The sequence below is a fragment of the Xanthomonas sp. WHRI 8393 genome, assembly GCF_040203315.1.
Lineage (GTDB): Bacteria > Pseudomonadota > Gammaproteobacteria > Xanthomonadales > Xanthomonadaceae > Xanthomonas > Xanthomonas arboricola.
Window position 1 is genome coordinate 1 of record NZ_JBEGGL010000008.1, and the last position, 57671, is coordinate 57671.

General features: G+C 67.1%; 49 protein-coding genes (1 of these 49 running past the window's edge). 17 read left to right on the forward strand and 32 right to left on the reverse strand.

Features of this window, described 5'->3' with window-relative positions; all coding sequences use genetic code 11:
* Positions 1 to 114 precede the first annotated feature (114 nt).
* From zwf to ABQ137_RS19095, 5 genes are all read right to left on the reverse strand, one after another.
* Positions 115 to 1977 carry a glucose-6-phosphate dehydrogenase gene (zwf, locus tag ABQ137_RS19075; RefSeq protein WP_349783368.1) on the reverse strand — a complete coding sequence of 621 codons (1863 nt, stop codon included), beginning with the start codon at positions 1975 to 1977 and terminating at the stop codon, positions 115 to 117.
* Positions 1974 to 3773, reverse strand: a complete 1800-nt coding sequence (locus tag ABQ137_RS19080; protein ID WP_349783369.1) for a glycoside hydrolase family 15 protein — start codon at positions 3771 to 3773, stop codon at positions 1974 to 1976. Before ABQ137_RS19080 ends, zwf begins: the two co-directional genes overlap by 4 nt.
* Before the next feature lie 63 nt (positions 3774 to 3836).
* The gene (locus ABQ137_RS19085; RefSeq protein ID WP_081280688.1) at positions 3837 to 4166 is read right to left on the reverse strand and encodes a low molecular weight protein tyrosine phosphatase family protein; all 330 of its coding nucleotides are present in this window, start codon (positions 4164 to 4166) and stop codon (positions 3837 to 3839) included.
* A gap of 26 nt (positions 4167 to 4192) precedes the next feature.
* Positions 4193 to 7513, reverse strand: a complete 3321-nt coding sequence (locus ABQ137_RS19090) for an ankyrin repeat domain-containing protein (RefSeq protein WP_349783370.1) — start codon at positions 7511 to 7513, stop codon at positions 4193 to 4195.
* Positions 7506 to 7766, reverse strand: a complete 261-nt coding sequence (locus ABQ137_RS19095) for a YcgL domain-containing protein (protein WP_039529613.1) — start codon at positions 7764 to 7766, stop codon at positions 7506 to 7508. Before ABQ137_RS19095 ends, ABQ137_RS19090 begins: the two co-directional genes overlap by 8 nt.
* A gap of 218 nt (positions 7767 to 7984) precedes the next feature.
* Between ABQ137_RS19095 and ABQ137_RS19100 the strand changes: the two genes are divergently transcribed.
* From ABQ137_RS19100 to ABQ137_RS19115, 4 genes are read left to right on the forward strand one after another with little or no spacing between them, the layout of a single operon-like run.
* Complete coding sequence (locus ABQ137_RS19100; RefSeq protein WP_024940579.1) at positions 7985 to 9181, forward strand: beta-ketoacyl-[acyl-carrier-protein] synthase family protein; 1197 nt, start codon at positions 7985 to 7987, stop codon at positions 9179 to 9181.
* Positions 9181 to 9954 carry a beta-ketoacyl synthase chain length factor gene (locus ABQ137_RS19105; protein WP_349783371.1) on the forward strand — a complete coding sequence of 258 codons (774 nt, stop codon included), beginning with the start codon at positions 9181 to 9183 and terminating at the stop codon, positions 9952 to 9954. Before ABQ137_RS19100 ends, ABQ137_RS19105 begins: the two co-directional genes overlap by 1 nt.
* Positions 9951 to 10772, forward strand: a complete 822-nt coding sequence (locus ABQ137_RS19110; RefSeq protein ID WP_349783372.1) for a glycosyltransferase family 2 protein — start codon at positions 9951 to 9953, stop codon at positions 10770 to 10772. Before ABQ137_RS19105 ends, ABQ137_RS19110 begins: the two co-directional genes overlap by 4 nt.
* Positions 10769 to 12391: an NAD(P)/FAD-dependent oxidoreductase gene (locus ABQ137_RS19115; protein WP_349783373.1), complete on the forward strand. Its 1623-nt coding sequence runs from the start codon at positions 10769 to 10771 to the stop codon at positions 12389 to 12391. Before ABQ137_RS19110 ends, ABQ137_RS19115 begins: the two co-directional genes overlap by 4 nt.
* Positions 12392 to 12686: 295 nt before the next feature.
* Here ABQ137_RS19115 and fabG read toward each other — a convergent pair whose 3' ends face one another.
* The 10 genes from fabG to xanC form a co-directional block, all read right to left on the reverse strand.
* Positions 12687 to 13424 (reverse strand): 3-oxoacyl-ACP reductase FabG, encoded by a 738-nt coding sequence (gene fabG / locus ABQ137_RS19120; protein WP_039524640.1) that lies wholly within the window; start codon positions 13422 to 13424, stop codon positions 12687 to 12689.
* A 164-nt stretch (positions 13425 to 13588) separates the two neighbouring features.
* Positions 13589 to 14038: a hotdog family protein gene (locus ABQ137_RS19125; protein WP_024940573.1), complete on the reverse strand. Its 450-nt coding sequence runs from the start codon at positions 14036 to 14038 to the stop codon at positions 13589 to 13591.
* A complete protein-coding gene (locus tag ABQ137_RS19130; RefSeq protein ID WP_349783374.1) occupies positions 14025 to 16391 on the reverse strand; it encodes an MMPL family transporter in 2367 nt (788 codons plus the stop codon). The genes ABQ137_RS19125 and ABQ137_RS19130 overlap by 14 nt, the downstream gene beginning before the upstream one ends.
* Positions 16381 to 16656 carry a hypothetical protein gene (locus ABQ137_RS19135; protein ID WP_160954453.1) on the reverse strand — a complete coding sequence of 92 codons (276 nt, stop codon included), beginning with the start codon at positions 16654 to 16656 and terminating at the stop codon, positions 16381 to 16383. Before ABQ137_RS19135 ends, ABQ137_RS19130 begins: the two co-directional genes overlap by 11 nt.
* 42 nt (positions 16657 to 16698) lie before the next feature.
* The gene (locus ABQ137_RS19140) at positions 16699 to 17346 is read right to left on the reverse strand and encodes a LolA-related protein (protein WP_349783375.1); all 648 of its coding nucleotides are present in this window, start codon (positions 17344 to 17346) and stop codon (positions 16699 to 16701) included.
* On the reverse strand, positions 17270 to 18244 hold the full coding sequence (locus ABQ137_RS19145) for a lysophospholipid acyltransferase family protein (RefSeq protein WP_039524636.1): 975 nt from the start codon (positions 18242 to 18244) through the stop codon (positions 17270 to 17272). Before ABQ137_RS19145 ends, ABQ137_RS19140 begins: the two co-directional genes overlap by 77 nt.
* The gene (locus tag ABQ137_RS19150) at positions 18241 to 18528 is read right to left on the reverse strand and encodes an ApeI family dehydratase (RefSeq protein WP_024937534.1); all 288 of its coding nucleotides are present in this window, start codon (positions 18526 to 18528) and stop codon (positions 18241 to 18243) included. The genes ABQ137_RS19145 and ABQ137_RS19150 overlap by 4 nt, the downstream gene beginning before the upstream one ends.
* Before the next feature lie 11 nt (positions 18529 to 18539).
* Positions 18540 to 19289, reverse strand: a complete 750-nt coding sequence (locus ABQ137_RS19155; RefSeq protein WP_024937535.1) for a lysophospholipid acyltransferase family protein — start codon at positions 19287 to 19289, stop codon at positions 18540 to 18542.
* A gap of 53 nt (positions 19290 to 19342) precedes the next feature.
* Positions 19343 to 20026, reverse strand: coding sequence for a COG4648 family protein (locus ABQ137_RS19160; RefSeq protein WP_024937536.1), 684 nt, complete (start codon positions 20024 to 20026; stop codon positions 19343 to 19345).
* Positions 20027 to 20063: 37 nt separating this feature from the next.
* A complete protein-coding gene (xanC, locus tag ABQ137_RS19165) occupies positions 20064 to 20333 on the reverse strand; it encodes a xanthomonadin biosynthesis acyl carrier protein XanC (RefSeq protein ID WP_011260626.1) in 270 nt (89 codons plus the stop codon).
* A gap of 283 nt (positions 20334 to 20616) precedes the next feature.
* On the opposite strand from xanC, the gene ABQ137_RS19170 reads away from it, so the two are divergent.
* Both ABQ137_RS19170 and ABQ137_RS19175 read left to right on the forward strand, forming a co-directional pair.
* Positions 20617 to 21999, forward strand: coding sequence for an NAD(P)/FAD-dependent oxidoreductase (locus ABQ137_RS19170; protein WP_054592910.1), 1383 nt, complete (start codon positions 20617 to 20619; stop codon positions 21997 to 21999).
* On the forward strand, positions 21996 to 23003 hold the full coding sequence (locus tag ABQ137_RS19175) for a chorismate transformation FkbO/Hyg5 family protein (protein ID WP_349783376.1): 1008 nt from the start codon (positions 21996 to 21998) through the stop codon (positions 23001 to 23003). Before ABQ137_RS19170 ends, ABQ137_RS19175 begins: the two co-directional genes overlap by 4 nt.
* Positions 23004 to 23074: 71 nt before the next feature.
* On the opposite strand, the gene ABQ137_RS19180 is transcribed toward ABQ137_RS19175, so the two are convergent.
* Positions 23075 to 24418: an AMP-binding protein gene (locus ABQ137_RS19180; RefSeq protein WP_349783377.1), complete on the reverse strand. Its 1344-nt coding sequence runs from the start codon at positions 24416 to 24418 to the stop codon at positions 23075 to 23077.
* A gap of 353 nt (positions 24419 to 24771) precedes the next feature.
* Here ABQ137_RS19180 and ABQ137_RS19185 point away from each other — a divergent pair, with 353 nt between their 5' ends.
* The 4 genes from ABQ137_RS19185 (at position 24772) to hemF (ending at position 30656) form a co-directional block, all read left to right on the forward strand.
* On the forward strand, positions 24772 to 27132 hold the full coding sequence (locus tag ABQ137_RS19185) for a S9 family peptidase (RefSeq protein WP_349783378.1): 2361 nt from the start codon (positions 24772 to 24774) through the stop codon (positions 27130 to 27132).
* Positions 27133 to 27441: 309 nt separating this feature from the next.
* Positions 27442 to 28158, forward strand: coding sequence for a hypothetical protein (locus ABQ137_RS19190; protein WP_349783379.1), 717 nt, complete (start codon positions 27442 to 27444; stop codon positions 28156 to 28158).
* A complete protein-coding gene (locus tag ABQ137_RS19195) occupies positions 28155 to 28733 on the forward strand; it encodes a hypothetical protein (protein WP_349783380.1) in 579 nt (192 codons plus the stop codon). Before ABQ137_RS19190 ends, ABQ137_RS19195 begins: the two co-directional genes overlap by 4 nt.
* A gap of 996 nt (positions 28734 to 29729) precedes the next feature.
* Positions 29730 to 30656 carry an oxygen-dependent coproporphyrinogen oxidase gene (gene hemF, locus ABQ137_RS19200; protein WP_349783381.1) on the forward strand — a complete coding sequence of 309 codons (927 nt, stop codon included), beginning with the start codon at positions 29730 to 29732 and terminating at the stop codon, positions 30654 to 30656.
* 401 nt (positions 30657 to 31057) lie between these two features.
* Here the strand turns inward: hemF and polA are convergent, their stop codons facing one another.
* Positions 31058 to 33859: a DNA polymerase I gene (gene polA / locus ABQ137_RS19205; RefSeq protein WP_349783382.1), complete on the reverse strand. Its 2802-nt coding sequence runs from the start codon at positions 33857 to 33859 to the stop codon at positions 31058 to 31060.
* Positions 33860 to 33936: 77 nt separating this feature from the next.
* On the opposite strand from polA, the gene ABQ137_RS19210 reads away from it, so the two are divergent.
* Positions 33937 to 34227 (forward strand): DUF2782 domain-containing protein, encoded by a 291-nt coding sequence (locus tag ABQ137_RS19210; protein WP_026064381.1) that lies wholly within the window; start codon positions 33937 to 33939, stop codon positions 34225 to 34227.
* 190 nt (positions 34228 to 34417) lie between these two features.
* Here ABQ137_RS19210 and ABQ137_RS19215 read toward each other — a convergent pair whose 3' ends face one another.
* From ABQ137_RS19215 to ABQ137_RS19235, 5 genes are all read right to left on the reverse strand, one after another.
* Positions 34418 to 36946 (reverse strand): serine/threonine-protein kinase, encoded by a 2529-nt coding sequence (locus ABQ137_RS19215; protein ID WP_349783383.1) that lies wholly within the window; start codon positions 36944 to 36946, stop codon positions 34418 to 34420.
* Positions 36925 to 37464, reverse strand: a complete 540-nt coding sequence (gene ecfK, locus ABQ137_RS19220) for an ECF-type sigma factor EcfK (protein WP_046346102.1) — start codon at positions 37462 to 37464, stop codon at positions 36925 to 36927. Before ecfK ends, ABQ137_RS19215 begins: the two co-directional genes overlap by 22 nt.
* Positions 37465 to 37609: 145 nt before the next feature.
* The gene (locus ABQ137_RS19225) at positions 37610 to 37744 is read right to left on the reverse strand and encodes a DUF2147 domain-containing protein (protein ID WP_228960521.1); all 135 of its coding nucleotides are present in this window, start codon (positions 37742 to 37744) and stop codon (positions 37610 to 37612) included.
* A gap of 259 nt (positions 37745 to 38003) precedes the next feature.
* A complete protein-coding gene (locus tag ABQ137_RS19230) occupies positions 38004 to 38531 on the reverse strand; it encodes a hypothetical protein (protein WP_104628246.1) in 528 nt (175 codons plus the stop codon).
* A 463-nt stretch (positions 38532 to 38994) separates the two neighbouring features.
* Complete coding sequence (locus ABQ137_RS19235) at positions 38995 to 39420, reverse strand: hypothetical protein (protein ID WP_184519936.1); 426 nt, start codon at positions 39418 to 39420, stop codon at positions 38995 to 38997.
* On the opposite strand from ABQ137_RS19235, the gene ABQ137_RS19240 reads away from it, so the two are divergent.
* On the forward strand, positions 39413 to 39586 hold the full coding sequence (locus ABQ137_RS19240; protein WP_155758421.1) for a hypothetical protein: 174 nt from the start codon (positions 39413 to 39415) through the stop codon (positions 39584 to 39586). The genes ABQ137_RS19235 and ABQ137_RS19240 overlap by 8 nt on opposite strands.
* A gap of 78 nt (positions 39587 to 39664) precedes the next feature.
* Here the strand turns inward: ABQ137_RS19240 and ABQ137_RS19245 are convergent, their stop codons facing one another.
* Positions 39665 to 40678 (reverse strand): patatin-like phospholipase family protein, encoded by a 1014-nt coding sequence (locus ABQ137_RS19245; protein ID WP_167710070.1) that lies wholly within the window; start codon positions 40676 to 40678, stop codon positions 39665 to 39667.
* Positions 40679 to 41217: 539 nt separating this feature from the next.
* Here ABQ137_RS19245 and tagK point away from each other — a divergent pair.
* Complete coding sequence (tagK, locus tag ABQ137_RS19250) at positions 41218 to 41844, forward strand: transcriptional regulator TagK (RefSeq protein WP_184519933.1); 627 nt, start codon at positions 41218 to 41220, stop codon at positions 41842 to 41844.
* Between the two features lie 154 nt (positions 41845 to 41998).
* Here the strand turns inward: tagK and ABQ137_RS19255 are convergent, their stop codons facing one another.
* The 4 genes from ABQ137_RS19255 to ABQ137_RS19270 all read right to left on the reverse strand — a co-directional run bounded on the left by ABQ137_RS19255 (position 41999) and on the right by ABQ137_RS19270 (position 47458).
* Complete coding sequence (locus tag ABQ137_RS19255) at positions 41999 to 42445, reverse strand: universal stress protein (protein WP_016902734.1); 447 nt, start codon at positions 42443 to 42445, stop codon at positions 41999 to 42001.
* 375 nt (positions 42446 to 42820) lie between these two features.
* Positions 42821 to 43459, reverse strand: coding sequence for a hypothetical protein (locus ABQ137_RS19260; RefSeq protein WP_184519931.1), 639 nt, complete (start codon positions 43457 to 43459; stop codon positions 42821 to 42823).
* Between the two features lie 114 nt (positions 43460 to 43573).
* The gene (uvrD, locus tag ABQ137_RS19265; protein ID WP_184519928.1) at positions 43574 to 45760 is read right to left on the reverse strand and encodes a DNA helicase II; all 2187 of its coding nucleotides are present in this window, start codon (positions 45758 to 45760) and stop codon (positions 43574 to 43576) included.
* Positions 45761 to 46066: 306 nt separating this feature from the next.
* Positions 46067 to 47458, reverse strand: coding sequence for an FAD/NAD(P)-binding protein (locus ABQ137_RS19270; RefSeq protein WP_349783384.1), 1392 nt, complete (start codon positions 47456 to 47458; stop codon positions 46067 to 46069).
* A 166-nt stretch (positions 47459 to 47624) separates the two neighbouring features.
* Between ABQ137_RS19270 and ABQ137_RS19275 the strand changes: the two genes are divergently transcribed.
* Positions 47625 to 48011, forward strand: coding sequence for a VOC family protein (locus tag ABQ137_RS19275; protein WP_046345067.1), 387 nt, complete (start codon positions 47625 to 47627; stop codon positions 48009 to 48011).
* A gap of 10 nt (positions 48012 to 48021) precedes the next feature.
* Here ABQ137_RS19275 and cls read toward each other — a convergent pair whose 3' ends face one another.
* Complete coding sequence (gene cls, locus ABQ137_RS19280; protein ID WP_024937554.1) at positions 48022 to 49440, reverse strand: cardiolipin synthase; 1419 nt, start codon at positions 49438 to 49440, stop codon at positions 48022 to 48024.
* A 13-nt stretch (positions 49441 to 49453) separates the two neighbouring features.
* A complete protein-coding gene (locus tag ABQ137_RS19285) occupies positions 49454 to 50764 on the reverse strand; it encodes a LysR family transcriptional regulator (RefSeq protein ID WP_349783385.1) in 1311 nt (436 codons plus the stop codon).
* A 101-nt stretch (positions 50765 to 50865) separates the two neighbouring features.
* Between ABQ137_RS19285 and ABQ137_RS19290 the strand changes: the two genes are divergently transcribed.
* The 3 genes from ABQ137_RS19290 to ABQ137_RS19300 all read left to right on the forward strand — a co-directional run bounded on the left by ABQ137_RS19290 (position 50866) and on the right by ABQ137_RS19300 (position 53842).
* Positions 50866 to 51537 (forward strand): 4-carboxy-4-hydroxy-2-oxoadipate aldolase/oxaloacetate decarboxylase, encoded by a 672-nt coding sequence (locus tag ABQ137_RS19290; protein WP_349783386.1) that lies wholly within the window; start codon positions 50866 to 50868, stop codon positions 51535 to 51537.
* The gene (locus ABQ137_RS19295) at positions 51530 to 52585 is read left to right on the forward strand and encodes a 4-oxalomesaconate tautomerase (RefSeq protein WP_349783387.1); all 1056 of its coding nucleotides are present in this window, start codon (positions 51530 to 51532) and stop codon (positions 52583 to 52585) included. Before ABQ137_RS19290 ends, ABQ137_RS19295 begins: the two co-directional genes overlap by 8 nt.
* Positions 52586 to 52819: 234 nt before the next feature.
* Positions 52820 to 53842 (forward strand): amidohydrolase family protein, encoded by a 1023-nt coding sequence (locus ABQ137_RS19300; protein ID WP_349783388.1) that lies wholly within the window; start codon positions 52820 to 52822, stop codon positions 53840 to 53842.
* A gap of 342 nt (positions 53843 to 54184) precedes the next feature.
* On the opposite strand, the gene rpmG is transcribed toward ABQ137_RS19300, so the two are convergent.
* The 3 genes from rpmG to ABQ137_RS19315 all read right to left on the reverse strand — a co-directional run.
* Entirely contained in the window at positions 54185 to 54352 is a 168-nt protein-coding gene (rpmG, locus tag ABQ137_RS19305) for a 50S ribosomal protein L33 (protein ID WP_002809462.1), read from the reverse strand.
* A gap of 13 nt (positions 54353 to 54365) precedes the next feature.
* Positions 54366 to 54602: a 50S ribosomal protein L28 gene (rpmB, locus tag ABQ137_RS19310; RefSeq protein WP_002809459.1), complete on the reverse strand. Its 237-nt coding sequence runs from the start codon at positions 54600 to 54602 to the stop codon at positions 54366 to 54368.
* A 202-nt stretch (positions 54603 to 54804) separates the two neighbouring features.
* Positions 54805 to 57671: the 3' portion of an efflux RND transporter permease subunit gene (locus ABQ137_RS19315; RefSeq protein ID WP_349783389.1), read on the reverse strand. Its footprint extends 313 nt past the window's final position; only the last 2867 of its 3180 coding nucleotides appear in the window; its start codon lies beyond the right edge, outside the window; it ends in the stop codon at positions 54805 to 54807.

The window sequence follows — 57671 nt, forward strand, 5'->3', positions numbered from 1 at the left end:
GCCGAGCAGGATCTCGCGGGTGAAGCTGGCCGAACTGGAACGCGACCGGGCGTTACCGATAAAGCCCGTCGCGCGCAGGCACGCTCCTACGTGGAGCTGCGGCGGCTGCCTCCGTCAGCGGCGTGGCGCGCGCACCGCGGGCTTGCTGGCCGACTTCTTCGCTGCGCTCTTGCCAGCCGCGGTTTTGCCGGCGGTCTTTGCGACCTTGCCGGTTGCGCGTTTGCCCGCCGCTTTCTTTGCCGCACTGCCCGGCGACGTAGCCGCATCCTGCGATGGTCTTGCTGCAGCCGCGGATGCGCGTTTGGCTGGCGCCTTGGTGACCTTTTCGGCTGCCGCCTTGGTGATCTTCCTGGCCGGCGCCTTGGCAGCCTTCTTGACCGTCTTCCCGATGGCTTTCTTGATCGGCGTGGTGGCGCTGCTTCGCGCTTCCGGTGCGCGGCGCGGCGGTGGCTTGCGGCCGGGGGTGAGCGCGCGCCAGGCGTGTCCACCGTTCATCGCCAGCAAGGCGTCGGCGGCCGAGGGGCCGGCGCTGCCGGCGGCGTAATTGGGGAAATCGCTGGGCGGTTGCTTCCAGGCATCCAGGATCGGTTGCACGATGCGCCAGGCACCTTCCACCATTGCCGCATCCTGGAACAGGCCGGCCTCGCCGTTCATGCAGTCCTGCAGCAGGCGCTCGTAGCCTACCGTGTATTCCTTGGGGAACCAGTCGCGGTAGCGGAAGTCCATGCGCACCGGTGCCAGGCTGACCTGCGCGCCGGGGCGTTTGACGTCGAACTGCAGCGAGATGCCTTCGTCGGGCTGGATGTGCAGCACCAGCCAGTCGGGGCCATAGCCGCCCACTTCGGTGCTGCGGAACGGCGCCAGCGGCGCGGGCTTGAAGCGGATCGCGATCTCGGTGGTGCGCTCGCGCAGACGCTTGCCGGTGCGCAGGTAGAACGGCACGCCGGCCCAGCGCCAGGTGTCGACCTGCAGCTTCATCGCCACATAGGTTTCGGTTTCCGAATCGTCCGGCACCGTGTCTTCTTCGCGATAGCCAGGCACGGCGCTGCGGTTGACCGCACCGGAGGCGTACTGGCCACGCACCACGTCTTCGGGCTTGATCGGGCGCACCGCTTCGATCACTTCGGCGCGGCGGCGATGCATCGCTTCGGTGGTGAATGCGGCCGGCGGTTCCATCGCAATCATCGCCAGCAACTGGAACAGGTGATTGGGCACCATGTCGCGCAGGCAGCCGGTGGGGTCGTAGAAGCGCCCACGCCCTTCCACGCCGATGGTTTCGGCGGCGGTGATCTGCACATGATCGATGCGGTCGCGATTCCACACCGGCTCGAACAGGCCATTGGCGAAACGGAACGCCAGGATGTTCTGCACGGTTTCCTTGCCGAGGAAATGGTCGATGCGGAACACCTGGTCCTCATGCAAGACCTTGGCGACGGTGGCGTTGAGCGCGACGGCGCTGGGCAGGTCGTGGCCGAAGGGTTTTTCCACGATCACCCGACGCCAGCCCTCGCCCTCACGTTGCTTGACCAGCCCCGCTTCGCCCAGGTTGAGCAACACCGGCTCGAAGAAGCGCGCGGCGGTGGCCAGGTAAAACAGCACGTTGCCCTGGGTGCCGTAGCGCTTGTGCAGCTTCTCCAGCGCGCCACCCAGGGTTTGATAGGCGCCCAGGTCAGTGAAATCGCCGCGCAGATAATGCATGCGCTCGCGCAGCCACTCCCAGGTGTCGGTGTCGAACTCGTCGGTCTGGAATTCGGCATCGCGGCTGCTGAGCAGCTGGGTCATCGACTGGCCCATCATCGTGCGCCACGAACGCTCGCTGATATCGCCGTGATCCATGCCGACGATGGCGAACTGCTCGCCCAGCGCGCCGGAGCGGCGCAGGTTGTACAGCGCCGGCATCACCAGGCGCTTGGTCAGATCGCCGCGTGCACCGAACACCACGATGATGCACGGCGGGGTGGTGGCTTGTTCGTTCATGGATGTGTTTCCTCTTTGCCCATGCGTCCGTGCAGGCGCAATGCCGCATTGACCAGAGCCACGTGGGAATACCCTTGCGGGAAGTTGCCAAGCATGCGCTTGCTGCGCGGGTCGTACTCTTCGGCGAGCAGGCCCACGTCGTTGCACAGCCCGAGCAGACGTTCGAGCAGGACGCGTGCCTGCTCGGTGCGCCCGAGCAGGGCGTAGTTTTCCACCAGCCAGAAGCTGCAGGCAAGAAAGGTGCCCTCGCCGGCCGGCAAGCCGTCGGCGCTGTCGTCGGCGCGATAGCGCTCGACCAATCCATCGATGGTCAGATCGCGTGCGATCGCATCGGCGGTCGCGGCGATGCGCGGATCATCGGCCGGCAGGAACCCCACGATCGGGATCAGCAACAACGCCGCATCCAGGCGATCGGAGCCGTAGCTCTGCACGAAGTGTCCGTCCGGGTGCACGCCTTTTTCCAGTACTTCGGCGCGGATGTTGTCGGCAATGCGGCCCCAGTGCGCGCGCTTGGCCGCATCGGCGTTGGTGATGCCATCGCGCGCGCCGCAGTCGAACGCCAGCCAGGCCATCACCTTGGAATGCACGAAATGACGGCGCTCGTCGCGGATTTCCCAGATGCCTTCGTCGGGCAGGCGCCACAGCGTTTCCAGCGTCTCCAGCACCTTTTCCAGCAACGATGCCGACGAGCCATCGTCATCGGACGGCGGCGCCACGCCCTTTTCGCGCGCGTAATGGAACGCGCCGATCAACTCGCCGTAGACGTCGAGCTGGAACTGGTCCACCGCGCCGTTGCCGATCCGTACCGGCCCGGAATTTTCATAGCCGGGCAGCCAGTGCGCTTCCCACTCCTGCAGGCGGCGCTCGCCGGCGATGCCGTAGAGCGCCTGCAGCTGATCCGGCGAACCGGCGATGGCGCGTTGCACCCAGTCGCGAAAGGCTTCTGCTTCGTCGCGATAGCCGGCCTGCAGCAAGGCGATCAGGGTGAACACCGAATCGCGCAGCCAGCAGTAGCGGTAATCCCAGTTGCGGCTGCCGCCCAGGTGCTCGGGCAGCGAGGCAGTCGGCGCGGCGACGATGCCGCCGGTGGGCAGATAGCTGAGCCCTTTCAGTACCACCAGCGAGCGGCGCACCTGCTCGGTCCAGGGGCCGACATCGGTGCAGCGCCGCGCCCAGCCATGCCAGAACGCGGTCGTGCGTTGCAGCGCCTGTTCCGGATCGATCGCCGTCGGCGTGGGCTGATGCGACAGGCCGTGGCTGAGCAGAAACCAGGTGCTCTCGCCCTGCCGCAGCGTGAAGTCGGTTTCGGTGCCCATGTCCTCGCCGTGCAGCGCCTGCGGCGAGCGCAGCGCCAGCTGGTCGGGGCCGGCAATGGCGCGGATGCCACCGTCGATGCGCGTCACCCATGGCACGGTGCGGCCATAGTTGAAGCGGAAGGTCAGGCGCATGTGCATCGGCACCTGGCCCTGCACGCAACGCACGATCCGCACCAGGTGCTGGTGGCCGTCGCCTTCATCGCTGGCGACCATGAAGTCGACCAGTTCCACCGTGCCGGTGTCGGTGTGCATGCGCGTGCACAACACCAGGCTGTCGTCTTCATAGGCACGCTCGCTGCGAAAGTCGCCGGCCGGCGACAACGCCCATTGCCCGTGCTGCTCATCGCCCAGCAGGGATGCGAAAAACGCATCGGAATCGAAACGTGGCAGACACAGCCAGTCGATGGTGCCGCGGTGGTCGACCAGGGCCGCGCTGTGGCAATTGCCCAGCATGGCGTGGTCCTCGATACGCACGCTCATCGTAGAGGCGCTTCCTTCGTGCGAGGGAGCGCCAAGTTTTGCATGCGCGGTGTCGGGATCAGGTTACGACTGCACCGGCAAACGCAGCAGCGGTGGCACCGTGTGTTCCAGGCGACGGATCAGTGCCGGATCCATATACGCGTAGTCGTCGGGAATCTGCAGGCAGATCACCCGGCAATGGCGCAGATGCGCGGCGAAGCGCTTGCGCAGCAACTGCAGATGGCGACGCTCCATCACCAGCACCAGTTGCGCTTCGTGCAACAGCTCCGGGGTGAGCTGTACCTCCGCATCGGCGGCCAGCCCGGCCGATTGCGTCTGCACGCCCGGCCAGTCGGCGAACACGCGCTCGGCGGTGGGGCTGCGCAGCCGGTTGCGGCTGCACACGAACAGCACCCACAGCGGTGCGCCGCCGCGCTGGCTCAGCGGCCTTCGCGCAGGAAGCGCGCCATCGAGGACACCCCCGGCAAGGCGGGTTCGAACTGGCCGGCCACATCGATGAAGCCGCGCATGATCGCGATCTCGCGCGGGGTGCGGTTGAGCGCGTCGCGGCGGTCGGCATCGGCGCCGGCGCGCAGCAGGCGCTGCACCAGCAACGGCAGGCCGTGCAGTGCGGCCAGGTGCAGCGGGCCGAAACCGCGTTGATCGGCCACGTCCAGCGAGACGTCCTCGTCGAGCAGGCGTTCCACGCCGGCCAGCACCACCTGCTCGTCGCAGGCGGTGCCCGGTTCGGCGCGCGCACCCAGTACCAGCAGCAAGGGGCTGACCCGGCCGCCGGCCAGGTAGTCCGGGTCGGCGCCGGCCAGCAGCAAGGTATCCAGCAAGGCCAGCAGGCGGCTCTTGTCGCGCGCGGTGAAGCCGTACAGCGCGGCGCAATGCAGCGGTGCCAGGCCTTGGTCGTCGTTGGCGTGCACATCGGCCGCCGCGGTGAGCAGGCGTGCCACGATATCCGGCAGGCCCAGCGCGCAGGCCAGCATCAGCACGGTGACGCCGCCGGGCAGGCGGTGCTCGATCTGCGCGCCGGCCTGCAGCAACGCGGCCACGATCTCGGTCTGACGCATGCTCACCGCCGCCGACAACGGCGTGGCGCCGCTATTGGCCGCGCGTTGCGGGTCGGCGCCGCGACCGAGCAGATGCGCCACCACGCCCAGATGGCCGCCACCGGCGGCACGCAGCAACGCGGTGCAGCCCTGGGCATCGATCGCATCGACCGGCAGGCCGAGATCGATCAGGCGACGCACCGCATCGGTGTCGCCGACCATCGCGGCGGCCGGCACATCCGCTTCGCGCAGGCTGCGCTGCGGCAGCGACCAGATGCGCCAGTCCAGCCAGTCGGCCAGGTCGCGGCGGCCGATCGACAGCGCCACGCCCAGCGGGGTCTGCCCGTCGGCAGCGCGCGCTTCCGGCGAGGCGCCCTGCTTGACCAGCAATTTCAGCGACGCCTCGCGGCCCAACGCGGTGGCCAGATGCAACGCGGTCATGCCATGGCTGTCGCGCGCTTCGCGGTCCACGCCGTGTTCCAGCAACCACTGCTGCAGGCGCAGCCAGCCCAGCCGCACCGCCAGCGACAACGGCGGATCGCCGGCGGCCGACGCGGCGAACGGGTCGGCGCCGCGTTCGAGCAGTTCCAGCGCGAACTGTTCCAGCCCGCGCGATGCCGCATCATGCTGCACGCAGGCGCTGAGCAGCCGCGTCAGGCCGCCGGCCCCGGCCGGCGACACGCCATGGCGCAGCAGCGCCTGCAGCGCCGGCACCGCCTCCACGCCCCGCGACAGCAGCGCAAACATCGGCACATCGCCACAGGCATCGCGCACTTCGGCATCGGCGCCGTGGCGCAGCAGCCAGTCCACCGCATCGGCGTTCAAGGCCAGATGCGCGTCGTGCAGCAGGCCGCCGAGTTCTTCCGGACCGCACAGGCGGGCCAGTGCGACCAGACCGTCGCGCTGGCCGAACTGCAGGCCTTCGCGCAGCAGCACCAGTGGCGGGCGATCGGGCAGCACCGCCACGCCGGGGCTCTCGCCGTGCGCGTCACTGACCGCCGCCGGCAAGGGATAGCCGGGATCGAGCAACTGCACGATCGCCCAGCGCCCGGCTTCGGCGGCCACATCCACCGCGCGACGGCCGTGCGCGTCGGCGCTGTCGGCCGGCACCTGCAGCTCGAGCAGGCGCCGGATCAGCGCTGGCGACACGCTGTCGGCGGCGCAGGCCAGCATCACCGCATTGCGGCCCTCGCCGTCGATGGCCAGCACATCGGCCTTGCGCGCGACCAAGCGTTCGAGCACGCCGCTGCGCGCCTGCCGCGCCGCATCCAGCCACGGCGTGCGGCCGAGCAGGTCACGCGCTTCCAGGTTGGCGCCGGCCGCCAGCAGCGCCTCGACGATGTCGCCGTGTCCAGCCAACGCCGCTTCGTGCAGGGCGCTGCGGCGCTGGCGGTCGCGCGCATCCACGCGCGCCTTGTGCTTGAGCAGCAGCTGCACGCCGGCCGGGTCGTCTTCCTCGGTGCCGGCCGCGGCCAGCAGCACCGGTGCGCCACCTTCCGGTTCGGAGTGCGCGCCGCGTTCCAGCAGGAACTTGGCCAGCCGCCAGTTGCCGACCTGGCAGGCCATCGCCAGCGGCGAGTGGCCTTCGATGTTGAGCGCATCGAGCTCGGCGGCGGCATCGCGCAGCAGCGCGGCCACGCCCGGGTCGGAACTGCGCACCGCGTGGTGCAGCGGCGTGTTGCCGTCGTTGTCGCTGGCGCGCGGGTCGGCACCGTTGGCCAGCAGCGTCATCACCGCATCCGGGCGGCCATGCCAGCTGTCGCGGGTGGCGGCCAGCAACGGGGTCATGCCGCGATGCGGCTGGTTGACGTCGACGCGGCGCACGATCAGCTCGCGCAGCAGGCGCAGATCCGGCAGTACCGCGGCCAGCGCGGGCAGGCTGCGTTGGTCGCGCCACTCCGGCAGCGGCATCGCCTGCGGGTCGGCCCCGGCGTCGAGCAACTGCAGCGCGCGGTCCACGCGTCCGCTGCGCGCGGCCTCGAACAGCTCCGGCACCAGTTGGTGCTGGGCCACCGGCTCCAGCGGACGCGGCTCGGCCGCCGCTTCGGAAAAGAAATCGGCCGCCTGCAGGGCCGCCGGGGCATCGCTGCGCGCCGGGGCGGCGGTGCGTTGCAACAGCAGGTGGGCGGCGGGCAGCAGCACGCTGGCCGCGATCGCCAGACTCCAGCGCAGGCTGCTCGACAACCAGCCCGGCCAGGCCAGCGCCACCACCAGTGTGCACATCGCCAGCACCAGGGCAGCGGCCAGCAGGCCGCGCCAGGCGTGCAACTCCTGCGTTGCCAGCGCATGCCAGCGCGGGGCCAGGGCGCCGCCATCGCGTTCGACCTCGCCCCACAGCGGCCAGGTCCGCCACAACCCGAGCAACGCGGCGCTGACCGCCACACTCAAGGCCAATGCGGCGGCCAGGCTGCCGCTGTCGCGCAGGGCGGTCAGCGGCCAGCTGATCAGGGCGGCCAGCGCCAGCAGGCCCACACCCCAGATCGTCAGCAACGGCGGCACTGCCTGCGCAACCGCACGCGGCTGGCTGGGTAGTGCGCGGCTACCGCGCGCCCACGACACCGCCAGCGCGAACGCCGGCTGCGCCAGCCACAGCGTCACCGCGGCGACACCGCCGCCGATGCCGCCCAGCAACGACAACGCCACACCAGCCAGGCCGGCCAGCGCTGCGGCCCGCAAGCGTGCGGCCCGTGCGGCTTCAGTCATAGTCGCACTCGCCCGCCAGCACCACCGTCTTGGGCAGTTGCAGATAGAAGCCGTGCCTGGCGAGCGCTTCGCGCACCGTGGCCACGTCGGCCTGCGCCAGACGGCGCTCCGGCGTCAACGCCACCTCCAGCACGAACGCGAACGGCGCCAGCTGCGCGTGCACGGCGGCGGGAAGACCGGAGAAGTCGTCGCGCGTGGCGAGATAGACGAAGGTGTCCTGCTTGCGTTGGCTTTTATAGACGTAGGCGTGCATGCGCGCGTGGTCGCGCTCGATCGGCAAGTGTGTCGCAGGATTGTGTCCCAATTGCGCCGATGGCGAAAGCGCGGCAACGCGCGAAAACTCCAGCCCCGTCAGCGACATGACCGGCACGTTCAGTTGCGCCATCGACGGGAGGCGCACCCGCCATCGATATACTGAGTCCACTTCTTGCCAGCCAGACCACCGTGAGCCAAGCGCAGCATTCGTCCCAGATGGCCCCGGTCGCCGTCACCGCTTTTACGTCCACCACCGCGCTCGGCGCCGGGCTCGATGCCCAGGCCGCCGCCCTGACTGCTCGCCGCAGCGGCATGCGTCGCAACGATTTCGGCCCGCAGCCGCTGGCGTGCTGGATCGGCCGCGTCGACGGCGTGGAAGACATCGTGTTGCCGGAGGCCCTGCAAGGCTGGGACTGCCGCAACAATCGCCTGGCCTGGCTGGCCCTGCAGCAGGACGGCATGGCCGAGGCGGTGCAGGCCGCCGCGCAGCGCTACGGCGCCGAGCGCGTGGCGGTGATCATCGGCACTTCCACCTCCAGCATCGGCGCCAGCGAAGAGGCCTACACGCGGCTGGTCGAAGACGCCGACGGCGCGCGCTTCCCCGACGACCTGGATCGCCCGATCGTGCACACCCCGCACTCGCTGGGCGACTTCGTGCAGCACGCCACCGGCCTGCGCGGCCCGAGCGTGACCGTGGCCACCGCCTGTTCGTCCAGCGCCAAGGTGTTTGCCCAGGCCGCGCGCCTGATCGATGCCGGGGTGGTGGATGCCGCCCTGGTCGGCGGCGTGGATACCTTGTGCGGCAGCGTGCTGTTCGGCTTCAACTCGCTGCAGGTGGTGGCACCGGAGCTGTGCCAGCCGTTCGATGCGCGCCGGGTCGGCCTGAGCCTGGGCGAGGCCGGCGGCTTTGCCATGCTCGAACGCACCGCTGCCGCACCGGACGCAACGCTGTGGCTGTACGGCTATGGCGAATCCAGCGATGCGCACCATATGTCCGCCCCGCATCCGCAGGGCCTGGGCGCGCAGCTGGCGATGCGCGGCGCGCTCGAACGCGCCGGCCTGGAGCCGGCCGCGGTGGGCTACCTGAACCTGCACGGCACTGCCACCCCGGCCAACGACAGCGTCGAAGCCGCCGCGGTGGCGGCGATCTTCCCGGCCACCCTGCACGCCAGCTCGACCAAGGCCTGGACCGGCCACACCCTGGGCGCAGCCGGCATCGTCGAGTCGGTGATCGCGCTGCTGGCGCTGCGCGACGGCGTGCTGCCGGGCACGCTCAACAGCGAAGTGCCCGACCCCGCCTGCGGCCCGCAGATCCGTTTCGACAATGCCCATTCCAAGATCGATTACGCAATGAACAACTCCTTCGGTTTTGGCGGCAACAACTGCTCGCTGCTGTTCGGGCAGGCCCGCTGATGCTGGCTGCCACCATCGAGGGGATCGGCTTCTGGACTCAGGGCCTGCCGAGCTGGGAAGCCGCTGCGGCGTTCGTGCGCGGCGGCGCGCTGCAGGACACCGGGGCACGCCCGGCGCCGCAGCTGCTGGCTGCCAACGAGCGCCGTCGCGCACCGGACACGGTGGCGGTCTCGCTGGAGGCCGCGCTGGCCGCCTGCACCGCCGCCGGCCGCGAGCCGGCCAGCCTGCCGTCGATCTTCACTTCCACGTACGGCGACCTGGCCATCTCCGACTACATGTGCACCACCCTGGCCAGCGACCCCACGGCGATCTCGCCGACCAAGTTCCACAACTCGGTGCACAACGCCGCGGCCGGCTACTGGACCATCGGCGCCGGGGCGATGACCCCGGCCACCGCGATCAGCGCCAGCCTGGGCAGCTTCGCGCAGGGCTTGCTGGAGGCGCTGGTCCAACGTGCCGCCGGCATGGACGCAGTGCTGCTGGCCGGCTACGACGCCCGCTCGGTCGGGCCGCTGGGCCGGGTCGCCCCCAGCCAGGGGCTGCTCGGTGGCGCGCTGGTGCTGGGTGCGCCCGGCCAGGCCGGCAAGCCGCAGTTGCGGGCGCGGCTGGACGACGGCACGCCGACGCCGGGCGCCGGCCCGCTGGCGCGGCATGTCGCCGCCAATGCGATGGCGCCGATGCTGCCGTTGTTCGACCTGATCGCCACTGGCGGCGAACGCGTGGCGCTGTACGCCGGCCCGGGCCGGGTGTTGCGCGTGGAGCTCCAGCAGTGAGCCGGCAGCCACTGACCCGCGAGGACACCGCGATCCTGGTGCCGGCGCTGAACGAATCGCTGCGCATCCGCGAAGTGGTCAACGATGCGCTGACCTATTGTTCCAACGTGATCGTGATCGACGACGGCTCCGATGACGGCACTGCCGACTGCATCGCCGGCCTGCCGATCACCTTGATCCGGCACTCGCAGCGCAAGGGCAAGGGCGCCGCGTTGCGCAGCGGGTTTGCGCAGGCGCAGCGGATGGGCATGCGCGCGGTGATGACCATGGACGGCGACGGCCAGCACAAGGCCGCCGATTTCCCGCGCCTGTTGGCGGCGGCCAACCGCCACCCCGGCTGCGTCATCGTCGGCGCCCGCATGCGCAAGCGCGCCACCCAGCCCACCATCCGCCGCATCGGCAACGATTTCGGCGACTGGGGCATCGCCTGGGCCTGCGGCTTCCAGCTGGTCGACAGCCAGAGCGGCCAGCGCCTGTATCCGGCCTCGGTGTTCACCCTGCCCGACGTGCCCGGCGAAGGTTTCGTGTTCGAAGCGCAACTGCTGATTTCCGCCGCACGCCAGGCCGGCGCGCGCGTGGTCGCGGTGCCGATCGAAACCCGCTACGCCGGCACCTCGCCGGGCGCGTTCCGCAAGAGCCATTTCCGCCTGGTACGCGATCTGTGGGAAATCACCTCGCATGTGGTGGTCCAGGCCTGGAGCTACGGGCATATCTGGCGCGAGTACCGCCGCGTGCGCGCCAACCCGGTGCTGATCGACGACGCTGACGGCGAATTTGCTACTGTGCCGGCGGTTACCAAGAGCAAGCCATCCCCATGAATGCACAGCGTGCCGATGTCGTTATCACCGGTGGTGGCCTGGCCGGCCTGAGTCTGGCCCTGCAGCTGCGCCAACGCGACCCCGAACTGGCGATCACTGTGCTGGAGCGCCGTGCGCACCCGGTGCGCGAGGCGGCGTTCAAGGTGGGCGAGTCCACGGTGGAGATCGGCGCGCACTACTTCGCCGAGGTCTTGGGCCTGCGCGAGCATCTGGAAACCGAGCAGATCCGCAAGTTCGGGTTCCGCTTCTTCTTCTCCGACAAGCGCGAGGACATCGACCGCTGCACCGAGCTGGGTGTGAGCCAGATCCTGCCGACGCCGTCGTGGCAGATCGACCGTGGCCGCTTCGAAAATTTCCTCGGCGAGCGCGCCCGCGCGCAGGGCATCACGTTTGTCGACAACTGCAGCGTCAAGGGCGTGGACCTGTCCGATGACCAGGCCGACCACGCCGTGCGCTACGAGCGCGCAGGCGAGGCCGGCACACTGAGCGCACGCTGGGTGGTGGATGCCAGCGGCCGCGCCGGCCTGCTCAAGCGCAAGCTCGGCCTGGCGCAGGACAATGCGCACAACGCCAATGCGGTGTGGTGGCGTGTGGAAGGCCTGATCGACCCCAATGGCTGGTCGCAGGACAGCAACTGGCTGCAGCGCTGCACGCCGCCGGACCGCTGGCGCTCGACCAACCACATGTGCGGGCCGGGCTACTGGTTCTGGCTGATTCCGCTGTCGTCCGGCGCGCATTCGCTGGGCATCGTCTGCGATGCGTCGATGCACCCGCTGGACACGATGAACACCCACGACAAGGCGATGACCTGGCTGCGCACGCATCAGCCGCAGGTCGCCGCCACGCTCGACAAGGCCGACTACCGGCTGCAGGACTTCCTGTTCCTGCGTAACTTCTCCTATGGCTGCAAGCAGGTGTTCTCGCCGCAGCGCTGGGCGCTGACCGGCGAAGCGGGCTTGTTCCTGGACCCGTTCTATTCGCCCGGCAGCGACTTCATCGCAATTTCCAATACCTACATCTGCGAACTGATCGGCCGCGACCGCGCCGGCAGATCGCTCAGCCCGTATGTGGAGCTGTATCAGCAGCTGTATTTCTCGTTCTACGAAAATACCCTGACCCTGTATCAGGACCAGTACGCGCTGTTCGGCGACGCGCAGGTGATGCCGGTCAAGGTGATCTGGGATTACACCTACTACTGGTCGCTGCTGGCGCCGCTGTTCTGCAGCGGACGCATCGCCGACCTCAGCCTGCTCTCGCGCATGAAGTCCGATTTCTTCTATGCGCGCGACATGAATCTGGCCATGCAGCGTGTGCTGCACGACTGGGGCCAGCACAACACTGCACACGGCCTGGCCACCGACGATGGGCGCCTGCTCGATCAATACCTGATCGGCTGGTTCAACGAACTCAATGGCGCCTTGAACGACACCCTCGACGACGATGCCTTTGCCGCACGCATCCACAGCAACGTGGCGCAGATGGCGGTGCTGGCACGCGAGATCCTGCAGCAGGCACGCCAGCGCCATGCCGCACTGCCGGACCACGGGCTGGACGCCTTGACCGCCAACGCCACCGGCGAGCCGATCCTCACCGCCGCCTGGTACGCCGACGCGGCGTGAGTTTGAAAACCGCGCCGGCGACGGCGCGTTTTTGCTTGCTGTTTGTTTGCTTCGCGCTCGCGTGCTGCACGCGAGCGCGAGCTGGTTATGAAGAACGACCAAACCAGCAACCAAGCCGGCCTGCACTGATCGCAACCATGCACACCGACCATCTCGACTGGTCCTTGCCCGCCCACCGTCGCGGGACCTTACGCGGCATGGATGCCGCGTAAGAGCTTACAAGGACGTACTTGCAGCGTGTCCTGCGATGGTGGGCGGGCAAGGACCCCGCAGCAAACCAGCAGATCAGCCGCCCTCAGCCCATCCCACCATTGATGCCGATGACCTGGCCGTTGATGTAGCCGGCTGACTCCGAACACAGAAACGCCACCAACGCGGCCACTTCGTCGGGCTTGCCGACGCGGCCCGCCGGTACCAGTTGCTTGATCACTTCCGGCGCGAAGCTTTCGCCGACCATCTCGCTTTCGATCACGCCCGGCGCGACCACGTTGACGGCGATGCCGCGGCTGGCCATCTCGCGCGACAGCGATTTGCTGGCGCCGTGCAAGGCGGCCTTGGCCGCGGCGTAGTTGGTCTGCCCGCGATTGCCCAGCACCGCCGCCACCGACGACACGCTGACGATGCGGCCCCAGCGCGTACGCGCCATCGGCAGCAGCAGCGGCTGGGTGACATTGAAGAACCCGTGCAGCGACACATCGATGACCCGATGCCACTGTTCGGCGTTCATGCCCGCCATCGGCGCATCGTCGTGGATGCCGGCGTTGTTGACCACGATCTGGATCGGGCCGCCCTCCAGCAGGCCTGCCAGCGCCACCGCACTGGCCTGCGCATCGGCCACATCGAACGCCACCGCCTCGGCGCTGCCGCCGTCGGCCACGATCGCTGCAACCACGTCATCGGCGCGGGCGATATTGCGATTGGCATGCACGATCACATGGCGCCCCTGCGCAGCCAGCTGACGGCAGATCGCACCACCAAGATCGCCGCTGCCGCCGGTGACGAGTGCGCGGCGCTGTGGAATGGAAGTGCTCATGGAAGCCTCAATGAAAGCCGCAGACACGACGGCGGAAAGAGCCTCATCCTAACGACTCGCAGCAGGCGCAGGAATAGATCCAGCATTGATCGCCTACATCTTGTAGGAGCGCGCTTGCGCGCGATGCGGCGTCAGCGCTAAAGCCATCGCGCGCAAGCGCGCTCCTACGGGGCTTGGGTGGCCTGCGCGGCGCCCAGCATGACCGTGGCGCGCCCTTCGGCGAGCAATTGCGCGCCGTGGCTCAGGCGAAAACTGTATTGCTGGCTGTCCTCGCCCTGCAGCAACACCTGCGCTTCGCAGACGATCGCATCGGGCAGGTCGTCCAGATACGCGACGTGCAAGTCCACTGCGCGCAACGCCACCAGCATGCCCGGGCGCACCGGCTTGCCCGATTCCCGGCCGAGCAAGCCGCCATGCACGGCCATGGCCTGCGCGCCGTATTCGCATAGATGCAGCGCGCGCAGGCGGCCGTTGCAACGCAGCGGATGCGTGTCGCTGCGATGGGCATCGCTGCGCAACACGATGCGCTGCGCATCCCATTCCAGCACTGCTTCCCACAGGCACATGCTGCCCTGGTGTGGAATCAGCGCGGCAATTGCCTCACGTCCCTGCATGTGCATCTCCGTGTCTTGCGCGCTCCAGCGCCGGCTCGCGCGACACCAGCAAGGCGAGGATGAAATTGAACAATACCCCCAGCGCCACCGTGCTGCCGATCGCACGCAACACCGGGATGCTGGAGGCAGCCAGTAGCGCGAACACCAGCAGCGTCATCAGGCTGCACACGATCAGCGCATGCAGCGTGCGCAGCTGGTCGGCGTGATCGTCGCCGGCATGGTCGAAGAACAATGCGTAATCCAGGCCCAGGCCTGCCGCCAGGATCAGCGCGATCAGATGGAACAGGTTGAGCTCCACCCCCATGCCGCGCAGGATCGCCAGGATCAGCACCGTGGTCAGCGCCATCGGCAGCAATACGCGCACGATCCGGCGCGGGCTGCGCAACGCGATCGCCACCGTCACCGCCAGCAACAGCGCGGCCAGTACCAGCGCGCCGAGCACACGTCCGCGATACGCGGCCACCAGGGACTCTGACGCGTCCTTCAGATCCAGCAACTGCGCGCCGCTGCCTTTCACGGCGGCAGCCAGTACCGACGGATCGCGCAGGCCGGTCAACGACACCAACGCAGTGCTGCGATCGCCGCGACCCAGCAGCAGTCCGCCGACCGACGTTGCCAGCGGCGAGCCGGCCAGGTCCTTCGGCAACAGCGGGGCGGCGCGCTTGGCAGCGTCCAGGTCCTGCAGGAACGGCGCGAACGCGTCACTGCGAAACGGTGTGGCGGCCACCGCACTGTCGGTCAATGCGCGCGCTTGCGCAGCATCCGGCAACGCGGCCTGGCGCGCACGCTGGGTCTTGATGCTGGGCAGATAGCGTGCAGCCATGTCGTAACCGGTCAATGCGCCGTCGCGCACCAGGGCATCTAGACGCGGGCGCAACTGCTCGCTGGCCTGCAGCGCGGCCTCGTCGTTGACGGCAGGCAGCGCGAGTACGTAACGCACGTCGGGGGCGCCCAGTTCCTGGCGCAGATGCGTGTCCTGCGCAAGGGCCTTGGGCGGCACCGGGGTCAGTTTCGACAGATCGTTCTGCCAGAACTGCCCCGGCGCGAACGCGATCACTGCAATGCCGACCAGCGCAATCATCGCCAGGCTGAAGCGCGGCCGTGGCAGGCGCGCGATGCCGCGCCACAGCGCGGCGAGCATGCGCGAATCGGCGTAGTCGCGCGGTGCCGGGTCAATCAACGACGGCAACAGCCACCGCGTGGTGATCGCGGCGGTCGCCAGCCCGGCGATGGTGAACACCGCCAGCTGCCGCAAGCCGTCCACACCGGAAAACAGGAAGGTCACATAGGCAATGCAGGTGGACACCACGCCGGTGGCCAGCGTCGGCCATAGATGACGCGCGTTGTCGCGTGGATCCAGACCCGGGCGCTGATGACTGAACAGGTGGATCGGGTAATCCTGCACCACGCCGATCAGGGTAAAGCCGAAGGCCACGGTGATGCCATGCACGCCATCGAACAGCAGCGCCACCGCAGCCAGACCGGCCAGGCCGGCGCTGGCCAATGGCAGCACGCCGAGCACCGGAATCTTCCAGCTGCGATAGGCCACCAGCAGCAACAACACCAGTCCCACCGTATCCAGCGTCCCGATCCATTGCGCCTCGCCCTGCGTGCGCGCGGTGATTTCCACGGCAAATGCACCGGGGCCGGTCAAGGTAAGCCGGGTCGTGCTGCCCTTGCTGACCTTGGCGAAGGCCGCCTGCACCGCGTCGTAGGCCAACTGCTGGCCGGTGGGATCGAAGCCGGCTGCGCGCGTCTGCACGACCAGCAAGGCCGAGGTACCGGCACGGTCGAACCACACCGCGTTGCGCGTCTGCGGCGCCGCGGCCGGCTGCAGGGTTTCGGCCAGATGCAGCACTTCCAGCGTGGGGTCGCGCGGTAGCAACGGCTCCACCAGCGCCGCCGCCGGCGACCCCAGATCCTGCACGCGCGACTGCAATGCCGCTTGCAGGGTGTGCGCATCCAGCGGCGTGGTGTCGAAGCTGTCGCTGAGCAGATAGCGATACGGCAGCAGGCGCTCGGGGATCGCATCCAGCCCCGCAGTGCCGCCGTTGCCGACCAGCTCGAACAGTTCCGGTTGTGCGGCCAGGGCCTGCTGCAGGGCCTGCGACTGCGCGGCAAGCGTGGCCGGGTCGCTGTTGGACAACGCCATCAGCAACAGGCGCGAGCCGGGGCCTTCGCCCAGCTCTTCGATCAGCAGTTTCTGCGCCGGCGTGCGCGGGGCGGGCATGAATTTGCGCAGATCACCAGTGACCTTGAGCGTCTCGCTCAACCAGAACCCGGCCACCGCCAGCAACGCCAGCCACAGCAGCGCCAGGCCGATGCGGCGATTTGCGTTCAACTTAAACGCCATGCGCAAGCCTCGCTGTGCCAGCGGAACGTCCACCGGCCGCGCGCGCGGCATCGGGCTGTGCGGGCGCCTTTGCGTTGCTGCGGGCGGGCATGAATTTGCGCAGATCGCCGGTGACTTTCAGCGTCTCGCTCAACCAGAACCCGGCCACCGCCAGCAACGCCAGCCACAGTAGCGCCAGGCCGATGCGGCGGTTTGCGTTCAACTTAAACGCCATGCGCAAGCCTCGCTGTGCCAGCGGAACGTCCACCGGCCGCGCGCGCGGCATGGGATCGTGCGAGCGGCTTGCTTGCGCCGTGGGCGCGCTGCGTCACGCGCCCGATCCGTGGCATAGCGTGGTCAGCGCGGCCGCATCGGTCACGCTTGCGGCCGCGCGCGCCGCACCGGCCAGCAGCGTGCGTTGCACGTCGCCCTTGGCCGGCTGGCTCTCGATGCAGCGCAACTCGTCATTGCGCCCATACAGCCGCAACTCGCGCACCTGCTTGGCCACGGCAGCGTCCTTGGGCTGCAGCGTCAGTTGCCAGGCCTGCGGCTGGCCCTGCCCGCTGATGCGGTAGTGCTGCTCCAGCAGCGCGCGGTCGCCGGCCAGCAACGCGCCGAAGCCGGACTTCAGGCCGGCCAGCTCGGGCACCCGGCTCAGCGAAAAACGCCGCGGCGATTTGCCTTCGCGTTCCAGCATGCCTTCGTCGCCCTGCAACGTGGTGGTCTCGCGATACGGCGCGCTGACCTCGCGCACCAGGGTCTGCGCGTCCGGGCGACGGTAATGGCCCTGCACGCGCAGCGGCGTCTTCAGCAGCGCCGAGCCACGCAGTTCGACGAACTCGGTACTGACCGGTGCAGGGCGTGCCAGGCGCTGCAGCACCTGGCCGACGTCCAGCGTCTCAGGCGGTGCGGCGCATAGCGGTGCGGCGCTGAACAGCAGTATCAGCATCCACGGCAGGGTGCGGCACATCGGCATGGTGGGTGTTCCAGAAATCGTAGAAGTTGAACCAGTTGTACGGCGCATAGCGGGTGTAATGTTCCAGCCTGGCCGCGTAATCGCGCATGAGTACCGCCAGCACCGGTGCCCGCTGGCGACGCGGCACGTCCAGGCCCTCGCTGAAGGTCTCGAACGCCAGCTCGTAATGATTGCCGCCGCGGTACAGGCCGAACGCCAGCACCACCGGCACCTTCAGCGCTGCGGCGATCAGCCACGGCGAGGTCGGGAACATCGCGTTGCGGCCGAGGAACGTCGCCGGCAACGCCGGGTCGCCCTCGCGCGGGCGATCGATCAGCAGCGCCACCAGCGCACCGGCGTCGGTGGCGTCCTTGATCGCCATGACGATCGAGGTGGCGTCCATGCCGGCGTCGATGATGTTGGCGGCCAGCTGCGGATTCAGCGCGCCCAGCAGCTCGGTCATGGCGCGGTTGTGGGCCTTGTCCAGCACCACCTTGACCTGCACGTCCGGCCGCTCGGTGGCCAGCACGCGCAGCGCATCGAAGCTGCCCAGGTGCGAGCCGAAGATCAGCACGCCGCGGCCGCGATCCATCTGCGCATGCAGCTGGTCCAGCCCGGTGATGTCGACCCGGAAGCGCTGCATCTGCCCACACAGCATGTACACGCGGTCCAGAATCGTCGAAGCGAAGGTGTGGATATGCCGCGCCACATCGCGCAGCGTGGCCGGGCGCTCCAGCACGCGCGTCAGATAGGCACGCGAGGCGCTGCGCTCGGGCGCACGCACCAGCAGGAAGTACAGCGTGATCGGGTACAGCAGCGCGCGTCCCACCGCACGCCCGGCATGCTGGGCGATGCCGCGGATCAGCCACAGCGCGAAACGTCCGCCGCCTTCCGGGCGTTGCTTCCACTGACTGCTCATTGCGCCGCCTCCGCCACCAGTTCGCCGCTGACCAGCAGCTCGTCGGCGCGCTGCACGCGAAAGCGCCAGCGTGGGCCGGCGCCGTCCAGCATGACCGATGCCGTCTGCCCGGGCAGCAACGGCTGCACGAACTTCACCTGCGGCAGGCGTGCCGCCGCGCGTGGGCCATGTGCGGCCTCCACTGCCTGCAGCACATGGTCGAGCACGACCACGCCAGGCACCACGGGGCGCCCCGGAAAGTGCCCGGGCAGGCAGGGATGATCATGCGGCACGACGAAATCCATAAGCGGGTAACTCAAATCCTGGGTTGGAGCATCGCAGCCACGGCGTCATGTGCCTGCTTGGTCAATTGCTGGCGGTCCGGCGCATCCGGCCCGGTCACCGGGATCGGATCGCCGATACGTACCCGGATGATGCCCGGGCGCACCCTGAACACACCCTCCACCGGCAGCACCTTGCCGCAGCCATCCACTGCCACCGGCACCACCGGCACACCAGCATCGATAGCGGCCTGCAACAGCCCGGCCTTGAACGGCAATAATGCGCCGCTGCGGCTGCGGGTGCCTTCGGGAAACAGACACAACTGCTTGCCCTCGCGCAGCAGCGCGGCGGCCTGCCGGCGCACCATCGCCCCGGCACGCCGGCTGTCGCGGTCCAGGAACAGCATGCCGGTGGCCCGTGCATACCAGTTCACGAACGGCACCTTGAGCATTTCGTCCTTGAGCAGGAACCGCAGCGGCACCGGCAAGGCGTAGAACAACGCACAGATATCGATGATGGACTGGTGGTTGCTGACGAACAGGTAGTTCCTGGACCAGTCCACGCGCTCGCGGCCTTCCACGATCACCGTGGCGCCGGCACCGCGAAACAGCACCGGCGACCACATCCACGCGCCCATGCGCAGCAGGCGGTCGGTGTCGCGCGTGATCGCCAGCAACGCCAGGCCATAGGCGATTCCGCCCGCGGTAAACGTCAGCGTGAAGGCCAGTTGCAGCAGATTGAACACGGCCCACGCCAGGCGCGACGGCATCCTTGCCAGCGGCATCTTTGTCTTGTCCCCGAAAATGTGCACGTACGTCGCTGCCCCTGGCCACGCACTCAGCGCAGCAGATCGCGCCAGAATTCCGGCCCGAGCCGCGCCATCTGGCGCAAGAAGTCTGGCAGATTACGATAGGGGCGCTGTGGAAACCAGCGGCCGCGCAATAGATATTCGCCTACAAAGAACCCGCCAACCACCCCGTACGCCAGCAGATTGGCGAACAACGATGCGCGCGCGTCGCTGATCGGCAGCGGCGAGACATAACCCAGTTGCGTCAGCACGCCACTGGGTTCGGCGCACAGGCCCAGCACCAGGTTGACCAGGGTCAGCGCGCACAGCAGCAGCGCCCAGGCCAGGGTGAGGCGGCGCGTGTAGCGGTACTGCTCGGGAGTGATCGGCATGCCGGCCTGGCGATACAGCCCCTCGACGATGCGCGTGATCAACGGCGTGCGCCCACGGCGCAGGCTGCGACCGAAGAACCAGGCGACCCAGCCGGTGAACACCACCGGCGGCGCGGCCAGCACCAGCATCGCGTACGGCGAGTGCCACAACGCACTCAGGCCCAGCAAGGTCAGCACGGCCAGCGCCCAGGCCCAGGCGCGGCGCGCGACCATCGGTTCGATCAGCACCATCAGCACCAGCAAGCCACCGGCGATGACGGCCAGCTCCGGGCGATGGCTGGCATTGGCCCAGTGCGCCAGCGGCGAATACGCCACCGCCAGCAACACGCCCAGCCCCAGCACCCACGGGGGCGCATCGCCGGGCGCGGCGTTCGCGACTTCAGACGGTCTTGTTGGCTTCGACATGCGCCGACAATGCGCGCAGCGACGCGAAGATGCGACGATTCTCGTCATTGTCCGAGCGCAGCTGGAAGCCATAGCGCTTGCTGATCGCCAGCGCCAGTTCCAGCGCGTCGATCGAATCCAGTCCCAGCCCGGTATTGAACAACGGCGCCTCCGGGTCGATGTCGGCGGGCTGGACGTCTTCCAGGTTCAGGCTTTCGACCAGGAGTTCGGCCAGTTCACGTTCGGCAGCGGTTTGCGAGGACATCCAGAGAGCTTCCAGGTGAGGGTCGGGCGACAGATTCACAACGAAATTGCAGAACAACCACAGCGGCGCAGACAACCGTCAGGCCGGCATCGGCGATGCTGCAGGGCACAGACAGTGTACGTTGCCGTGCCGGCCGATTCCGAGCGCCCACCGGCGTTGCGGCCGCATTGGCGAGGGTGTCGATCGGTCTGCAACAGCGAGTCGGCGGCCGGCATACCTGTCCGGGCCGCCGGTCAGGCTATCATGACTGCATGACGCTCGCCCGCTGCAGGTTCGTTCCAGGATGACTTCCACCGCTGTTGGCCCTACCCCGACCGCCAAGCCGGCAGCCGGGCCGGCTCCCGGACCCGAGTGTCCGGATGTCCTGATCATCGGCGGCGGGCCGGCGGGCTGCGCGGCGGCCATCGTCCTGGCCCAGCAGGGCTGGCAGGTGACCTTGCTGGAGAAGGCGCAGCATCCGCGCTTCCATATCGGCGAGTCGCTGCTGCCGATGAACATGCCGATTCTCGAACGCCTGGGCGTGTTGGAAGAGGTGCGCAGCATCGGCGTGCTCAAGCGCGGTGCAGACTTTCCCAACGACAGCGGCGGCTACAACACCTTCCGCTTCGCGCATGCGCTGGAGGCAAAGGCCGATTTCGCCTTCCAGGTGCCGCGTGCGCAGTTCGACCAGGTGCTGTTCGAGCGCGCGCGCGCGGTGGGCGTGGATGCGCGCGACCAGGTCAAGGTCGACGCGGTGGAGTTCGACGGGCAGCAGCCGGTACTGCAGGCGCAGGGCGTGGCGGGTGCGCAGCAGTTCCGCCCGCGCTACCTGCTCGATGCCAGCGGCCGCGACACCTTCCTGGGCAACCGCCTCAAGCTCAAGCGCGCCAATGCCAGGCATCAATCGGCGGCATTGTTCAGCCATTTCCGCGGCGTGACGCGCCGACCGGGCGAGGATGCCGGCAATATCAGCATCTACCGCCATGCGCATGGCTGGATGTGGCTGATCCCGTTGCCGGACGACATCATGAGCGTGGGCGCGGTCTGCTACCCGGAATACATGAAGACCCGCAAAGGCGACAGCGAGGGCTTTTTCATGCGCACGCTTGCGCTCAACACCGAGCTCAGCGCGCGCATGCTCGGCGCCGAACGCGTGGCCCCGGTGCATGCCACCGGCAATTACGCCTACGAATGCACGCGCATGTCCGGCCCGCGCTGGTTGATGCTGGGCGATGCCTACACCTTCGTCGACCCGATGTTTTCGTCCGGTGTGTTCCTGGCCATGCACAGCGCCGAGCGCGGTGCGGCGATGGTGGACCAGGCCCTGCGCATGCCGCAGCACGAGGCAAGGCTGCAGCGCGCCTTGCAGCGCGAGCTCAAGCGCGGCGTGGACGAGTTCAAGTGGTTCATCTACCGCTTCACCTCGCCGACCATGCGCGCCCTGTTCGCACAACCGCAGAACACCTGGCAGATCGAGGAAGCGGTGGTGGCGATGCTGGCCGGCGACGTGTTCGACAGCCCCAGGGTGCGCCTGCGTCTGCGCGCGTTCCGCGCCATCTATGCACTGACCACCTTGTCGATGATGCCGCGCGCCTGGCAGTCCTGGCGCCAGCGCCGACGTCAGGCCACGCTCGGCTTCGATGGCGACACCTTGCAACGCGACACGCAACAACGAGACACACGATGACCGTTTCCCCGGCCCAGACCCCGCACACCGTGCGCCATCCCCGCCTGCAGGTCGACTATGTCGATCAGACCGACCCGTCTGCACTGCTGGCCGACCCGCAGGTGCTGGCCGTGTTCGGCTTCGGCACGGCGGCGCCGCGCCTGGACGACCCCCGCTACCTGCGCGTGCCGCTGCAGCCGTACCACGCCGACGTGCTGGAAGTGTGGCGGACCGACGCGGCGGTGCACAGCGGCCGCGATGGCAACATCGCCTGGGCCAGCGACGGCCGCCTGCAGTTCGGCGTGATCGAAATCGACGAGCAGGATGTCGATATCGAAGCCGCCGCCGCCAAGGCCTATGCGGAAATCACCGCCTTCGTCACCGGCAGCCAGACCCCGCGCCTGCTGCGTATCTGGAACTATCTGGACGCCATCACCCTGGGCAGTGGCGACCGCGAACGCTACCGGCAGTTCTGCGTGGGCCGTGCGCGCGGCCTGGGCGCCTTCGACAATGCGCAATTGCCGGCCGCCACCGCGGTGGGACGCTGCGATGCCGAGCGCATCATCCAGATCTACTGGCTGGCCGCCAGCGACGCCGGCACCCCGCTGGAAAACCCGCGCCAGGTCAGCGCCTACAACTACCCGCGCCAGTACGGCCCGCAGCCGCCGAGTTTCGCGCGCGCCATGCTGCCGCCGGCCGGCAGCGACATGCCGCTGCTGCTGTCAGGCACCGCCGCGGTGGTCGGGCATGCCTCGATGCACACCGGCCAGTTGCTGGCGCAGCTGGAAGAGACCTTCGCCAACTTCGACGCCCTGCTGGGTGCCGCCCGCCAGCATGCCCCCGCCCTGCCCACGCAGTTCGGCGCCGGCACCCGCCTGAAGGTCTACGTGCGCGAGCAGGACGATCTACCCAGGGTGGCGCAGGCGCTGGACGCCCGCTTCGGCGATGCGGTGCCGCGTCTGCTGCTGCACGCGGTGATCTGCCGCGACGAGCTGGCGGTGGAGATCGATGGGGTGCATGGGTGAGCGATTGCGGGCATGAGTACTGATGCCCGCTGCAGCCACGCAGCAGCAATGCTCCGTGGCGAGGCCTGCGCTCAGCCGTTGAGCAAACCCAGCACCACATCGCGCGGCAGCTTGCCGGTTTCGTTGCGTGGCAGGGCGGCGAGTTTGCGCAGGCGGCGCGGCAGGAACACCGGGTCGACGCTGACGCGCAGGGCGGCGAGGATCTGCGCTTCGTCCAGGGTCGGGGCGACCACCAATGCGGCGATGCGGCCGACCGCCTGACCGGGCTCGGGTGCGAGCTGCACGATGGTGCCGTCGACGACGCCCGGGATGGCCAGCAGGCGACGGGTCAGATCGGCCAGCGAGGCGCGTTTGCCGGCGATTTCCAGCAGATCGGCCTGCCGGCCGCGCACCTGGAAGGTGCCGTCGGCAGCCACGTCCATCATGTCGGCCAGCAGCACCGGCGTGGCCAGATGCGGTGCGTGCACCAAGGTGCCTGCCGCCTGCGTTTCCAGGCGCACACCGGGCAGCGGTGTCCACGCCGCCTCCAGCGCGGTGCGGCGCACCGCGAACACGCAGGTTTCGGTAGAACCGAACATTTCGCGTACCTCGCCGCCAAACCGCGCTTCGGCGGCTGCGGCCACGTCCTGCGCCAACGGCGCGGTGGCCGAGACGATGCCGACCAGCGGCGGCAACGCCACGCCGGATTCGACCAGCGCGCGCAGGTGCACCGGCGTGGTCACCAGCACGCGCGGGGCAGGAATGTCCGACAGCGCGCGCGCCACATCGTCCGGAAAGAACGGGCGGCCCGCATGCACCGCAAGCTCGGTCACCATCGGAAGCAGCACCGACAGTTCCATGCCGTACATATGTTGCGGCGGCACCGTGGCGACCACGTGCGGCACCGCATCGGTGTGCGCCCACAGGCTTTCCAGCGCGACCAGATCCTGACGCGTGCTGGTCAGGAAGCTGCCCCAGGTCTTGGGGTTGGGCTGCGGGCTGCCGGTGCTGCCGGAGGTGAAGCCGATGGCCACCAGGGCGTCGTCGGCCAGCTGCGGAATCGGGCCTGCGGCCTGCGGCAACTTGGCCGGCAGCTGCCAATAGCGCGGCGGTGCCAGCTCCAGTGCCAGATCGCCCAGGCAGTAGGCATCGGCATGCCGCGCCTGCACTTCGCCGACCACGGCCGGCGCGCGCGAGGACGGCAGCAGCGACACCTGACCGCGCAATGCGCACGCATAGAACGCGACCATGAAGCGATAGCGGTCTTCGCACAGATTCACCGCGTGGCGACCGTCCGGCAATTGCTGCGCCAGGCCATGCACGTGTGCAATGAAGGTGGCCAGATCGACCGACTGCCCCGCGCGCCAGGCCAGCGGCCGGCCGGGCGCGCCGACGGCCATCGGGTGGGAAACGGCAGGAACAGGCAGGCTGGACATGAGAACCGGCAATCGCAAAAGCGCGCTAGCTTGGCCGCCACCTGCCCTGCTGGCAAGTCGGGAGGTTTCCGGCTGCGCCACGAGGGCTGCGGTCGGGAACCTTGGCAAGGCCCGTCCGCGAAGCACATTCCAACTCATTGCAGCTGGAGTGCATTGGCCGTCAAGCGCGTACGCCCGTGCGAGCCAACGCGCGCATAACCGCTTGTGGTCGCGTCCGCCACTCGTCCATGCCTTGCCTGTTCGATGACGCACTCGCCCCACCGCGCACATGACCTGTGGCCCAAGCCCCCGGCGGAAGCGAGCTGCTAGGCTTGTCCGCTCCTCGTTGCGTCCAGTTGTTACCGATGCCCAGATTGTTGCCGCTGTCCTTGTTGTTGCTGGCTGTCACCGCGCATGCGCAATCCGTTACACCGCTCACCATCGAACAGGTGATGGCCGATCCGGACTGGATCGGGCCGTCGGTGGATCAGGCCTGGTGGCAGTGGGACGGCAAACAGGTGCAATACCTGCTCAAGCGCGACGGTTCCCCGGTGCGCGACACCTATCGCCAGGGCGCCGGCGGCGGCAGCGCCGAACGCGTGGCCGACAACGCCCGCGCCGGCCTGGATGCGGATAACCCGAGCTACGACGCGGCCCGTCAGCGCATGCTGTTCGCGCGCAATGGCGACATCTTCCTGCGTGACCTGCGCTCCGGCGCACTGACCCAGCTGACCCGCAGCAACGAGGTCGAATCGCGGCCGCAATTTGCCAGCGATGGCGGCGCGATCTGGCGCGCGGGCAACAACTGGTACCACTGGCGCGCCGACGGCGGCACGGCGCAGGTTGCAGTGGTCAAGGCCGAGCGCAATCCCAGCGCTGCGCCCAAGGCCGATGTGTTGCGCGAGCAGCAGTTGGCCACGCTGGCCACGCTGCGGCGCGACCGTGAGCAGCGCGATGCGTTACGCACCCAGGAAGACGCCTGGCGCCGCGCCGATGCCACGCGTGCGGCAGCGCCGGTGTACCTGGGCGATGAGGTGGAGATCGTCGACAGCGCGTTGTCGCCGGACGGCCGCCACCTGCTGGTGGTCACCCAGGCCAAGAGTGCCGAAGAGGGCCAGGCCGGCAAGATGCCCAAGTACGTGACCGAATCCGGTTACGAGGAATTCCAGGAAGTGCGCACCCGCGTCGGTCGCAACGCGCCGGTGGCGCATGCGCTGTGGTTGGTCGATGTCAGCGCCGGCACTGCAAGACCGCTGTCCTTCGACACCCTGCCGGGCATCGCCACCGACCCGCTGGCCGCGCTGCGCAAGGCCGCCAAGCGCGACGCGCTCAAGGGCAACCGCGCCGTCCGTGTGGAAAGCGACGGCGACGGCAGCGGGCCGGCGGTGCACTGGAGCGACGACGGGCGCAATGTGGCGGTGGAGATTCGCGCGGTGGACAACAAGGACCGCTGGATCGCCAGCGTGGACCTGGCCAACGCCACGTTGCAGCCGCGGCACCGCCTGAGCGACAGCGCCTGGATCAACTGGGACTTCAACGATTTCGGCTGGCTGCCCGACAACCGCACGCTGTGGCTGCTGTCGGAAGAATCCGGCTATTCGCAGCTGTACACGGTGGAAGGCAATGGCAAGCCGCGCCAGCGCACGCGCGGCAAGTGGGAAGTGTCGATGCCGGTGCCCAGCGCCGACGGCAGCAGCATGTTCTTCCTGTGCAACCAGAAATGGCCAGGCGATTACGAGGTGTGCAAGCTGGATCTGCGCAGCGACCAGCTCAGCGAAGTCACTGCGTTGAATGGCGTGGAAGGCTTCAGCCTGTCGCCGAACGGGCAGCAACTGCTGGTGCGTTACTCAGGCAGCTACCTGCCACCGCAGCTGGCGGTGGTGCCGGCCGCAGGCGGCCAGGCCACGCTGCTGACCGACACCCGCACGCCCGCGTTCAAGGCGCAGCCGTGGATCGCGCCGCAGTACGTGCAGGTACCGTCCAAGCATGGCGCCGGCACGGTCTGGGGCAAGTACTACGGGCCGCAGAACCCCGAGCCCGGCAAGCAGTATCCGATCGTGATGTTCGTGCACGGCGCGGGCTATCTGCAGAACGTCTCGCAGCGCTACACGCCGTACTTCCGCGAGCAAATGTTCCACAACCTGCTGGTGCAGCAGGGCTACATCGTGCTGGACCTGGACTACCGCGCCTCGGAAGGCTACGGCCGCGACTGGCGCACCGCGATCTACCGCAACATGGGCCACCCGGAGCTGGAAGACTATCTGGACGGGCTGGAGTGGCTGGTGACGCAGAAGCAGGGCGACCGCGCGCGCGCCGGCATCTACGGCGGCTCGTACGGCGGCTTCATGACCTACATGGCGCTGTTCCGCAGCCCCGGCACCTTCAAGGCCGGCGCGGCGCTGCGTCCGGTCGGCGACTGGATGCAGTACAACCACGAGTACACCTCCAACATCCTCAACACGCCCGAGCTCGATCCCGAGGCCTACAAGACCTCATCGCCGATCAATTACGCAGATGGACTGCGCGACCATCTGCTGATCGCGCACGGCATGATCGACGACAACGTGTTCTTCAAGGACTCGGTCGACATGACCCAGAAGTTGATGGAGCTGCACAAGGACAATTGGCAGGTGGCACCGTATCCGCTGGAACGCCATGGCTTTACACGCGCCGATTCGTGGCTGGACGAATACAAGCGCATCCTCAAGCTGTTCAATGAGCAGGTAAAGCCGTAAGCCATGCGGCTGCGGCCGGGCGATGCGTGCTGCATCGCCCGGTCGATACATCGCGCGCGGCGGCGGCATCCCCATGCTGCAGCAAGCGACAGATCGCCCAGGTTGCACGCGTGGTGCGCTGCCACGTTAGCCATCGCCATGCGTCACCCTGCGCGGCACTCACCTGCACGTACGCAACTGGCCCTAAGCTTGGCGCAGGATCGGCAGACCGCTGGCGCATTGCGCTCCCCTTTGCCGGCCCGCCGCCCGACCGGAGCGCCGCCGGCACCGCAGCGGTTTCCGATTCGCGGCGCGCAGAAGGTAATCGCGATGGGCCTGTGGGACCGTTTGTTTGGACGCAAGACCCCGGTGGCGAAGACGCCCCGAGCCGAACCGACCGCAGCGCCGGCAGCTGCAACCGATGACACCGATACCGAGGTCCAGATCGACCCGGCACTGCAGCCCGCACTGAGCCTGTTCCAGCGCGGCGATCAGCTGGGCGCCTACAACGCTGCGCAAGCGCAGCTGCACCTGGGTGCCGACGCGCAACGTCTTTGCGCGTTGGCATTGAGCGCGCTGGACCGCTACCGCGAGGCATACCCGCACTGGCTGGCGCTGTACGAACTGGAGCCTACCGCGCACAACGCATTGCAGTTGGCGACCACTTCGGTGATGTGCAACGAGATCGATCGTGGCGAACAGTGGCTGCTGACCTTCGACGATCTGAATGCGCAGGAGCGCTCCACCTCGCCGGCCACCGCACGCACCAGCTTCCTCACCGCGCTGACCCGCGCCGGTCACGGCGCGCACGCGTTGCCGCATCTGGAGTGGTTGCGCGAGGCGTACGCCGGCATGTCGATCACCGACAGCCACTTCCTCTACGTGCGCGGGCTGCCCTTCTTCGAGGCCTTCCTGAAGCGCAGCACACCGTTGTTGCGCCAGTGCCTGCCGGCCGACGCCCTGCCCGGTTGGTACGCGCAACTGCAGCCGGCCCTGGATCCGGATGGCCAGGCCGCCGTGGCCGCCCATATCGCAGCGCTGCAATGAGCGCGCCGGCACCGCGCCCTCGACCGCGCGGCGGCTTCGTCACGCCGCTGGCATGGGTGTCCCTGCTGCTGGGTGTCGTCAGTGCGATGTCCAACCTGCTGCAGATCATGATGATCGTACTGATGCCCGACGCGGCGGCGCTGGGCTTGCCCGAAGGGATCAGCCTGCCCACCTCGTTGCAGTGGTTGATCGATCATGCGTTGTCATTGTCCGTCGTAGGCGTGGTGCTGTCGGTGGCCTTCGCATGGTTGAGCTGGGCCTTGCTGCAGCGACGCGAGTGGGCGCGGGTCGGGTTCGTGGCGGTGTTGCTGGTGACCGCACTGCTCAATGTCGGTGGCCTGGCGTTGATCGGGCCGCTGTTCGAGGGCGTGCAGGCAATGCTGCCGGCCGATGTCGTGCACAGCCCCGAGTGGCCGCAGCTGCAGGCACGCCTGCAGGCAACCCGCCAGGCGGCGTTGCTGCTGACAGGCCTGGGCGTGCTGGCAATCGGCTGTCTCCACGCAGCGCTGGCATGGCGGTTATGCACGCCCGCAGTGCGCGCCGAATTTGCCGCCTCGCGCGAGCGCAACGGATGAGGGAATCGAGACGTCGAGCCGTGGCGACGGTTAGACACGGCACGAGGCTTGAATCACAAGCCCGGTGAGTCGAGGGCGCATGCCCTCAGCACTTCCAGGACACGCCGTGAATCCGTCTGTGGAGGCTTCCTGGCAGCATCCATGCCGCCAAGGGTCCCGGAACCGATAAGGACACCGCACCGGTTACCGGTTGCTCTGTCGAAACTATGCACACCCACCATCGCGACGGGTCCTTGCCCGCCCACCGTCGCGGGACCTTACGCGGCATAGATGCCGCGTAAGCGCCTACAAGGACGTACTTGAGGCGTGTCCCGCGAGGGTGGGCGGGCAAGGGCCGTGCAGCAAACTCAGCTTTCAGGAAGCGGGGAGGACACCGCACCGGTCGCAGGCGGTTCTGTTGAAAACCATGCACACCGACCAGCTCGACAGGTCCTTGTCCGCCCACCGTCGCGGGACCTGACGCGGCATGGATGCCGCGTAAGAGCCTACAAGGATGTACTTGCGGCGTGTCCTGCGAGGGTGGGCGGGCAAGGGCCCTGCAGCAAACTCACAGCGTCGAGAGCGCGGCGAGGACAACGCACCGGTTGCCGGCTGTTTTGTTGAAAACCATGCACACCGACCATCTCGACAGGTCCTTGCCCGCCCACCGTCGCGGGACCTTACGCGGCATGGATGCCGCGTAAGAGCCTACAGGGACGTACTTGCGGCGTGTCCTGCGAGGGTGGGCAGGCAAGGGCCCTGCAACCAAACCGCCGATCGCATGCCCTGCTTTCGCTTTCGCGTCTGCTTCTGCTTCTGCTTCTGCTTCTGCTGCCTAGCCCACACCGCCCAACCCCCTGCCGAAAACAGCCAGCATAGAAATCCGGGCGTGGGACGACCCGGCAAAGCCTGACTACTCAAGCACCCGATGCCTACACGACGCAGCGCCTCGCCCTGCGACAAACGGGCGCGTTTGCCCGACTGCATGAAGCGCGATGCACCGCTTAGAATCGTGGCATGAACGAATTCGACCGTGTACGCGATTATTTGACCGGCCTGCAGGACCGTATCTGCGCTGCCGTGGAAGCCATCGATGGCAGCGCGCGTTTTGCCGAAGACCTGTGGCAGCGCGAGGAAGGCGGTGGCGGGCGCACCCGCATCCTGCGCGATGGCGCGGTGTTCGAGCAGGCCGGCATCGGGTTTTCGGACGTGTCCGGCTCGCGCCTGCCGCCTTCGGCCAGTGCGCACCGGCCAGAGCTGGCAGGGGCGACGTGGCGCGCCTGCGGCGTGTCGCTGGTGTTCCACCCGCACAACCCGCACATCCCCACCACCCACGCCAATGTGCGCTACTTCCGTGCCGAGCGCGATGGCGAGGTGGTGGCGGCCTGGTTCGGTGGCGGCTTCGACCTGACCCCGTTCTATCCGGTGGACGAGGACGTGCTGCACTGGCACCGCACCGCGCAGGCGCTGTGCGCGCCATTCGGCGAGGAGCGCTATGCCGCGCACAAGCGCTGGTGCGACGAGTACTTCTTCCTGCGTCACCGCAACGAGACGCGTGGCGTGGGCGGGCTGTTCTTCGACGACCTGGGGCAGGATTTCGAACGCGACTTCGCCTACCAGCGCGCGGTTGGCGACGGCTTCCTGGATGCCTACCTGCCGATCGTCGAGCGCCGCAAGGACACGCCCTACGGCGAGCGTGAGCGCGAGTTCCAGCTCTACCGCCGCGGTCGCTACGTGGAGTTCAACCTGGTCTACGACCGCGGCACCTTGTTCGGCCTGCAAAGTGGCGGGCGGGCCGAAAGCATCCTGATGAGCCTGCCCCCACGGGTGCGCTGGGAATACGGCTTTACGCCAGAACCGGGCAGCGCCGAGGCGCGGCTGATGGACTATCTGGTCCCGCGCGACTGGCTCGGTCGAATCGGTCGATTAAAAACGCAGCGCTAATGAAACGCTGTGTTGATCGATTGAGTTAATTCGACCTATTTAAATTTGTGATTTCCCGCGACGCCGGTGGAGCGTGCAATACGATGAACCGGTTATGTTGCGTAGCAAAATAATTGCAGGCCGGAAATAAAAAGCCCCGCAGACCAGGGGGAGGTCGGCGGGGCCAGGGAACGGAAACTTGGGGAGTAGTTTCCGCTCCGAGATCTGCTCCAGGGGATGGGAGAGATCTGCCGACAGGCGTTGCGCCCGTCGAGGGATATAACACCATTTTCTACATTGATGGATCGTGAAGATAACTGTTAAAAATATGTAGAATTTAGCGGTTATTCATTCCATCGGCGCAGGCTCGATTCGTATTATGTCTGGTCTGCGCATTCAGCATATCCGCCTTATCTGCTGCGTCAGTGCGCCTCATCCCAGTTATCGCCAACGCCGGAATCGACCACCAGCGGCACGCGTAATTCGGCTGCGGCCGACATGCGCGTGGTCACTTCGCTCAGCAGCGTGTCGACGAAATCGGTCTGGGCTTCGAATACCAGTTCGTCGTGCACCTGCAGGATCATCAGCGCGCGCTCGGCGTGGTCGGCGATCCAGCCGTCCACGCTGACCATGGCGCGCTTGATGATGTCCGCTGCGGTGCCCTGCATCGGTGCGTTGATGGCGGCGCGCTCGGCGCCGGCGCGCTGGCCCTGGCTGCCGGCGTTGATGAAGTCCAGATACAGCCGGCGGCCGAACACCGTCTCCACGTAGCCCTTGTCACGCGCCTGCTGGCGGGTGGTTTCCATGAAGTCGCGTACGCCCGGGTAGCGGCTGAAGTACAGCGCGATGTAGTCCTGCGCCTCGCCGCGGCCGATGCCGAGCTGGCGGGCCAGACCAAACGCGCTCATGCCGTACATCAGGCCGAAGTTGATCGCCTTGGCGGCGCGGCGCTCGTCAGCGCTGACGGTGTCGATGGTGCGGCCGAACACCTCGGCGGCGGTGGCGCGGTGCACGTCGGCGCCGGACTCGAACGCACCGACCAGGCCGGGGTCGCCGGACAGGTGCGCCATGATGCGCAGCTCGATCTGCGAGTAATCGCAGGCGATCAGCTTGCGCCCGGCCGGGGCGACGAAGGCGCGGCGGATGCGGCGGCCGTCTTCGGTGCGGATCGGGATGTTCTGCAGGTTGGGATCGGACGAGGACAGCCGCCCGGTGGCCGCGCCGGCCTGGTGGTAGCTGGTGTGCACGCGCCCGGACTGCGGGTGGATCATTTCCGGCAGCTTGTCGGTGTAGGTGCTGCGCAACTTGGTCAGGCCGCGGTATTCCAGGATCACCCGCGGCAGCTCGTGCTGGTCGGCGATGGCTTCCAGCGCCTCTTCGTTGGTCGAAGGCTGGCCCTTGGGCGTCTTGACCACGGCGGGCAGCTTGAGCTCGTCGAACAGCAGCGCCTGCAGCTGTTTGGGCGAATCCAGGTTGAAGCTGCGCCCGGCCAGCTCGGTGGCCTTCTGCTGGGCGGCGAGCATGCGCTTGGACAGGTCCGCGCTCTGGCGGCGCAGTTCGGCCGCGTCCACGCACACGCCGTTGGCTTCGATGCGTGCCAGTACTTCCACCAGCGGCATCTCGATGTCGCGGTAGACCTGCTCCAGGCCCGGCTCGGCGGCCAGCCTGGGGCCGAGCACCTGGTGCAGGCGCAGGGTGATGTCGGCATCTTCGGCGGCGTAGCGGGTGGCGTCGTCCAGGCTGATCTGGGCGAACGGGATCTGCTTGGCGCCCTTGCCGCAGACGTCCTCGTACTTGACCGTGTCATAGCCCAGGTAGCGCTTGGCCAGGCTGTCCATGTCGTGGCGGGCGCTGCCGGAATTGAGCACGAAGCTCTCCAGCAGGGTGTCGTCGCTGTAGCCGGCCAGGGCGATGCCGTGGCGGCGCATCACGTGCAGGTCGTACTTGCCGTGCTGGCCGAGCTTGCGCACCGCAGGGTCGGTGAGCAACGGCGCCAGCTGCGCCAGCGCCTGGGCACGGTCGAGCTGGGCCGGGGCGCCGGGGAAGTTGTGGCCGAACGGCAGATACGCCGCCTGGCCTGGCTCGGCGGCCACGCTCAGGCCGATCAGGTCGGCCTGTAGCGGGTCCAGGCTGTCGGTTTCGGTATCGAAGGCGAACTGGCCGGCGGCGCGCAGGCGCGCGATCCAGTTGTCGAGCTGTTCCTGGGTCAGGATGGTCTCGTACTGGCCGGGCGCCGACAACGCGGGGTCCAGGTCCACCGGGGCGCTGGCCGGGCCGGACACGAAGCCGGTGCCGCGCGCGCGGCCGGGTTCGGTGCGGGCGCTGGCTGCGGCGGCTCCCAACGGCATCGGTTCGGTCGGCAGGCCGGCCTGGGCGGCTGCACCGCCGAGTTCGCGCAGCGCCTGGGTGAAGCCGTAGCGTGCGTACAGCACCGCCAGCGTTTCGGCGTTGGGCTCGCGCAGGTCCAGCGCGCGCGGGCCGCTGGCCAGGGTCACGTCGGTCTTGATGGTGACCAGTTCGCGGTTGAGCGGCAGCCGTGGCAACGCGGCGCGCAGGTTGTCGCCGATCTTGCCCTTGATCTTGTCGGCGTTGGCGATCACCCCATCGAGCGAGTCGTATTCGGCCAGCCATTTGGCGGCGGTCTTGGGGCCGCACTTCTCCACGCCGGGCACGTTGTCCACGGTGTCGCCCATTAGCGCCAGCAGGTCGACGATCTGGTCGGGGCGCACGCCGAACTTGGCGATCACCGCCTCGTCCGAATCCATGCGGCTGCCGCTCATGGTGTTGACCAGTTCGATGCCCGGGCGGACCAGCTGGGCAAAGTCCTTGTCGCCGGTGGAGATGGTCACGCTCAGGCCGTCGGCGGCGGCCTGCAGGGCCAGCGTGCCGATCACATCGTCGGCTTCCACGCCATCGATGCGCAGGATGTCGATGCCCAGCGCATGCACGATGTCGCACATCGGCTGCACCTGCGCGCGCAGGTCGTCGGGCATCGACGGGCGATTGGCCTTGTAGTCGGCATACAGATCGTCACGGAAGGTCTTGCCAGGCGCATCCACCACGAACGCGACATAGGCCGGGCGTTCCTTCAGGGTGGCGCGCAGCATGTTGACCACGCCGAACAAGGCACCAGTGGGCTCGCCCTGGGCATTGGTCAGCGGCGGAAGCGCGTGGAACGCGCGGTACAGGTAACTGGACCCGTCGATCAGGACTAATCTGCTCATGCGCCAATTCTACGCTGCACGCTCACGCCACATCGTGCCGGCGCATACTTGCCGACGACCTAGAACGGATGACGACGATGAAGAGAGCGAGTCTTTTGCTGCTGCCGTTACTGCTGCTCGGCGGCTGCGCCACCACCTCCGGCGGTACTGCCGGCGACGGTATCCCCGCCGGTGCAGATGTCACCAGCAAGACCATGGGCAACGGCGACAAGGTCGACGAGTACCGGGTCAACGGCCAGCTGGAAATGGTGCGGGTGACGCCTGCCCGCGGTGCGCCCTACTTCCTGTACGACCGCGACCACGACGGGCATACCGATGCGGAGAAGGACAAGGTCAATAAGGTGTATTGGAAGCTGTATAGCTGGTGATTCGGGAATCGGGAATCGTAGAGCGTAAGCCTCGCGGGTCTTGCGGCGCTGGTTTCGGTGACATCAGCCTAGTGCCGGGCGAGATGGCCGGCCGGTTTCGGTACGCCGCCGCATGGCGACAGGGATTGCCTGTGCTGTCGCCCTGCGGCAGCAGACGGCCGGCGGCACTTGGCCGGCCCGATACTTCATCTCAGCGTTGCGCCACCGACTCCATGGTTTCTGCGCTGGAGGTTGCGGCAAGCGCCTTGGCCGGGGCGACCAGTGCCAAGGTCTGGCGTGCCGCGCGCAAGGGTTGCTCGGCATCGCCATAGATGCCGGTCAGAATCTGCAATGCCTGCTGTGCGTGGTCGCGCGCGGCGGCCAGCTGGCCGAGCCTGCGCTCGGCTTCGGACAGGCCGCGCAGGATCTCGGCGGTCTGTGGATGCGCACGGCCCAGTATCCGCATGGACGACGCCAGCGACGCGCGCTGTTCGGCCAGCGAGGCATCCAGCTGACCACTGTCCAAGAGCCACAACGCATGGTTGCTGCGATAGCCGATGGTGGCCGGCGCATCGTCGCCGAACAGGGTGCGCGCGCGCTCCAGGACGGCGCGGTAATGCGGGCCGGCGTCGGCCAGCTTGCCCTGCTGCCGCAATGCGTGGGCCAGGTTGCTTTCCACCATCAAGGTGTCGGCGGCGTTGTCGCCGTAGAGCTTGCGGGTGAGGCGCAGCAACGAGGCCAGTTCGGTTTCGGCAGCGGCAAAGTCGCGTTGCATCAGCAGGAACACCGCCAGGCTGTTGCGCATCGACAGCACCAGCGGGTGCTCCGGCCCGCGCATGGCGATACGCTCGCGCAGCAGGCTGCGCTGCAGGGCGATCGCCGGCAGCAGCTGGCCGACGTCGGCCAGCAGGCCGGCATAGACATTGCCGGCATCGATGCGTTGATCGGTGGTGCTGGCGCTGTTGGCCAGCGCGGCGACATAGGCATGCCGGCCCTGTGCCATGGCATCGGCCATGCGGCCCTGGTCGCGCAACGCCCAGGCCAGCCGCGCGCGCATCTCGTTGCCCAGCGCCTGCTGTTCTGCATCGCCGCCTGCCGCCAGCGCGATGCTCTGGCGCAGCACGTGCTCGGACTCGCTGGCCTTGCCGGCGCCGGTCAGCGCCTGGCCAAGCATCGAGGCCGCTTTCAGGGCCGGCACGCTGGCCGCGCCCATGTGCTGCCGCGCCAAGGTCTGGGCGATGCGCAGATGCAGCACCGCCTGCGGATAATCGCCCAGCGCGATCAGCGTGCGGCCCAGGGTCAGCTCCACGTGCGTGCGTGCATCGGGCTGCTCGGCCAACTCACGCGCGGCACGCTGCGAGGCCTGCTGCAGCACGCGCAGCATCAGCGTCTTGTCCAGATCCTGCGCAATGCCCGGGTCCACGCTGGACAGCACCGAACCCATGAAGTCGCCGGTGACCTGTGCGCGCTGCGCATCGCGCGCAGCGTGTTGCAGCGACCACAGTGTTGCACCCAGGCCGGCAACCAGCGCGATCGAAACAAGTGCAGCAGCCAGCACGCCGCTGCGATGGCGCTGGGTGAACTTGCGTAGCCGCAACCAGCCGCCGGCCTGCAACGCACCTGGCGGATAACCATCCAGCCAACGGTGCAGATCCTCCAGCAAGGCCGACACCGACGCGTAGCGCGCGCCCGGTTCCGGCGCCAGCGCGCGCAGCACGATCGCATCCAGGCCATCGCGCAGCTGATCCTGCAGCTTGCCGTGGCTGGTCGCACGCGCCGCGCAGATTCGCGCGCGCGCATCGGCCGGCACCGCAGCCACCCGCTGCGATGGCGGCTGCGGCACGCCGTCGCGGTCTGCCACCGGGGCCAGCCCGCAACTCAGTTCGTAGAACATCGCGCCCAGCGCATAGATGTCGCTGCGTGCGTCCACCTCCGGCGCGCCGCGCGCCTGTTCCGGGCTCATGTAGCCGGGCGTGCCACGGCCATGCGCGGAGGTCATGCCGGGGTTGGACGCATCGACGGCGATGCCGAAATCGATCACGCCCGGCATCGGTCGCCCGTCGACCGCGCTGACCAGCACGTTGCTCGGTTTGAGATCGCGATGGATCACGCCTTTCTGGTGCGCGTGCTGCACCGCCTCGCCCACCCGCAGCATCAGCAGCACGCGCGCCTGCAGCGACAGCAGGTGCGCATCGCACCACCAGGTGATCGGCTCGCCGCGCAGATACTCCATCACCAGATACGGACGGCCGTGCGCATCGGTGCCCACGTCGTGGATCTGCGCGATCGCCGGGTGCACCATCTGCGCCAGCAGCCGGCATTCGAATTCGAACAAGGCCCGGCCCTGCACATCCAGGGCTTCGGCGGCCACCAGCTTGATCGCCACCTCGCGCTCGTAGGCACCGTCGGCGCGATGGCCCAGATAGACCTGGCCCATGCCGCCGGCGCCGATCAGGCGGTCGATCGCCCAGGCACCAAAGCGCGTGCCGGCCGGCAGTTCCGGCAGCGGCGCGCGCAGTGCCGCGGCGGCCTGTTGCAACGGCGCACGCACGCGCAGCGTGGCCTGCGATTCCACCGCCAGCATCGCCAGCAACTCATCGCGCAGGACCGCATCGTCGCCGGCCTGCGCACGCGCGAATGCCTCGCGCGCCTCTACCGGCAGCTGACAGGCCTGATGGAACAAGGCCTCCAAGCGCTGCCAGGAGGTGGCGGCGCCGCTCACAGCTGCGCCGCCAGCCATACGCGCGCGAAGCGCAGATCGCGCTCCAGCGTCGGCACCGACACCTCCAGTTGCTCGGCCGCCTCGGCCACGCTGAAACCCACCAGCTCGGTCAGCGCGAAGGCCTTGGCCTTGCGCTCGTCCACCCGCGCCAGCTTGTCGAAGGCATCGGCGACTACCATCAAGGCCTCCGGCCGTGGCGTACCGTCGGACAGGCTGATCGTCAAGGTCACTGCCTGCCCCAGCCGCTTGGCGCTGGCATGGTGGCGCGCCAGATCCACCAGCAAATGGCGCATCTGCAGCGCCGCCACCGCATAGAAATGCGCGCGCGAGCGAAACGCCTGCTGGCCCTGCTCCAGCCGCATCCACGCCTCGTGCACCACCTCGGTCGCCTGCAGGCCGGCACGCACATCGCGCCGCAGCTCGCGCAACGCGGTGGCGCGCAGCACCTCGTAGACCTGCCGCGCCAATGCGTCGCCCGCGCCGGGCTCGTCGCGCTGCCAGGCCTGCAACAACTCGGTGATCGGCAGCTCGGACATCCGGTCCATCTCGCCTGCGTGGGAGCGCAGTATCCCGCATTGGCGACCGGGCAGGCACTTCAAAACCAAACGGTTTAGCTCGCCTGCCTGGTCCCCCGACCACGCGCGTCGGGCCGCCCGGGTCGGACAGCCACCACGGTGCGGGCTACCAGGTCGGCCCCTGACGGAAGAAGGCCACGCAGCCCGCCACCGTCAAGAAGCCATCCGCCCCATGCGTGAGCGTGGCATTGCCGGTCTTGCCGGATGCCGGGCCGTAGATCCTGCCTTTCCACAGAGCCACGGCATCCACCAGTTCGCTGCGGATAGCGTGCCTTCCATCGGGTTGTTGCGCTTGAACGGATCCGGATTGACGATATCGCTCCTTGCGCTACAGGGTTTTGCTCCTCACGACCCGGTATTGCGCTCTTCCGGCAGCGTCTCCTGCGCTGCATGCCTTCCAGTCCTTCCCCGCTGATGGGAGAAGGTACTAGACCGTCACGGATCCAACAGTCCGCTTGATGTGCGGCATGTGAGCTCTGTAAATCCCCGCTCAAAAAAGACTAGCTCAAGTTCAATGTCGAACCTTCTGCACCGGCACGGAACTGCTGCGCGCCGCCGCCCACGGCGGTGTAGACGATGGCAAAACTCTTCTTGACGTTGGGATCTGGGTCCCCGCCGAACGTCGCGTTGCTCACCGGGATCGCTGTGCCGCCGTTGTTGAGCAGCCACTGGCAGATCGAGGTGACGTCGTAACCGTTGTTGCCGGTCCCGTACATTGCACGCACGACGGTAAAACTGGGGTTGCTAGGCACCGGAACGGGCGTACTGGCAGTAGGCGGATTAGGCACCAGATCGATCTGGCCATTTTCCGCACAACCGAGCGCAATGGGATTCCCATTGTTCAACGCCGGATTCTTGTAAAGAATCGCAAAGTTTTTGACTGTGCCCGGATCGGGGTCGGTCCCGAAGAAGGTATTGCTTGCGGTGATATCGTCATTGCCTGTATCGACGCTACTCTGGCATAGCTGGGTGACATCGACTCCTGCATTGCCGGTACCGTATACAGCGGAAAGGATCGTGATAGCCATGATAAGTGCCCTTTTTTCGGGGCTGGGAAGGCTGCCCCGACTCGCCTCTCGCCATGGGCTGCCGGTCACCCGGCACCCTGGCACACCATTGACGCAGCCTGCAGCGACCCTGGATGCGCAACTCCGCATTCTTCATCGGGTTTCCAGGACATCGTGACGCGGGTGGTGGCAACAGACGTGGGACTGACGCACAACGCACCCGGTTGCGGTCTAGCGGCTCCTGCAGTGGCAAACAACCCTGAGTCGCTGGACGCCGCAGTCGTGAATGTCGTCAGAGCATGCACGCCACTTGAGACGGCGCCTGCACTCATGCCGCTTCCAACCTCTGCCACGTTCGCTCGACATCAGGGAGCAGATGGACACGCCCACCGAGACAACATTTCAGGTTCTTGCCGGGATCGAGATGCATTGACGCCGGCCGCAATCGCGGCGTTGCGGCCGGCGCCTGGCCGACGTCCGGCAATCAGCTGCCTTTGATAAAGGCAATCGCCGGATCACTCGAGTTGTAGCGGACGTAGTGATCGCCGTTGCGATAGGTGTTGACCTGATAGCTATCGCCTGTCTTGTCGTAGAAATAGTAGTCGTAGTGCTCGGTGTTGCTGAAATACAGGATGTAGGCCCAGGTTCCGCCGTAGGCTCCGAGACTGTAGCGAGGAATCGCAGCAATCGATTTGACCTCTGCGGTGGTATCGGTCCAGTTGTTTCCGGTCAGCGGCCAAGCAACCGCAATGCCGAAATCTTTCTTCGCTTCTTCACCTGCAGCATCGGCTGGCACCGGCTCCTGGTTGCTGCCGCGAAACCCGATCTGATAGGGAATGCCCTTGTCACTGACGGCGTCGGTCCATTCGATGCCGGATTCATCCTGCAGATGTGGCGATGCAATGCTCATTCTTTTTCTCCTGGTGGCAAACCAACACAATGTGTTCCGGCTGGAACACAGCTACGACCTGGAAACGACGACACTGGCGCTGCCAACGCGTCCGGATTCCGGGTCAACGCCTGGCCGGCACGCCACGCACGGCGAGCTGCCTGGTGGCTGCGGGCAAAACGATTGAATCCCGCGAGCGGGCTGCCGACGCGGCTGCACGCACGGAAGCTCCACGCTGCGCGTGCGCACAGATCCGCTAGCCGCCCTATGTCCAGCGGCTGGCAACCCAGTCACGCGTCTGTTTCCAGGCATCTGTCTGCAGGTAAGCCTGGGTCTGGCTGGCCAGATCGGCGACATGCTTCCAGTCATCCAGTGCGTAGGGATGTTGCAGCTCGACATTGGCGCGCCTGAAGTTGCCGGCCAGCACCTGCTCGGCCTGGATGCTTGCAAGCTCGGCCGTCGCGTCCATGGTCAGATTCAGCAACGGCATGGCCGGGACAGGGCCGCTGGCCCAGGGATGCAGCCAGGATGTTGCGCCCCAGCCCAGCGGATTACCGATCGCGGCGGCCGGAATTCCTTGCGGGCTGCTGCCGGTTCCAAGCGACAGCAGCTGGATATCGCCGATGTTGGTCACCTGGCCGCTGGCGATGGCCTCGGCCACTGCGGTCATGGCCGGATTGTTGGCGAACACGCCGCCGTCGGCGAAGAAACCGTAATCCTCGTTCGTGTTGGCGATCCGATAAGGCGGGAAGTAGGTTGGCGCGGCAGACGTCGCCAATGCGGCATCGACCATGCTGATCTGCCTGTATGCATTGTTGGCGCCGTTGGAGAACGTGGCAGGCATCCAGTTTGCACTGCTCGCATCCCACAGGCGTGCGGCGTTGACGACGACGAGGCGCTGCGCTTGCGCAAGTTGCGTTGTACCCAAGAGACCGCTTGCGATCTGGATCAAGCCATCATTCTTGTACTGACTGCTGAAGAAGCCCGGCCCGCTTCCCAGTGCCGCATCCACCCCTTGCCGTTGCACCTGCGCCTGTTGATCGAGCAACCACCCATTGGGTTCGAAAATGCTGGCGCCCTTGGTCATGTACATCTCGATGATCGTGCCGATCGGGACGTTTTTCACCAATGCCAGCGCAAGCAGGCCGCCAGTGGAAGTGCCGGCAAAGCAATTGGCGTGGCTGAGGATACTGCTGTGTTGATCCAGGTCCTGGATGAGGATCGCGGTGATCAGGCCGCGAATTCCGCCGCCATCGCAACTGATGATATTGAACGACATTGAAGTCTCCTGCAGAGCGGGCACTGGCTTGAAACGTGTGCGGCAAAGGCGCCAAGAACAAGCTGTCCGACTGCCCGTCCAGCGCGCGATACCGATGGCTGTCGGGATCAGTCGCAGGTGTGCGGAAGTGATTGCGACGGCTGTTGCGTCTACCGTTGCACCACCTTAGAAGCGGCTCCGCCCACCACCCGACAAATCGTCTCGCGACATCGAGCATGTGATCTGCGACCGCTTTTGCCGCGGGTCGTCGGGCCGTGGTGCCCTCGGTATTCGCTTGGCGACCGGCATCGCGCTGCAGGACCTGTCCGTTCGACGCGGCGAATCAGTGCGCCCCCACGCAACCCCGTGCCGGCCGTTGCCAGCCCCGATCTCGATGCGATGCCATTGGCTCCGCATCAGCCACCACACCGACGCGTAGGCCGGGCCAGGCGCTTCCAGTATCGCGGTGCAGCGAGGAAAGGACCGGACGATCGATCTGGACTGCGGTCGATCGCACCAATGCGTGACGCAGCACCGGGTTCACGACAGGCAATGATGGGTTGGCGCCGCTTTTCTCGGTTGACCAGATGACAGGCCCCGGGGAGTGGGCCGCAGGCAGCACCCGCATGCGCAACACCAACTATTACGGCGCCATCGTCCCGCAGGCATCGGTGCAGGCGCATGCGCCGCTGATGAGCGGTCTGCTGGCCTACATCGAGCAGCACATCGGCGAGGCCGAGCTCGGTACCGAGTCCCTGCAGCAGGCGTTCGGGCTGTCGCGTGCGTCGTTGTACCGGCTGTTCCAGTCGCGCGGGGGCGTGGCCAGCTATATCCGCGAGCAGCGCCTGTACGCCGCGTACCGTTACCTGCAGGCCTACCCGGAGTGCAGCCTGACCTGGCTGCTATATGAGATGGGCTTTGCGTCGGAGCGACAGTTCCAACGCTGTTTCCAGCAGCGTTTCGGCATGCCGCCGATGCACTGGCGCCGCCAGTGCCGCGCCGCACCGCCGACGCATGCGCCACGCCGCGGACACTACATTCCGGTGGGGCGCTTCCTGCGTGAGCTCAACCAGCACGTACGCCGGGATGACGCGCCGGTGCGTGCCGGCCTGCCACCGGTGCGCCCCGCTCCCTTGCATACCGACGCGTTACGGCGTCTTGCACAGCCGGCACCAATGGAAAACTGACCTCCAATCCGCAATCCGCGTAGGAGCGCGCCTGAGCGCGATGAGGCTTTACCGATAACGCCCCGTCGCGCTCAGGCGCGCTCCTACGAGAGATTGTGCGACTTGGAACGTAGGACGCTTTGCATCTGCTCTGGCGCAGCAAAATATCCGGCGATCAGCGGATCACCAGCACCGGGATCGAACTGTGCGTCAGCACCTCCACCGTCTGGCTGCCAAGCAGCATGCGGCGCATGCCACGGCGGCCGTGCGAGGTCATGATGATCAGATCGCTGTTGCACTCCTTGGCGGTCTGCACGATGCCTTCGGCGGCGAAGCGGTCCAGCACGTGACGCGACGTGGCCTTGATATTGGCCGCGGCCGCCAGCTCCAGCGCCGGGCGCAGGATCTTCTCTGCGGCAGCTTCGCGTTCCTTGCGGTACTCCGGACTTGCCTCGTAGCCCACGCTCCAGCCCATCGCGTCGTACATGCCCATTGCCCACGGCTCGGACACGGTGACGATATCCACCTTGGCACCGGTGGCCTTGGCCAATTCCAGGCCTTGGAACAAACCGCGATGCGACAACTCGGACGCATCGATGGCGATCAGGATACGTTTGTACATGGTGACCTCCGAAGTGACTGGCAGCATCGCCGGTGATGGCAGCCTGACAGGGTCCAGCGACGCAGCCATTGATGTGGATCAATCCAGCTGCGGCGGTCGCACAGTTGCTCAAGCAAGGTTGTAGAGCTCGCCCGATGCATTTTCTGCGCATCCTGCCGTCTGTTGCTCTGCGTTCGATTCGATCGCAGGGTGTCACGGATGATGCTGTGAATGCATCGGGCAGCGCACAACGGCACGCTCGTAGTGACGGTTACATGTCCAATTTACGACCGCAATGCGTAGATGCAACGCGCTCGTCTGCTATCGGATGCGTTGCACGTGTACGCATGACATGAAAACTTTCGCTGGCCGCTGGTATTGCCAGCTCGGCAGCCTCTAGCAGGACTGGCTGAAATTTACGAATGCTCCAGTGTGATCATCATAGAAAATGTATAGCTGCGCAGTGTCGTGACGGAGGCTGCCAATATCGATCTGCCCTACAAACACCAACGGCCGTCCTTCAACGATAGGCCAATCAGGGCCTTGCAGCCATTTCGGCGCCGATTTCAAGAAACGAAAATCCTGCGCGATCTTGTCTTTTAAAATTCTCACTAGTTCCTTTCCCTTGCTATCGCCCTGACCTTCGATAGCAAGGGAGAAGTACCAGGATGGAAGATCAAGCCATTTGGGCTGAACTTTCAGTGTCAACTCGAGTAACTCGCCATATTTTTCACTACAGACATGCGCAACCTCGTGTTTCTTCAAGAAGCTGCAAAGTAGTTTTTGAACATTGTAGACAGAGCCGATCCGGCTGTAGTCCTGGCTGATCAGATGCGTGTAGAGATCAGCTTCCTGGATGTAGGCAGGAAGTTGAACTTCATTCTTTAGAAGACGTTCGAAGGACGCATCTGACTGAATCTTCCGTTCAAACTCCTCTGCAGAAATCGAGGCTTCTACAAAAGCTTTTATCGTCGCTTCCACCATCATTGCTTCGCTCCATCCTGTGGAAATTCGCACATCGCCACTGCCAGCCACGACGTATCCTCATCCGGCGCTGCGCGCCACCTTCTCCCAATGGGAGAAGGGAAAGCCTCGTTGTCCAATCAGCAGCGGCCACCACAGTGCGTCTCCCCGTAGCAGAAGAAACGCCTACACCACCGTCAGATTGGCGTACGCCATCACCAGCCACTTGGCGCCGTCGTCATCGAATTGCACCTGCACACGCGCGTGCGCACCGGCCCCCTCGTAGTCCACGACAACGCCGCCGCCGAACTTGGGGTGTTGGACATTGGCACCGAGCTTGATCGGTGCGGCTTCGACCACGCCATGCACCGGTCCGCCGCGGGCCGCGCCCAGCGAGGCGGTGCGCGAGACCTGCACTTTCGGGCGCACTTCGTGCAGCAGTTCGCGTGGAATCTCGCGCAGAAAGCGCGAGGGCACGTTGTAGTTGTCCTGGCCGTGGATGCGCCGCGATTCGGCGTAACACAGCACCAGCTTCTGGCGCGCGCGGGTGATGCCTACGTAGGCCAGGCGGCGCTCTTCTTCCAGCCGGCCGCTTTCTTCCAGCGAACGCGCGCTCGGGAACAGGCCGTCTTCCAGGCCGACCAGGAACACGATGGGGAATTCCAGGCCCTTGGCCGAATGCAGCGTCATCAGCTGCACGCCTTCTTCGCCAGCCTGGGCCTGGCCTTCGCCGGCTTCCAGCGAGGCGTAGGCCAGGAAGGCCACCAGCTCGGTCATGCCCTGGCTGTCTTCATCGTCCGGGCGGGTGAAGCGCGAGGCCACCGACACCAGTTCGTCCAGGTTCTCGGTACGCGATTCCGAATCCAGCCCGCTGCGGCTTTCCTTGGCCCAATGCTCGCGCAGGCCCGAGCGCATCAGCACATGGTCGATGCGTTCGGCCAGTTCCATGTCGCCGGTTTCGGCATGCAGCTGCCCGACCAGGCTCAGGAACGTGGCCAGCGCGTTGCGGGCGCGGGCGGCCAGGGTGTTTTCCTGCGTGGACAGCATCGCCGCTTCCCACAGCGACAAGGCGTTGGCGCGTGCCAGGCGGCGCACTTCATCCAGCGTGCGATCGCCGATGCCGCGCGTGGGCGTATTGACCGCGCGCTCGAACGCGGCATCGTCGCTGCGGTTGGTGAGCAGACGCAGGTACGCCAGCGCATCCTTGATTTCGGCACGCTCGAAAAAGCGCATGCCGCCATACACGCGGTACGGCAGCTGCTCGGAAATCAGCGCTTCTTCCAGCGCGCGCGACTGCGCGTTGCTGCGATACAGCACCGCCACTTCGCCATAACTGCCGCCGTCGCGCACCCACTGCCGCGCGCGCTCGACCACATAGCGCGCCTCGTCGACCTCGTTGTAGGCCGCATACAGGTCGATCGGATCGCCGTCGCCGGAATCGGTCCACAGCTGCTTGCCGATACGGTCCGGGTTATGCGCGATGACCGCATTGGCCGCGCCCAGGATATTGGCGCTGGAGCGGTAGTTCTGCTCCAGCCGCACGGTCTGCGCGCCGGGGAAATCCTTCAGGAAGCGCTGGACGTTCTCGACCTTGGCGCCGCGCCAGCCGTAGATGGCCTGGTCGTCGTCGCCGACCACGAACACGTGGCCGGTCTCGCCGGCCAGCACGCGCACGAAGGCGTACTGGATGGCGTTGGTGTCCTGGAATTCGTCGACCAGGATCTCGCGGAAGCGCGCACGGTAATGCGCCAGCAAGGCCGGGGTGTCGCGCAGCAGTTCGTGCGCGCGCAGCAGCAACTCGGCGAAATCGAGCAGGCCGGAGCGGTCGCAACGTTCCTGGTAGGCGGCGTAGACCTGCCGGCGTACCTCGGTCCAGTCGTCGTTGGGCTCGGGCTGGATATGCTGCGGACGGCGGCCTTCGTCCTTCTGCTCGTTGATCCACCAACTCATCTGCTTGGGCGGATACTTGCCCTCGTCCAGCTCCAGCGCCTGCACCACGCGCTTGACCAGCCGCAGCTGGTCGTCGCTGTCCATGACCTGGAAGCCTTCCGGCAGCCGCGCATCCTGCCAGTGCAGGCGCAACAACCGGTGCGCCAGCCCATGGAAGGTGCCGATCCACATCCCGCGGCTGCCGTTGCGCAGCTGCAGGTCGGTGCGGTGGCGCATTTCCCCGGCGGCCTTGTTGGTGAAGGTCACCGCAAAGATGCCGTGGTTGGGCACGCCCTGGACTTCGTTGAGCCAGGCAATGCGATGGATCAGCACGCGCGTCTTGCCGGAGCCGGCGCCGGCCAGCACGAGGTAATGCCCCGGCGGCGCGGAAACGGCCTCGCGCTGGGCGGGGTTTAAATGATCGAGCAAATGAGAGACATCCACCGCCGTATTTTACCGGTTGTGACGTCGCTGCGGCTGAGATTGCGATGAAGCGGTTGGGAATGCGGGGTTTCGCACGCACCCTCATCCGCCCCTGCGGGGCACCTTCTCCCGGTGGGACAAGGGAGTAAGCCCCTCTCCCAGCGGCAGAGGGGTTGGAGTGAGGGTACGGGGCGAAGCAGTCGGTGCATCACTTCCGAAGGCGCGTGGCGACGCGTTTGTCACTGCAGGCACGGGTAGATGTCTGAGGCGCCCTCCTCCGGCGCTACGCGCCGCCTTCTCCCGGCGGCAGAAGGGAACAATGGCCCCTCACCGCCCCAGCAATGCCAACACATCCGGCGCAATCGCCGCAGCCTGCCCACGCAGCTCCGGCACTGCCAGGCTCTCCCACAACGACCCGATCCGCAGGCTGCCGATCACCCGCAACCGCGGATTGGCGCGCCCCTCGGCGTCGATCAGACAGCCATCGGCAGCGGTATCCACCCCGATCCCATGCGGCCCGGCCACCGCAATGCCCTGCCCCAGCAGCTGCTGCAGCAGCGGGTTGCGCATCGCCTGCACGCGCATTTCCACGCCGGTGGCGTTGACCAGCGTCTGCACATCCAGCTGCAAGGCATGCCCGGCACTGGCGCCGGCACTGAGCCGCACGCAGGCGCCGGCCTGGAACGCTACATCCAGCCGCGCGCGATGCAGCTGCAACTGTCCGCGCGCGCGCATCGCCTGCAGTTGCGCATGCACCGGCGCGGCGATGCGGTGACGATGCACATCCCAATAGCGCACCACGTGGCGCAGGAAGCGGCGTTGGTCGGCAGCCGACAGCGTTTGCCACAGGGCCTGACTCAGCGGGCGCACACGCTCCATCACGCTCTGCCAGGGCAGGCCTTGCGCCATCGCTACCCGCGCGTGCTGCCGCAAGCTACGCATCCGTGCACGCAGCGACAGCGCCAGCAACGGCTGCGGATCGAAGTCGGCCGCAACGCAGTGCGCCTGCGGCAACGGCAGCAGCCCATGCCGCGACACCACGTGCACCGCCCCGCGATGCGCCTGCGCGGCCAGCGTCACCACCGTGTCGGCCATGCTCAGTCCCGAGCCGACGATGCACACCGCCGCGTCCTGCGGCAACGCGGCGACCGCCTCGGTATCCCAGGCTTCCACCCGCTGGGTTGCCGACAGGCCGGTGGCGCCACGCAACGGCAACGGGCGCAGCGCGTTACCAACCGCAAGCACCACGGCGGCGGCCTGCAGCGTGTGCCCGTCGTCCAGATGCAACAGCGCACCGTCTGCGTTGGGCTGCAAGGTCTGTACGCGTGCGGTACGCACGATCAGGGCGGCAGCGCTGGTTGCACGCGCGGCCTGCAGACGATCGTGCAGATACGGGGCGTAATGCCTGCGCCCGACACACTGCTGCCGCAGCTGCGTATCGTCCAGCTCCGGGCAACATGCGTGCGTACGCAGATAGTCGACAAAATCCTGCGGTGCATCCACCAGCGCACTCATGCGTGCGGCCGGCACATTGAGCAGGTGTTCGGGACGCGTGGTGGAATACGCCACCCCCTCGCCCAGCAACGGATGCGGCTCGATCAACACGATCCGTCGCGGCGCGGCGGCCTGACGCAACAGCTGCAGCGCCACCAGCACACCGGATGCGCCACCGCCGACGATGGCGATCGTTGCATCGCCGGAATCACGCACTGGGTTCATTGCGGCATTGTAGGCGATGGCTGCGCCGGACCCCCGATCGCCGTGTCCTGGCTGCGCAGGCGCCTCGCCGGCCGGCCCCGGGCTTGCCAAGTTTCCGCGCGCCCGGCATCACAAGCGCTTACGATTGGCTGCGCACGCTCGGCAAAGGCCCTGGGAGGCCCACAGCATGTCTGTTGCATTGGTCAGGCTCATCATCTATGTCCACGATGTCGCGGCAATCAAGGCCTTTTACCAGGCCCATTTCTCACTCCCCGTCCGCGAAGAGATCGCCGATCAGTGGGTCGTCCTGGCCGCAGGGCAGATCGAGCTGGCGCTGCACCTGGTCGGCGACAGGTACCGCCAGTTGCCGGCATCGGATCCGCCACGAGCGGTGGCCGGCTCCACCACGAAGCTGGTTTTTGCCATCACCTCGGACCTGGCGGCCCACCGCGAGCAATTACGCAGCGCAGGCGTACCGGTGGGCGAGCTCAAACGCTACGCCGGCTTTGCGTACCAGATGTACGACGGCCGCGACCCGGAGGGCAACGTCTTCCAGGTGATGCGCCTGGACTGACGTAAGGCCGCTACATCAATGCATCGGCCAGCCGCGCAATGCCCTCGCGACTGCGGCGCCAGGCCGGGCGCGTGCGCCACTGCTCCAGCTCCAGCTGACGTGCGTTGGCCAGGTAATCCTGCTCGATCGCACGCAGCCGCTGCACCACGCCCTGGTCGTAGCAGAGCATGCCGATCTCGGCATTGAGCGCGAACGAGCGGATGTCCAGGTTGATCGAGCCGACCAGTGCGATGTCCTCGTCCATGCTCAGGTGCTTGGCATGCAGGAAGTGCGGGCGATACAGCGCGATCTTGACCCCGCAGCGCAGCAGCTCCTCGAAATACGCCTCCTGCGCCCAGGCCGCCAGGATCTGGTTGTTGCTCTCCGACAGGATCAGCTGCACATCCACGCCAGACACCGCGGCAATGCGCAAGGCACTGAGCAAGGCTTCGTCGGGGACGAAATACGGTGTCACCAGCACCACCTTGCGCCGCGCCAGATGGATCACCGCGTTGATCGCATCGCGCGCATTCTCGAACGGATACGCCGGCCCGCTGGGCAGCAGCTGCGTGGCGATGTTGGCCTCGCACACCGGTGCGTCCGGCCATACGTCCAGGCGCTGCCCGGTTTCGGTGAACCAGTCGCTGGCGAACACCGCTTCCAGATGATTGACCACCGGCCCGCGCACGCGCGCCACCAGCTCGCGGTTGGGCACCCCGTCGATGAACCCGGCCTCGGCCAGGTTCTGCGAACCGACAAAGCCCACCTGGTTGTCGATCACCGCAATCTTGCGGTGGTTGCGCAGATCCATGCGCCCGCTGCGGCGCCAGCGTAGGCCACCGGGCAACACCGCCAGCACCTCCACCCCGCCAGCCTGCAGCTGCTTGCGGTAATGGCGCAGACCGCGCTTGGCGCCCACCGCATCCAGCAGCACGCGGCAGCGCACGCCGCGCGCACCGGCACGCAGCAGCGCGGCGACCACCGCATCGCCCACCGCATCGTCGAACATCAGGTAATACAGCAGATGCACGCGCTTTTCCGCCATGTCGATCGCGGTGATCAAGGCCTGCAGCGACTGCGTGTAGTCGTCCAGCAAGTCCACCGCATTGCCCAGCGTGGGCATGAAATCGCCCTGGCGTTCGATCAGCGGTACCACCTCGGCGCTGCTGGTGTCCGCCTGCGGGGTCCAGCGCAAGGCATGCAGCGGCAGTTGCTGCTCGCGGATCACCTGCGAGGCAGTGGCCTGGCGTTCCACCCGCACCCGCGATAGCCACGGATGCCCGAACAGCAGATACAGCGGCAGGCCGACCACCGGCACGAAGCCGATCAGCAGCAACCAGCTGCGTGCCGCGCCCGGCGTGGTGCGGGCCGGAATCCACAACAGCGCGGCCAGGCGAATCGCCCAGTCCAGTGCCAACAGCCAGGTCCCTTGCAACCAGTCAGGCAGCATCAGCGATCCGTTCTCAAGAAGGCTCCGATTCTGACCGCCCGGTGCGTGAACGCAACGGGGCGGGCGCGTCGATCGGCGCGCAATAGCGAAACGGCCCGCCCTGCGCATCGGCCGGCTGCACGCGCTCGGCACAGACCTGCCGCAGCGTCTGCACGAATGCCGACTGCGCGCGGGTGGGATGCCAGTCGCTGCGCAGCGTCATGCCGATCTGGCGGCGCAGCTGCGGCCCGGCGCGGCCGATCTCGCACAACAAGCCGGCGCGGCGCTCGAACAGGAACTGGTCGCGCGACATCAGCGTGAGCCAGTCGCCTTCCAGCAACAGCCCCCGGATGGTCAGCTCCGCGCCGCATTCGATGCGCAGCGCCGGCGGCTCGACGCCCTGATCGCGAAACATGCACTCCCAGCGTGCGCGCACCGGCGTGCCGGTGGTGGCGATCACCCAGGGGTACTCCAGCAACTGCGCGAACACGTAGGCGCGCCCGGCCAGCGGGTGCCCGCTGCGCGCCACGATCACCGGCTCGTCGTCGAACAACGGCTCCTGCAGCACATCGCGCACCGGCAACGGCTCGCGCAGCGCACCGATCAGCAAGTCCAGCCCGCCCTCGCGCAGATGCGCCAGCAATTCGTCATACGGGCCTTCGACCACGTTGACGCTGGCACCGGGATGCGCGCGCACAAACCGCGCCAGTACCTGCGGCAGCAGGATCGCCCGCGCCAGCGGCATCACTCCCAGTGCGATCCGGCCGGCGTGCTGCGAGCGCAACGCGCTCACTTCGTCCAGGCCGGCACGCAATTCGGCCAGCGCCAGGCGCACCTGCCGCAGCAGCCGCGTGGCCACCGGCGTGGCCTGCATGGTCTTGCCGCGGCGCACCGTCAGCGGCACCTCGATCACATCGGCCAGCGACTGCACCGCGCGGTAGATGGCCGGTTGCGAGACCCCGGCGCGCGCCGCCGCCAGCGAATAACTCCCGGCCACATCCACCGCGACCAGCGCCTGCAGTTGCCCCAGCGAGACCCGTCGCTCCAGGCCGGGCCGGGCCGGCAACCGCAACGCCCGCCGCGCCACCCGGGTGCCGCGACCCAGTTGCTCCAACGCCCGCGCGACGCGCGGCACCAGCAACTGCGTGGCCTCGGTGGCGACCATGCCGCCCGGATGCCGCTCGAACAGGCGCACGCCGAGCTGCTGTTCCAGCCGCGCCACCGCCTGGGTCAATGCCGGTTGCGACAGATTCACCTGCGGCGCGGCCGCGCTGATGCTGCCCAGCCGGTGCACCACCACCAGGGCGTAAAGATGGCGAAGGTTCGGCTCGGGAGTCGGCGGCATGCTCTAACTATAAGCAAAACCAATATGCATACCTCAAATGAATCTTGAGCCAGCAGGCGCTCGCCGCACAGACTCGGTGCACGCCTAACGAGGATGGATGGATGAGCCAGGTCGTCACCCGGATCGCGCGCACCCCGTTGGCCGTCGTCGACGGGCTTGCGCAGGCCGGCGTAGCCACCGTGCACGAGGCGCAGGGGCGCAGCGGCCTGCTGCACCATCGCCTGCGCCCGATCTATGCCGGCTGCCGCATCGCCGGCACCGCCGTCACCGTGTCGATCCCGCCCGGCGACAACTGGATGATGCATGTGGCCATCGAGCAACTGCATCCCGGCGATGTGCTGGTGGTCGCCCCGACCAGCGCCTGCTGCGATGGCTATTTCGGCGACCTGCTCGCCACCTCGGCGCAGGCGCGCGGCTGCCGCGGGCTGATCATCGATGCCGGGGTACGCGATGTGCGCGACCTCACGGCGATGCAGTTCCCGGCCTGGAGCCGCGCCATCTGCGCGCAGGGCACCATCAAGGAGACGCTGGGCTCGGTCAACGTGCCGCTGGTCTGCGCCGATGCGCTGGTGCAGCCGGGCGATGTGGTGGTGGCCGACGACGACGGCGTGTGCGTGGTGCCGCGCGCCAGCGCCGACGCGGTGCTGGCCGAAGCGCAGGCACGCGAAGCGCGCGAACTGCGCAAACGCGAGCGCCTGGCACGCGGCGAACTGGGCCTGGACATCTACGCGATGCGCGAGCGGCTGGCGGCCAAGGGCCTGCGCTATGTCTGAGCACGTCCGCGCGATGTGGATGCGCGGCGGCACCTCCAAGGGCGGCTTTTTCCTGGCCGACGAGTTGCCGAGCAAACGCGCCGCACGCGATGCCTTCCTGCTGCGCGCCTACGGCTCGCCGGATGTCCGCCAGATCGACGGCATGGGCGGCGCCGACCCGCTGACCTCCAAGGTCGCGATCGTGTCGCGCTCGGCACGCGCCGATGCCGACGTGGACTATCTGTTCCTGCAGGTGTCGGTGGACCAGGCACAGGTCAGCGACGCGCAGAACTGCGGCAACATGCTGGCCGGCGTTGCGCCGTTCGCACTGGAACGTGGCCTGCTGCCGGCACGCGATGGCGAAACCGAGGTGCGCATCTTCATGCGCAACACCGGCACGCTGGCCACCGCCAGCGTGCAGACGCCCGGTGGCCAGGTACGCTACGACGGCGACGCCCGCATCGACGGCGTGCCCGGCACCGCTGCGCCGATTGCGCTGGCATTTGCCGACATCGCCGGCTCCTCGTGTGGCGCCTTGCTGCCGACCGGCAACAGGGTCGACACCTTGGAGGGCGTGGAGGTCACGCTGATCGACAACGGCATGCCCTGTGTGGTGCTGCGCGCCAGCGATCTGGGCATCAGCGGTTACGAAGACCGCAACACTCTCGATGCAGATGCGGCACTGAAAACCCGCCTGGAATCGCTTCGTTTGCGGGCCGGCCCGTTGATGCAGCTAGGCGATGTTGCCGACGCCACCGTGCCCAAGATGATGCTGGTCGCCGCACCGCGCCATGGCGGCGCGATCAGCGTGCGCTCGTTCATTCCGCACCGCTGCCACGCCTCGGTCGGCGTGCTCGGCGCCGTCACCGTGGCCACTGCCTGCCTGCTGCCCGGCTCGCCCGCGCATGCTCTGGCGCAGCTGCCTGGCGGCACCACCCAGCAGCTGGAGGTCGAGCATCCCAGCGGCGCGAGCAGTTGCGTGATCACGGTCGATTCGCACGGCGAGGTGGTGCGCACCGCCGTGCTGCGCACTGCACGCAAGCTGTTCGATGGGCAGTTGTATGGCTGAGCGGATGGATGCGCCACCACGCTGGATCGATCGCCATCGGCCATGCCCGGCCCACGACCTGCGCCTGCCGCGCGGCGTGGCCGATACTGCGTGCCGCAGCGACGTGCGCGTGAGCATCCATGCGTAAGTCGCAACCTATGTGGGCACCTGCAGGTTCCGGGCACCGGGTGGGTCCGCCTTCCGCGTACGTGGTCGTTTGCTCACCGATCCCGCCACCTCAACAAGACCCTTGCCATGATCATCGACTGCCACGGCCACTACACCACCGCGCCCGCAGCGCACGATGCCTTCCGCAAGGCGCAGATCGCGCAGTACGACGACCCGAGCCTGCCCGCGCCGGTGTATCCGTCCATCTCCGACGACGCATTGCGCGAAAGCATCGAACAGCACCAGCTGCGCCTGTTGCGCGAGCGCGGTGCCGACATGACGATCTTTTCGCCACGCGCCAGCACCATGGCGCACCACATCGGCAACGAAGCGGTCAGCCAGGTGTGGACGCGTCACTGCAACGACCTGATCGCGCGCGTGGTGCAGCTGTATCCGCAGACCTTCATCGGCGTGTGTCAGTTGCCGCAGTCGCCGGGCGTGCCGATCGCCCAGTCGATCGCCGAGCTGGAACGTTGCGTCACCGAACTCGGATTTGTCGGCTGCAATCTCAATCCCGACCCATCCGGCGGCCACTGGAACGGCATGCCATTGACCGATCGCGCCTGGTATCCGTTCTTCGAAAAGATGGTCGAGCTCGACGTGCCGGCGATGGTGCATGTGTCGGGCAGCTGCAACGCCAACTTCCACGCCACCGGCGCGCATTATCTCAATGCCGATACCGCCGCGTTCATGCAGTTTCTCCAAGGCGATCTGTTCGCTGATTTCCCGGACTTGCGCTTCATCATCCCGCACGGCGGCGGCGCGGTGCCGTATCACTGGGGTCGCTTTCGCGGCCTGGCCGACATGCTCGGCAAGCCGCCGCTGTCCACGCATGTGATGCGCAATGTGTTCTTCGACACCTGCGTGTATCACCAGCCCGGCATTGATCTGCTGTTCGAGGTCATCGACATCGACAACATCCTGTTCGGCTCGGAGATGGTCGGTGCGGTGCGCGGCATCGACCCGCAGACCGGCCAGTATTTCGACGACACCAAGCGCTACATCGATGCCTTGGCGATTTCCGACGCCGACAAGCGCAAGGTATTCGAAGGCAATGCGCGACGGGTGTATCCACGCCTGGATGCGCAATTGCGTGCGCGCGGGCTGTAACTCTTTCTTACCTGCCGGAGAAGGTGCCCCGCCGGGGCGGATGAGTGGCGCCTCGCAGAGCGGTCACCGTCTGCGATGTCAAACGCGTCGCCACGCGCCTTCAGAAGTGAAACGCCGGCTGCTTCGCCTCGAACTGCCAACGACTAACGGTGCGTGCAATCGGAAAAACGACGTCTCGCTTGCAAGTGGCTTCGCCCCGTACCCTCACCCCAACCCCTCTCCCAAAGGGAAGGGGGAGTGCACGCCGACCATTGTTGCGATTACCCCCAGCAACACTCCCCAAACGCAAACACCCGCCTTGCGGCGGGTGTTTGGCTGGATGCAGATCGGGTAATCGGTGGATTACTTGATCTTGCCTTCCTTGTACATCACGTGCTTACGCACGACCGGGTCGTATTTCATCATTTCCATCTTCCCCGGAGTGTTCTTCTTGTTCTTGTCCGTGGTGTAGAAGTGGCCGGTAGCGGCCGAGGAAATCATACGAATCTTGTCACGCTTGCCTTTTGCCATGACTGCTTACTCCTCAGACCTTTTCGCCGCGCGCACGCAGCTCTTTCAGAACGGCATCAATCCCGTTCTTGTCGATGGTGCGCAATGCATGCGCGGAGACACGGAGCTTCACCCAACGGTTCTCGCTGGCGACCCAGAAGCGGCGCTCATGCAGGTTGGGCAGGAAGCGACGACGGGTTCTGTTGTTTGCGTGGGAGACGTTGTTACCCGTCTGCACACGCTTGCCGGACACTTGGCATACGCGGGACATTACGCACCTCGATAAATGAATTGCCACCCATAGCCTGGGGAGCGGCGGCCCCGACAGCGTCAAGCTGCCACGCAACGTTGGGAATCAAGTACTTACGCTGGGAACAAGCCGGCAACCCCATCGCGCTGGGTGCCGCCATCCGGAGCGATCCGGGCACAGCGAGCCGCGCATTATGCACGGCTTTCCTATGTGCCGCAAGCACTTAGCCCGCACTCCCCGCCCGCTCGCGGTGCAGCCAGCGATACAGCACCGGCAGCACCAGCAGGGTCAGCAAGGTCGACGAAACAATACCGCCGATCACCACCGTGGCCAGCGGGCGCTGCACCTCGGCTCCGGCGCCGACATTGAAGGCCATCGGCACAAAGCCCAATGCGGCCACCAACGCCGTCATCAACACCGGGCGCAGGCGGCTCAATGCGCCTTCGCGCAGCGCCTGCTCCAGCGACATGCCCCCGGCCCGCAGGCTGCGCACGAAGGCGATCATCACCAGGCCGTTGAGCACCGCCACCCCCGACAGCGCGATAAAGCCGACACCGGCGGAGATCGACAACGCCAGGCCGCGCAGCGCCAGCGCCACCACGCCGCCGGTCAGCGCCAGCGGCACGCCGCTGAACACCACCAGCGCGTCGCGCAGCGAACCGAACGACCAGTACAGCAGCGCGAAGATCAGCAGCAAGGTGCCCGGCACCACCCAGGCCAGGCGCTGGCCGGCGGAGATCAGTTGCTCGAAGGTGCCGCCGTAGCCGATCCAGTAGCCGGTGGGCAGCACGACCTCGGCCTGCACACGCTGCTGCACCTCGGCGACGAACCCGCCCAGGTCGCGGTCGCGCACATTGGCGGTGATCACGATGCGGCGCTTGCCGTCTTCGCGATTGATCTGGTTCGGGCCGAGGACGGTTTCAATCCTGGCAACCTCACGCAACGGCACCGTGGTCGGTTCGCCACTGCGCCAGCCGGCCGCGCGGCTGGACTCGTCGACATCGGCGCGCTCGCCATCGCCACGCAGCGGGATCGGCAGATCGGCCAACGCCGTCGGGTCCTGCCGCAGGCCTTCGGGCAGGCGCACCACGATGTCGAACCGGCGGTCGCCTTCGAACAACTGCCCGGCCGCCTGCCCACCCACCGCCGCCGACACCGTGTCCTGCACCACGCCGGGATTGAGCCCGTACCCGGCCAGTGCGGCGCGATCGGGCACCACCGCCAGCATCGGCAGGCCGGTGGCCTGCTCCAGACTCACGTCGGCCGCACCCGGCACCGTGCTGGCGGCTTCCTGCACGCGCTGCCCCAGCTTGACCAGCGTGTCCAGGTCATCGCCGTAGACCTTGATCGCCACATCCGCACGCACGCCGGAAATCAGCTCGTTCATGCGCATCTGGATCGGCTGGGTGAACTCGTAGTTGTTGCCGGGCAGCTGCTTCACCGCTTCCTCGATCTCGGCCACCAACTGCGCCTTGGGTTTGCGCGGGTCCGGCCACCGCGCGCGCGGATGCATGATCAGGAACGTATCGGCCACCGACGGCGGCATCGGATCGGTCGCCACTTCAGCAGTCCCGAGCTTGCCGAACACATGCGCCACCTCCGGAAACTGCTTGATGCGTTTTTCCAGCGTGGACTGCATGGTGATGGCCTGCTCCAGGCTGGTGCCGGGAATGCGCAAGGCGTGCAGCGCGATGTCGCCTTCGTCCAGGTTCGGGATGAACTCGCTGCCCAGGCGCGTGGCCAACACCGCGCACAGCGCCACCGCCACCACCGCACCGACACCGACCCAACGGCCGTGATGCAGCGCGCGATCCAGCAAGGGCGCATACACGCCGCGCGCCCAGCGCATCGCGCGGTTTTCGTGCTCGGCCACCTTGCCGCCGAGCAACAAGGCGATCGCTGCGGGGACAAAAGTGAGCGACAGCAACATCGCACCGGTCAGCGCCAGCACCACGGTGATCGCCATCGGATGGAACATCTTGCCTTCGATGCCGGTGAGTGCGAACACCGGCAGATACACCGCCGTGATGATGCCCAGGCCGAACAGGCTGGGCCGGATCACCTCTGCCGTGGCTTCGGCAGTCAGTTCGAAACGCTCGTCGCGCTCGAGCACCCGACCCAGGCGCAATTGCGCCTGCCCGAAGCGGCGCAGGCAGTTCTCCACGATGATCACCGCGCCATCGACGATCAAACCGAAATCCAGCGCACCCAGACTCATCAGGTTGCCGGACACGCCACCGCGCACCATGCCGGTGAGGGTGAACAACATCGCCAGCGGAATCACCGCCGCGGTGATCAGGGCCGCACGCACATTGCCCAGCAGCAGGAACAGCACCACGATCACCAGCAACGCGCCTTCGATCAGGTTCTTGGCGACGGTGACGATGGTGCGGTCCACCAGCGCGGTGCGGTCGTAGACCGGCACCGCCTGCACGCCGGCCGGCAAACTGGCATTGGCCACTTCCAGCCGCTGCGCGGCGGCCTGCGCCACGGTGCGGCTATTGGCGCCGACCAGCATGAACACCGTGCCGAGCACCACTTCGGTGCCGTCCTGGGTGGCCGCACCGGTACGCAACTCGCGTCCCTCGCCGACCTGCGCCACATCGCGCACCCGGATGGGCACGCCTTGGCGCCGATCCAGCACGATCGCCCCGATCTGCGCGATATCGTCCACCTGCCCCGGCACCCGCACCAGGAACTGCTGGCCGTTGCGTTCGATATAGCCGGCGCCGATGTTGCGGTTGTTCGCCTCCACCGCGCGCGCCACATCGTCCAGCGTGAAACCCAGGGCGACCAGGCGTGCCGGATCCGGGGTGATGTGGATCTGCCGCGCGTAGCCGCCGATGGTATTGACCTCGGTGACGCCGGGCACATTGCGCAACTGCGGGCGCACCACCCAGTCCTGCAGGGTGCGCAGGTCGGTGGCCGTCCACGCACTGCCATCGGGCTTGCGCGCATTCGGTTTGGCTTCGACCGTGTACATGAAGATCTCGCCAAGCCCGGTCGCGATCGGCCCCAGCTGTGGCTCCAACTCGGCCGGCAATTGCGACTTGACCTGCTGCAGCCGCTCGGCCACCTGTTGCCGCGCAA

Coding starts and splice junctions, on each gene's coding strand:
- zwf (WP_349783368.1), bottom strand. CDS start 1,977: ATGAACGAACAAGCCACCACCCCGCCGTGCATCATCGTGGTGTTCGGT.
- ABQ137_RS19080 (WP_349783369.1), bottom strand. CDS start 3,773: ATGAGCGTGCGTATCGAGGACCACGCCATGCTGGGCAATTGCCACAGC.
- ABQ137_RS19090 (WP_349783370.1), bottom strand. CDS start 7,513: ATGACTGAAGCCGCACGGGCCGCACGCTTGCGGGCCGCAGCGCTGGCC.
- ABQ137_RS19095 (WP_039529613.1), bottom strand. CDS start 7,766: ATGCACGCCTACGTCTATAAAAGCCAACGCAAGCAGGACACCTTCGTC.
- ABQ137_RS19100 (WP_024940579.1), top strand. CDS start 7,985: ATGGCCCCGGTCGCCGTCACCGCTTTTACGTCCACCACCGCGCTCGGC.
- ABQ137_RS19105 (WP_349783371.1), top strand. CDS start 9,181: ATGCTGGCTGCCACCATCGAGGGGATCGGCTTCTGGACTCAGGGCCTG.
- ABQ137_RS19115 (WP_349783373.1), top strand. CDS start 10,769: ATGAATGCACAGCGTGCCGATGTCGTTATCACCGGTGGTGGCCTGGCC.
- fabG (WP_039524640.1), bottom strand. CDS start 13,424: ATGAGCACTTCCATTCCACAGCGCCGCGCACTCGTCACCGGCGGCAGC.
- ABQ137_RS19125 (WP_024940573.1), bottom strand. CDS start 14,038: ATGCAGGGACGTGAGGCAATTGCCGCGCTGATTCCACACCAGGGCAGC.
- ABQ137_RS19130 (WP_349783374.1), bottom strand. CDS start 16,391: ATGGCGTTTAAGTTGAACGCAAATCGCCGCATCGGCCTGGCGCTGCTG.
- ABQ137_RS19135 (WP_160954453.1), bottom strand. CDS start 16,656: ATGCCGCGCGCGCGGCCGGTGGACGTTCCGCTGGCACAGCGAGGCTTG.
- ABQ137_RS19140 (WP_349783375.1), bottom strand. CDS start 17,346: ATGCCGATGTGCCGCACCCTGCCGTGGATGCTGATACTGCTGTTCAGC.
- ABQ137_RS19145 (WP_039524636.1), bottom strand. CDS start 18,244: ATGAGCAGTCAGTGGAAGCAACGCCCGGAAGGCGGCGGACGTTTCGCG.
- ABQ137_RS19150 (WP_024937534.1), bottom strand. CDS start 18,528: ATGGATTTCGTCGTGCCGCATGATCATCCCTGCCTGCCCGGGCACTTT.
- ABQ137_RS19155 (WP_024937535.1), bottom strand. CDS start 19,289: ATGCCGCTGGCAAGGATGCCGTCGCGCCTGGCGTGGGCCGTGTTCAAT.
- xanC (WP_011260626.1), bottom strand. CDS start 20,333: ATGTCCTCGCAAACCGCTGCCGAACGTGAACTGGCCGAACTCCTGGTC.
- ABQ137_RS19170 (WP_054592910.1), top strand. CDS start 20,617: ATGACTTCCACCGCTGTTGGCCCTACCCCGACCGCCAAGCCGGCAGCC.
- ABQ137_RS19175 (WP_349783376.1), top strand. CDS start 21,996: ATGACCGTTTCCCCGGCCCAGACCCCGCACACCGTGCGCCATCCCCGC.
- ABQ137_RS19180 (WP_349783377.1), bottom strand. CDS start 24,418: ATGTCCAGCCTGCCTGTTCCTGCCGTTTCCCACCCGATGGCCGTCGGC.
- ABQ137_RS19190 (WP_349783379.1), top strand. CDS start 27,442: ATGGGCCTGTGGGACCGTTTGTTTGGACGCAAGACCCCGGTGGCGAAG.
- ABQ137_RS19195 (WP_349783380.1), top strand. CDS start 28,155: ATGAGCGCGCCGGCACCGCGCCCTCGACCGCGCGGCGGCTTCGTCACG.
- hemF (WP_349783381.1), top strand. CDS start 29,730: ATGAACGAATTCGACCGTGTACGCGATTATTTGACCGGCCTGCAGGAC.
- polA (WP_349783382.1), bottom strand. CDS start 33,859: ATGAGCAGATTAGTCCTGATCGACGGGTCCAGTTACCTGTACCGCGCG.
- ABQ137_RS19210 (WP_026064381.1), top strand. CDS start 33,937: ATGAAGAGAGCGAGTCTTTTGCTGCTGCCGTTACTGCTGCTCGGCGGC.
- ABQ137_RS19215 (WP_349783383.1), bottom strand. CDS start 36,946: ATGGCTGGCGGCGCAGCTGTGAGCGGCGCCGCCACCTCCTGGCAGCGC.
- ecfK (WP_046346102.1), bottom strand. CDS start 37,464: ATGTCCGAGCTGCCGATCACCGAGTTGTTGCAGGCCTGGCAGCGCGAC.
- ABQ137_RS19230 (WP_104628246.1), bottom strand. CDS start 38,531: ATGGCTATCACGATCCTTTCCGCTGTATACGGTACCGGCAATGCAGGA.
- ABQ137_RS19240 (WP_155758421.1), top strand. CDS start 39,413: ATGCTCATTCTTTTTCTCCTGGTGGCAAACCAACACAATGTGTTCCGG.
- ABQ137_RS19235 (WP_184519936.1), bottom strand. CDS start 39,420: ATGAGCATTGCATCGCCACATCTGCAGGATGAATCCGGCATCGAATGG.
- ABQ137_RS19245 (WP_167710070.1), bottom strand. CDS start 40,678: ATGTCGTTCAATATCATCAGTTGCGATGGCGGCGGAATTCGCGGCCTG.
- ABQ137_RS19255 (WP_016902734.1), bottom strand. CDS start 42,445: ATGTACAAACGTATCCTGATCGCCATCGATGCGTCCGAGTTGTCGCAT.
- ABQ137_RS19270 (WP_349783384.1), bottom strand. CDS start 47,458: ATGAACCCAGTGCGTGATTCCGGCGATGCAACGATCGCCATCGTCGGC.
- ABQ137_RS19275 (WP_046345067.1), top strand. CDS start 47,625: ATGTCTGTTGCATTGGTCAGGCTCATCATCTATGTCCACGATGTCGCG.
- cls (WP_024937554.1), bottom strand. CDS start 49,440: ATGCTGCCTGACTGGTTGCAAGGGACCTGGCTGTTGGCACTGGACTGG.
- ABQ137_RS19285 (WP_349783385.1), bottom strand. CDS start 50,764: ATGCCGCCGACTCCCGAGCCGAACCTTCGCCATCTTTACGCCCTGGTG.
- ABQ137_RS19290 (WP_349783386.1), top strand. CDS start 50,866: ATGAGCCAGGTCGTCACCCGGATCGCGCGCACCCCGTTGGCCGTCGTC.
- ABQ137_RS19295 (WP_349783387.1), top strand. CDS start 51,530: ATGTCTGAGCACGTCCGCGCGATGTGGATGCGCGGCGGCACCTCCAAG.
- ABQ137_RS19300 (WP_349783388.1), top strand. CDS start 52,820: ATGATCATCGACTGCCACGGCCACTACACCACCGCGCCCGCAGCGCAC.
- rpmG (WP_002809462.1), bottom strand. CDS start 54,352: ATGGCAAAAGGCAAGCGTGACAAGATTCGTATGATTTCCTCGGCCGCT.
- rpmB (WP_002809459.1), bottom strand. CDS start 54,602: ATGTCCCGCGTATGCCAAGTGTCCGGCAAGCGTGTGCAGACGGGTAAC.